The 57671-nt window shown below is 52.9% G+C and carries 40 protein-coding genes (2 of these 40 only partly in view); 6 read left to right on the forward strand and 34 right to left on the reverse strand.

Annotated features, from left to right (window positions below; translation table 11 throughout):
• A protein-coding gene (gene hflK / locus MKY86_RS21655) for an FtsH protease activity modulator HflK (protein WP_076076392.1) crosses the window boundary here: on the reverse strand, positions 1–619 show its 5' portion. It extends 425 nt beyond the left edge of the window; the window shows 619 of its 1044 coding nt (coding positions 1–619); the start codon lies at positions 617–619; the stop codon falls past the left edge of the window.
• A 245-nt stretch (positions 620–864) separates the two neighbouring features.
• On the opposite strand from hflK, the gene MKY86_RS21660 reads away from it, so the two are divergent.
• Positions 865–2262, forward strand: a complete 1398-nt coding sequence (locus MKY86_RS21660; protein ID WP_083684593.1) for a helix-turn-helix transcriptional regulator — start codon at positions 865–867, stop codon at positions 2260–2262.
• Between the two features lie 450 nt (positions 2263–2712).
• Here MKY86_RS21660 and MKY86_RS21665 read toward each other — a convergent pair whose 3' ends face one another.
• The 5 genes from MKY86_RS21665 to MKY86_RS21685 all read right to left on the reverse strand — a co-directional run bounded on the left by MKY86_RS21665 (position 2713) and on the right by MKY86_RS21685 (position 7134).
• Entirely contained in the window at positions 2713–3462 is a 750-nt protein-coding gene (locus tag MKY86_RS21665) for an amino acid ABC transporter ATP-binding protein (protein ID WP_076076317.1), read from the reverse strand.
• Positions 3462–4217, reverse strand: a complete 756-nt coding sequence (locus MKY86_RS21670) for an amino acid ABC transporter permease (RefSeq protein WP_076076315.1) — start codon at positions 4215–4217, stop codon at positions 3462–3464. Before MKY86_RS21670 ends, MKY86_RS21665 begins: the two co-directional genes overlap by 1 nt.
• A 42-nt stretch (positions 4218–4259) precedes the next feature.
• On the reverse strand, positions 4260–5591 hold the full coding sequence (locus MKY86_RS21675) for a CapA family protein (RefSeq protein WP_076076312.1): 1332 nt from the start codon (positions 5589–5591) through the stop codon (positions 4260–4262).
• Between the two features lie 18 nt (positions 5592–5609).
• Positions 5610–6458, reverse strand: a complete 849-nt coding sequence (locus tag MKY86_RS21680) for a transporter substrate-binding domain-containing protein (RefSeq protein ID WP_076076309.1) — start codon at positions 6456–6458, stop codon at positions 5610–5612.
• A 220-nt stretch (positions 6459–6678) separates the two neighbouring features.
• Positions 6679–7134, reverse strand: coding sequence for a MerR family transcriptional regulator (locus tag MKY86_RS21685; protein ID WP_076076307.1), 456 nt, complete (start codon positions 7132–7134; stop codon positions 6679–6681).
• Between the two features lie 187 nt (positions 7135–7321).
• Between MKY86_RS21685 and MKY86_RS21690 the strand changes: the two genes are divergently transcribed.
• Positions 7322–8173, forward strand: coding sequence for an aldo/keto reductase (locus MKY86_RS21690; RefSeq protein WP_076076304.1), 852 nt, complete (start codon positions 7322–7324; stop codon positions 8171–8173).
• Between the two features lie 178 nt (positions 8174–8351).
• On the opposite strand, the gene MKY86_RS21695 is transcribed toward MKY86_RS21690, so the two are convergent.
• From MKY86_RS21695 to MKY86_RS21740, 10 genes are all read right to left on the reverse strand, one after another.
• Positions 8352–11150 (reverse strand): polysaccharide lyase family 8 super-sandwich domain-containing protein, encoded by a 2799-nt coding sequence (locus MKY86_RS21695; protein ID WP_340827470.1) that lies wholly within the window; start codon positions 11148–11150, stop codon positions 8352–8354.
• An 898-nt stretch (positions 11151–12048) separates the two neighbouring features.
• Positions 12049–13215, reverse strand: a complete 1167-nt coding sequence (locus tag MKY86_RS21700; RefSeq protein WP_340827471.1) for a leucine-rich repeat domain-containing protein — start codon at positions 13213–13215, stop codon at positions 12049–12051.
• A gap of 96 nt (positions 13216–13311) precedes the next feature.
• The gene (locus MKY86_RS21705; protein ID WP_076076299.1) at positions 13312–15567 is read right to left on the reverse strand and encodes a polysaccharide lyase 8 family protein; all 2256 of its coding nucleotides are present in this window, start codon (positions 15565–15567) and stop codon (positions 13312–13314) included.
• Between the two features lie 27 nt (positions 15568–15594).
• Positions 15595–17763 (reverse strand): GH92 family glycosyl hydrolase, encoded by a 2169-nt coding sequence (locus MKY86_RS21710; RefSeq protein ID WP_076076296.1) that lies wholly within the window; start codon positions 17761–17763, stop codon positions 15595–15597.
• 36 nt (positions 17764–17799) lie between these two features.
• On the reverse strand, positions 17800–18903 hold the full coding sequence (locus tag MKY86_RS21715; protein ID WP_076076293.1) for a glycoside hydrolase family 88 protein: 1104 nt from the start codon (positions 18901–18903) through the stop codon (positions 17800–17802).
• Positions 18904–18989: 86 nt separating this feature from the next.
• Positions 18990–20570 (reverse strand): ABC transporter substrate-binding protein, encoded by a 1581-nt coding sequence (locus tag MKY86_RS21720; RefSeq protein ID WP_076076290.1) that lies wholly within the window; start codon positions 20568–20570, stop codon positions 18990–18992.
• A gap of 75 nt (positions 20571–20645) precedes the next feature.
• Positions 20646–21557, reverse strand: coding sequence for a carbohydrate ABC transporter permease (locus MKY86_RS21725; RefSeq protein WP_076076288.1), 912 nt, complete (start codon positions 21555–21557; stop codon positions 20646–20648).
• A 16-nt stretch (positions 21558–21573) separates the two neighbouring features.
• The gene (locus MKY86_RS21730) at positions 21574–22509 is read right to left on the reverse strand and encodes an ABC transporter permease (protein ID WP_200869525.1); all 936 of its coding nucleotides are present in this window, start codon (positions 22507–22509) and stop codon (positions 21574–21576) included.
• An 88-nt stretch (positions 22510–22597) separates the two neighbouring features.
• Positions 22598–24268 (reverse strand): sensor histidine kinase, encoded by a 1671-nt coding sequence (locus MKY86_RS21735; RefSeq protein WP_076076286.1) that lies wholly within the window; start codon positions 24266–24268, stop codon positions 22598–22600.
• Positions 24269–24359: 91 nt separating this feature from the next.
• Positions 24360–25727: a response regulator transcription factor gene (locus MKY86_RS21740; protein WP_076076284.1), complete on the reverse strand. Its 1368-nt coding sequence runs from the start codon at positions 25725–25727 to the stop codon at positions 24360–24362.
• A gap of 320 nt (positions 25728–26047) precedes the next feature.
• Between MKY86_RS21740 and MKY86_RS21745 the strand changes: the two genes are divergently transcribed.
• Together MKY86_RS21745 and MKY86_RS21750 are read left to right on the forward strand one after the other, a co-directional pair.
• Positions 26048–29773 (forward strand): glycoside hydrolase family 9 protein, encoded by a 3726-nt coding sequence (locus MKY86_RS21745; RefSeq protein ID WP_076076281.1) that lies wholly within the window; start codon positions 26048–26050, stop codon positions 29771–29773.
• Between the two features lie 366 nt (positions 29774–30139).
• Positions 30140–31219, forward strand: a complete 1080-nt coding sequence (locus MKY86_RS21750) for an ankyrin repeat domain-containing protein (RefSeq protein ID WP_340827475.1) — start codon at positions 30140–30142, stop codon at positions 31217–31219.
• Positions 31220–31491: 272 nt separating this feature from the next.
• Here MKY86_RS21750 and MKY86_RS21755 read toward each other — a convergent pair whose 3' ends face one another.
• The 5 genes from MKY86_RS21755 to MKY86_RS21775 all read right to left on the reverse strand — a co-directional run bounded on the left by MKY86_RS21755 (position 31492) and on the right by MKY86_RS21775 (position 39239).
• A complete protein-coding gene (locus MKY86_RS21755; RefSeq protein WP_076076278.1) occupies positions 31492–33609 on the reverse strand; it encodes a serine hydrolase in 2118 nt (705 codons plus the stop codon).
• 65 nt (positions 33610–33674) lie between these two features.
• Positions 33675–35066, reverse strand: coding sequence for a sigma-54 interaction domain-containing protein (locus MKY86_RS21760; protein ID WP_076076276.1), 1392 nt, complete (start codon positions 35064–35066; stop codon positions 33675–33677).
• A 105-nt stretch (positions 35067–35171) separates the two neighbouring features.
• Positions 35172–36125: a DUF561 domain-containing protein gene (locus tag MKY86_RS21765; RefSeq protein ID WP_036724044.1), complete on the reverse strand. Its 954-nt coding sequence runs from the start codon at positions 36123–36125 to the stop codon at positions 35172–35174.
• A 238-nt stretch (positions 36126–36363) separates the two neighbouring features.
• Entirely contained in the window at positions 36364–37599 is a 1236-nt protein-coding gene (locus MKY86_RS21770) for an L-lactate MFS transporter (protein ID WP_076076273.1), read from the reverse strand.
• 56 nt (positions 37600–37655) lie between these two features.
• Entirely contained in the window at positions 37656–39239 is a 1584-nt protein-coding gene (locus MKY86_RS21775; RefSeq protein WP_076076271.1) for an acyl CoA:acetate/3-ketoacid CoA transferase, read from the reverse strand.
• A 753-nt stretch (positions 39240–39992) separates the two neighbouring features.
• On the opposite strand from MKY86_RS21775, the gene MKY86_RS21780 reads away from it, so the two are divergent.
• Both MKY86_RS21780 and MKY86_RS21785 read left to right on the forward strand, forming a co-directional pair.
• Positions 39993–41618 carry a xylulokinase gene (locus MKY86_RS21780; RefSeq protein WP_076076268.1) on the forward strand — a complete coding sequence of 542 codons (1626 nt, stop codon included), beginning with the start codon at positions 39993–39995 and terminating at the stop codon, positions 41616–41618.
• Entirely contained in the window at positions 41615–41749 is a 135-nt protein-coding gene (locus tag MKY86_RS21785; protein WP_340827477.1) for a hypothetical protein, read from the forward strand. The genes MKY86_RS21780 and MKY86_RS21785 overlap by 4 nt, the downstream gene beginning before the upstream one ends.
• A gap of 432 nt (positions 41750–42181) precedes the next feature.
• Here MKY86_RS21785 and MKY86_RS21790 read toward each other — a convergent pair whose 3' ends face one another.
• The 13 genes from MKY86_RS21790 to MKY86_RS21850 all read right to left on the reverse strand — a co-directional run.
• A complete protein-coding gene (locus tag MKY86_RS21790) occupies positions 42182–42988 on the reverse strand; it encodes a Nif3-like dinuclear metal center hexameric protein (protein WP_076076265.1) in 807 nt (268 codons plus the stop codon).
• 20 nt (positions 42989–43008) lie between these two features.
• Positions 43009–43902 (reverse strand): carbohydrate ABC transporter permease, encoded by an 894-nt coding sequence (locus MKY86_RS21795; RefSeq protein WP_076076262.1) that lies wholly within the window; start codon positions 43900–43902, stop codon positions 43009–43011.
• Positions 43903–43914: 12 nt separating this feature from the next.
• Positions 43915–44838 carry an ABC transporter permease gene (locus MKY86_RS21800; protein WP_036724053.1) on the reverse strand — a complete coding sequence of 308 codons (924 nt, stop codon included), beginning with the start codon at positions 44836–44838 and terminating at the stop codon, positions 43915–43917.
• Positions 44839–44908: 70 nt separating this feature from the next.
• Positions 44909–46453 carry an ABC transporter substrate-binding protein gene (locus tag MKY86_RS21805; RefSeq protein ID WP_076076260.1) on the reverse strand — a complete coding sequence of 515 codons (1545 nt, stop codon included), beginning with the start codon at positions 46451–46453 and terminating at the stop codon, positions 44909–44911.
• Between the two features lie 142 nt (positions 46454–46595).
• Complete coding sequence (locus MKY86_RS21810) at positions 46596–48191, reverse strand: helix-turn-helix domain-containing protein (protein ID WP_076076257.1); 1596 nt, start codon at positions 48189–48191, stop codon at positions 46596–46598.
• 1 nt (position 48192) lies between these two features.
• A complete protein-coding gene (locus MKY86_RS21815; protein ID WP_076076255.1) occupies positions 48193–49911 on the reverse strand; it encodes a sensor histidine kinase in 1719 nt (572 codons plus the stop codon).
• A 155-nt stretch (positions 49912–50066) separates the two neighbouring features.
• A complete protein-coding gene (locus MKY86_RS21820) occupies positions 50067–50867 on the reverse strand; it encodes an alpha/beta hydrolase (protein WP_076076252.1) in 801 nt (266 codons plus the stop codon).
• A 26-nt stretch (positions 50868–50893) separates the two neighbouring features.
• Positions 50894–52360: a sucrose phosphorylase gene (gene gtfA, locus MKY86_RS21825; protein WP_076076250.1), complete on the reverse strand. Its 1467-nt coding sequence runs from the start codon at positions 52358–52360 to the stop codon at positions 50894–50896.
• A 13-nt stretch (positions 52361–52373) separates the two neighbouring features.
• Complete coding sequence (locus tag MKY86_RS21830; protein WP_076076232.1) at positions 52374–53330, reverse strand: carbohydrate kinase family protein; 957 nt, start codon at positions 53328–53330, stop codon at positions 52374–52376.
• Positions 53331–53427: 97 nt separating this feature from the next.
• On the reverse strand, positions 53428–54360 hold the full coding sequence (locus MKY86_RS21835) for an alpha/beta hydrolase (RefSeq protein ID WP_076076230.1): 933 nt from the start codon (positions 54358–54360) through the stop codon (positions 53428–53430).
• A 46-nt stretch (positions 54361–54406) separates the two neighbouring features.
• The gene (locus tag MKY86_RS21840; RefSeq protein WP_076076227.1) at positions 54407–55381 is read right to left on the reverse strand and encodes a LacI family DNA-binding transcriptional regulator; all 975 of its coding nucleotides are present in this window, start codon (positions 55379–55381) and stop codon (positions 54407–54409) included.
• A 477-nt stretch (positions 55382–55858) separates the two neighbouring features.
• Positions 55859–56848 (reverse strand): LacI family DNA-binding transcriptional regulator, encoded by a 990-nt coding sequence (locus MKY86_RS21845; RefSeq protein WP_076076225.1) that lies wholly within the window; start codon positions 56846–56848, stop codon positions 55859–55861.
• A gap of 108 nt (positions 56849–56956) precedes the next feature.
• On the reverse strand, positions 56957–57671 hold the 3' portion of the coding sequence (locus tag MKY86_RS21850) for a carbohydrate ABC transporter permease (RefSeq protein ID WP_076076222.1). Its footprint extends 113 nt past the window's final position; only the last 715 of its 828 coding nucleotides appear in the window; its start codon lies beyond the right edge, outside the window; it ends in the stop codon at positions 56957–56959.

Here is a 57671-nt window from a genome sequence, read left to right on the forward strand (position 1 = left end):
GGCCGCTTGGCGGCTCAATATCCTGGAATTTGATATCGATGATCTGAATGCCGGTGTTGTATTTCTTCTGCAGATCCACCAGCAGCACGCGGACCTTATCCTGAATGACCGTCTTCCCGTCGGTAATCGCATAATCCAGCTTCTCGGAACCAATGACCGCACGGATCGAGGAGCTGGCCGAGTTACGCAGGAATTTGTCCGGGTCATCAATGTTATACAGGTAATCACGGATATTGCTGATCTTCCACTGGACTACCGCATCGGCAGAGACAATATTCTCATCGCCTGTAATCATCATAGCTTCATCATCCACAGGTACAGCTCCATCCGACTCCTGGCGGTATCCGATATGAATCCGCTGGGTCAGCTCGGCAGGCACGGTAATTACATCCTGGATGGGATAGGGCCATTTGAAATGAAGCCCAGCTGAGCTCTCACTCGTATACTTGCCGAAGGTCAGAATTGCTGCACGTTCCTGCTCCTGCACCGTATAAAATGAGGTGGCGCCGATATACAGCAATACAGCCGCAGCGGCTACCCCCACCCCTATCCTTTTGTACATGCCCGGCTTCAACTTCGGCAGCTTGAACCCTGGGATATTATCGCCATTCTGGTTCATGAAATTCAAGATGCATCGCTCCTTTTGGCGTATTTTAGTCTTATTAAAGGTATATATACGGATACAAAACAAAAAAGTCGCAACTAATTCAGCTTTGTTCAAGCTTTCTTCATTTTGCTGCGTTTCTCTCTGTCAATTGCCACTATTTCACTGTTTGTACTCATTTGAAATATTGACCATTGGAATATTATAGAATATTATTACAATTATAAATATTTTTCGGAATCCAGTCAGGTGGTGTATTCATGGTCCCAACGATTGCCACGATTCGAGATGCATTGGCAATGTATCTGTCGCAGCAGGGGATGTCCATTCATCAATTCTCCATTCACACCGGTATTAATTCAGGAACACTTAGCCGGTTGCTTAAGGGTCAGCAGCCTATTGCTATGGACCATCTGGTACGGATTACCCAAGGGATGGAGCTGCCGGAGGACCACTTCTACAGCTTATATGTAGACGAATGCTTTCTTCACTCACCCCCCACCTGGCGGCGTTTGCGGCCGTTTCTTTTGCGTTCAGCCGAGCTTGGGCGTCTGGATTGCATTGAACAGGTGGTTCAGCAATTGCTGGAGAAGCTGACCTACGCTCCCATGCTGTTCGAAGTGGCTGAGGGGCTATTTCAGGAGGGGCAATGGCAAGCTGCGGCTCTGCTCTACAAAAATGTGAGCGACTGTGAGAAATACCAGAATTCCGAGCGGCTGGCGGTGTGCCAGTACCGTCTCTTCCGGATCGCCCTTGGTGACGATCAGACTAGGAATTTGCAGGCGGCTCATATCTTTGAATGTTATTTGGATAAGCTCGATGAGGCGGATCAGTTGGATGGAATAAAGTACTTGATTAATGTCTATTATTCGCTGCGCAAGTGGGAAAAGGCAGATCAGCTGTCTCAGGAAATGCTCCATCTGGCTACACTTCGCTATAATCTTCAGCGCCGTTCAAACCGTAAACCAAGTAACGAAAAGAAGCCAGAAAAGCCGCTCTGCTTCTATATTTACTATTCACATTTAATGCGTGCAAGTGTCTGCGAGGAATACGGTGACTTCACATCAGCACTGAAATTCGTAACGCTCTACACAGATGCAAGCTGGATATCTCAAGATGATGAACAGGCACAACGGACTATAGCTCAGTTTCAGGAGTGGGGTGCAGCAAATACCTTGCTCTACCAGGTCATGTCTGGTCAACAGGAGGTTCTTTCAGAGTATGTCGATCATATCTCACCTCAAAGTGATGAGATATTCGTTGCATTATATAATATCCTTACATCGGCTAACCGCTATCGTTGGGATGTGGATCATATTCTGGAACAGTTTGCTGCCTATATCCCCTACCGGACATATGCTACAGAATTCGGTGAGTACAACCAGTTGATCTTATCGGACCAACATACCCGGTTCCTTGTCGAGCTGGCAGTCTACTACCTCCGCAATAAGCGAAATGAAGAATTTAGTTTCATCCTGCAAAGTTTGGAATCCGCTGCAACGATTAACAATGAGAATATAGCACTCACTTGTGCCGATCTGTTTGAGCAGTATCAGTATGAAGCCGGTAAAGAAGAGATGGAGCGATACAAACTTCTGATCAGGACAGTAAAAAAATCTAATACTAAGAAAGTGCGTTCTTCTTCTAGCTTTGTGTAGTATGGCAGCCGTAATTATTATACCTGCAGGTACTATTTACTCCGTAGCAAACACTAGTACTCAAATGTTGATGCAATTTATGGGGCACAGTACAGACTAGGGATGAAGCTTTATTGTACAGCAATGATTTGAGTTCATTTTTCCTCCACTGCCCTTCGTTTTCAACGAAGGGCGCACACCAAAAGACGTTCCCGGCAGGTCGGGAACGTCTTTTGGTAACTCATATACTAAGCGTAACGGACTCAGGAGTACTTATCTCTGCTGAAACTCCACGTTGGGACAAGTTACGGACACCACAGCCCTTATCGCCCGCTCTTTCACCCAAAAACGTCTCTCAGACAGACTCTAAGGTCCCCTCGGTCCGTTAAGCCGCAAAAAGTGGTGTTTTCTTGCAAATAACGGCCCTCAGGTCCGTTAGGAGCCTACTCGGCTCTTGCAATGGTGCTTTTCTTAAATACTAGATTTATTACGGAAATAATTCTGCAGGAACTCCTTCGCACGCTCGGACTTGGGATGATTGAACACCTCGTCCGGAGTTCCCTCCTCGACGATTTTCCCTTTGTCCAGGAAAAGCACCTTATTCGCTACTTCATAGACGAAGCTCATCTCATGGGAGACCAGGATCATCGTCTGACCGGTAGCTGCGGTCTTCTTGATCGTCTGCAGCACCTCGCCGACCAGCTCAGGGTCAAGCGCTGAGGTCGGCTCGTCCAGGAGCAGCAGCTTTGGATTCATCGCCAGGGCGCGGGCAATGCCCACCCGCTGCTGCTGGCCGCCGGACAGATGCTTCGGATAATAATGCGCCCGGTCCGCAAGACCTACTTGCTCCAGTTGCTCCTGTGCAATCTGCGCGGCCTCGCGGTCGTTCATCCGCTTCACGATCTTCAGGCCTTCCTTGACATTATCCAGCGCCGTCCGGTGCTGGAATAGATTAAATTGCTGGAAGACCATCGCCGTCTGCTTCCGCAGCTCCAGTCGCTGCTTGTTCGTAATCGTGCTGAAATCGACCTTGAAGCCTTCGAGATCCAGCATGCCCTGGTCCGCCTGCTCCAGGCAGTTGAGCGAACGCAGGAAGGTGGACTTGCCTGCACCGGATGAACCGATCAAGGCTACGACATCGCCCTTCTCAATCTCCAACGACAGATCGTCCAGAATCAGATTGCCGTGGAAGGACTTCGATAAATGACTTACCTTGATCATCAGATTCCTCTCCTTCCCCAAGAGAACCAGCCGCGGTTCATAGCCCCGGCAGCGGAGTCCGGAATGGAGAACCGCTTCTCCAGGAATCGGAGAAGCTGCTCAATCAGAATCGTCATCACCCAGTAGATGATCGCCAGCGCGAGATACACCTCGAAGAAGCGGAAGTTGCTGCCGGAGATAATTTTCCCCTTAGCCGTCATTTCAATTACACCCGCAACGAAGGCCAGTGAGGTCCCCTTCAGCAGTCCGATCAGTGCGTTGCCCAGCGGCGGAATCGCCACCACCAGCGCCTGTGGAACGATGACTCTTCTCAGCACCTGAAGATAGGTCATCCCCAGGGATTCAGCGGCCTCGATCTGGCCCTTGTTCACCGATTGCAGCGCAGCGCGGATCGTCTCCGAGTTGTAAGCCGCTTCATTGAACGCGAAGGTGACCAGCACGAAGATCATCGCCGGAATGGCATTGATATTATAGTCCGTCCCGTACTGCTGATTAATGAATTTCAGTAACAACGGAATTCCGTTATAAGTCAGATACAACTGCACAATGATCGGCGTTCCACGAATGAACGAGATGAAGACTGTGACTAACTGGCTTAGCACGGGAATCCGGCGCATACGGATAATGGCGAACAACAGAGCAAACACAAGGCCGACGATCATTGAGATGACCGTAATCTGCAGACTCACAGGAAGGACCTCTAACAGGCGAGGAATCGCTGAGAACACCGCGTTGATATCAAAAATCTCTCCCATACCGTTTTACTTCCTTCCACGTTCAATTTACACGACACCGGCTCAGCAGGGTCTAACGGTCAAATGCTTTCCTTCGTATATAATCTGAGTATGATACCGCTCTTGGCTCACCGCATTCAGCCGCTCCACCAGGGAAGCCGCTGCTTCATCCGAAGCCAGCACAGGCAAGCCCCGCTTGGTCACCGTAGGATGGGTCAGTCTAAGATCAATCGGAATCAGCTCGTAATCAAACCGGTTCTCCTCCACATTCAGATCGAACATGACCAGGAAGTTCTCCGAGAACTTGCGGTCGCTGTAGAAGCCCTGCCAGTTCCCTTCGCTGTCCTTGGTTCTGTTCTTGTGCAGGGTAGACGGAGCTTCATTCTCGGCATACCCGTAGGCGGTGAACATCTCGGGAGATACAATCGACTCTCCGGCTTCGAACTCCATGAACAGACTGCCTATGTTATAGAAAATAGGCTGGCCCTTGTACAGCTCCACCCCTCTGGTGAAATGGGCACCATGTCCGAAGACACAGCTCGCTCCGGCATCCACTGCTCCGCGCGCGAAGGTCTCGATGAACTCTGCCGGATAATCGGAGTACCAGTTCTCATTCTCACCTTCATGGGTATGCAGGCTGACGAACACAAAGTCACTGCGTTCCCGTGCATCCTGAATGCTGCGGTAGATTTCCTGCTGATCCTGCTCATGCGCGGCTGTTTTGACACGGGACTGCTCTCCCTTTTCAAAGGTTAAATAGCCTTCAAAAAATGAACCGAATTCATAGTAATTCTCCGATTTGCTCTTAAAGGTCTCAATCCGCTTGCCTTCCTCCATGCTGGAAGCAATGCCGATGCGCTCACTGATCTCCTTCAAGGTGCTGAAGTCCTGATCGTTCACGACATAGGTCCGCGACCAGCGAAGCGGGTTAACGCCCGGGCGGGCAGGCACGCCGTTCCCCGGATTCGAAGCAGCGAACACCTCGCTTCTCGTCACATCGATAGTGATGATGGCAATCCGGCCGTCTGCGGTATCCACAAATACCGGCTTGCGGGCTTCATGCAGGCTCATGCCCACCCCCAGAGGGGTTAGTCCGCGTGCTTCCGCCTCTTCGATCGTATCCACAAGACCCTGGGTCCCGTAGTCCCCTGTATGATTATTCGCAAAGCTCACATAACGGATATTGAGCTTCCCGAATTCGTCCAGCGCCTTGGGACGCACACTGGTCTGATAGCCGCGGCCTGAGGCCGGAGCGGTATTCAATCTCGGCGTGACAAACTCGGCATTCGTGAACACCTCATCCGCCCCCTTGAGCAATTGAAGCAGCTCCGGGTCCATCGTCTTATATAAATTGCTGCTGGAGAATAATGCATCTCCCGAAACTAGAAATTTCATGCGATCACCTTTCTTCGGTTACTCCATTAGCTCTTTCTTCGGCAGATAATCGCCGCCTAGCTGTTCTTCGCTGATCTTCAGCAATGTGCCATCCGCATACATTTCCTTGATTCTCTTGTTGACTGTATCCAGTAGTGAGCTGTCCGCAGACTTGGAGAGCAGGATGTAAGATCCGGGATCACTATTCTCTGTAGAGAAGGCAACAACCTTCAGGTTGGTGAACCCATGCTCCTTGATGGCCTTCTCGGCAGACACACGGGAAATGATACGCACATCATAGCGTCCGGCTTCAATGCCTTCGAACTGCTTCACGAAGTTCTCGTCGGTGTACATAATCTCCGCTTTGGCATCCGGGTTCGCTTCATTATAATTCTCCAGCAGTGTGGCACCGGAGTTGCCGACTTCTGTTACAGCTTTATAGCCCTTCAGGTCTTCTACTGCCTTAAGGGTGTTATCATCCTTGCGGACTACGAATACATTCGCATTCTCAATAATCGGGAGTGAGAAATTGTACTTGCCGCGTCTCTCGGGGTTGGAGCTGAAATTGTTCGCTCCCAGCTGGAAACGTCCATTATCGAGACCAGTCAGAATCCCTTCGAATTCAATCGCTTGAACCTCTAGCTTATATTCCGGAAGGTCTTTGAAGATAGCCTTCATCACTTCCACATCGTAACCTGTCAGCTGCCCGTCCTTCTCGTAGCTAAAAGGGTTACTGACCCCGCTCGTAGCAGCAATAATGGTCTTCGTACCTGCTCCAGCACCGTTTGTCTCTGCGGAGCCTGCGTTATTCTTATTTCCATTACCGCAGCCTGCAAGGACCAACCCGAGCAACACAATCAGAACGCCTGGCACAAATTTCTTCTTCATTATAACTTCCCCCTCATCTAGTAAAAGCTCTCTCTCGTTGTCCTATGATGTCCAACTTATCATAGTCATTTAGTCTGGAATTATTATGTCACGGGGTATACACGGTGTCAAGGTGAATGGGCAAAGGATTGACGAATGATGGCGAAAGAAGTCGATTGAGAGCTGGGTGTGCTGCCTAATATAGGTATCCCCCTGCGGTTAGAGAGTATTCCCCTGGCTGCTAAGAAGACCGCACCACTCTCTTCCGGCGCGCCGGAACCTTGACGCCCTCCTTCATAAGCTTGCTCCAGTTGCCGGGATTGGTCAGGTCCGGGATGTGCTGCTCCAGAATGGCCTGATATTGAAGGGCCTTCTGTTCCAGATGGGCAACGCGCTGCTTGGCTTCTTCCAGCTGAAGGAGCGCCGCTTCCCTGTATTCCATCATCATGGCAAAGCGCTGCGCAATCGTCGAATCTCCTTCGAGACAGAGATCGACATAAGTTTTGATGCTTTCTATCGGCAATCCTGTCTGCTTGAGACATTTGATCCCGTAGAGCCAGTTCATCGATTCATCGTCGAACAGCCGGATGTTGTTTTTATTACGCTGAATACTCGGCACCAGCCCTTTATCCGTATAAAAGCGTACTGCATGTTCAGTAAGTCCAGTCATAGCGGCAGCTTCTTTGACAGTATACATGATATGCCTCCCTAAAAAAATAGTAAGCCCTGCTTGACTTCGTGTAACACGAAGGCGATAGGCTTATAATATAGCAAAACGGTAGCCAGTGGAATCCCCGCTGTGGTGTCTGCTGTTCGGGATTAATTTTCCCCGGGGCGGCTAGCCGTCTGCCATTACACTAAATATACCTTAGGAGGACAAGACCATGCAGACAGTAGCCTTGAATAATGGAGTGAAAATGCCGATCCTCGGCTTCGGTGTTTATCAGATTCCAGATGCTGAAGAATGTGAGAATGCGGTGTACGAAGCCATTACCGCCGGTTACCGCTTAATTGATACTGCCGCCGGATATTTAAATGAAGAAGCTGTAGGGCGCGCAATTAAACGCAGCGGTGTCCCGCGTGAAGAGCTGTTCATCACGACCAAACTGTGGATTCAGGATGCCGGATATGAGAGCGCCAAGCTGGCTTTTGCCAAATCGTTGAAGAAGCTGCAACTGGACTACCTGGATCTGTACCTCATTCACCAGCCGTTCGGCGATTATTATGGGGCATGGCGGGCAATGGAAGAACTCTATCACGAAGGCAAAATCAAAGCCATTGGCGTCAGCAACTTCCTGCCCGACCGGCTGATGGACCTGATTGTCCATAACGAGATCGTGCCAGCCGTCAATCAGGTGGAGACGCATCCGTTCCACCAGCAGATCGATAACGCTGCTTTTATGAAGGAACAGGGTGTGCAGATTCAATCGTGGGGACCGTTCGCTGAAGGACGCAACAACCTGTTCAGCAACGAAGTGCTGTCCGGGATTGCCGCTAAGTACAACAAATCCGTCGCACAGGTTGTGCTGCGCTGGCTGGTTCAGCGTGATATTGTTGTGATTCCGAAGTCCGTGCGCAAGGAGCGGATCGTGGAGAATTTTGATGTTTTTGATTTTGAGCTGAGTCCGGCGGATCTTGATCAGATTGCCGCGCTGGATACAGGCGAGAGTCTCTTCTTCTCCCACCAGAACCCGGAAATCGCCAAGCATCTGGGCAACTGGAAGGTTGAGCTGTAAGCCTGGACCAGGCTGGTAATTGACAATATCTTTGCCACTCTTTAATAAGAAGCATAATACCTCAGCAAAGGCCCATGCACTGGTTGCATGAGCCTTTTACAATTTCATACAGACTGGTCAGCACATACGGCTCTTTACCCTCTCCTGAGCCGGAACACGGAAAGCCTCCCTTACTTACTTACGGATTCCGCACAAATTTGACAGCATCGGCGGCTACATACCCGATTGTTCCATTGTTCCGGATGATCACGCTGCCCGAGGTGCCGGCTGTGAAGGTATAGGTGCCGATGAAATTCCATACCCCGCCGTTTGAGGTCTGATCTATACTGTGCGTAGCCGTCCCTGTAGAATGAACGATATCTAAGGGAATCGCAGTGGAACGGTTGAAATGCTGCGGCCACATCATATAGACACTGTAGGTGGCAGTGACGGGTAAGTCGGGGGTGAAAGTTACACTCTTGCTTCCCTTGCCGTTGTTGTCATCATGCAGATAATTGATCCCGTACCGGTCAGTCTGCACTGCAGCGGTCTTCCAGCTTCCGGTCTTCAGCACTCCGGTGGTGTCATTATTGTCCACAATCACCTCTTCACCAGGCAGGGTCGGCGGCGTACCGCTGCCCAGGTCAAAGGAAGCCTTGAACGTCTTGCCCTTGGCTGCGCTGACATTCACCGATAAGCGGATTGTCGGGCTTAACTGAGTGACCGTAATCCCCGAATCAGCTGTATAACCGCTTGCTGAACGGTCCAACTCCACTTCTATCACGCCGGTGCCCGTTTGTGTAGGATCGCTGACAGACAGTTCCAAGGTATCTCCGGCTTCCCGGGTCATAACCGCCGATTTCTTGTTAACAGTGATCAGATCGGCGGAGCTTCCCCCATCCTCCCAGAAATTCGCTCCGATGATGCCGAGCTTCGATTCTTTTACCGCCTGAACACTGGATGAATTCGCAAGCACTTCAATGTCTGGAGCAGCAGCATAAGCGGCTACTTGAGCGGCTGTATTGCCCGGCAGCAGTACATATTGATATTCGCCGTTACTCGGATTGACACCATGATCCAGCCATAAGGTCATATAATTGCGGGTGATCGGCGTGGAAGGTGTGACCGGACGGGGGTTGATCTGCTTCCAGTTTCCTGTTCTGGCTTCTTTCTTAGCAGCAAGCGATACCGTCTGCGGAAAATAATATCCCGTATCCGCCCCGGCGGTGCTTCCCGACAAATGAGCCCACTCTACCTGATCCATGGTATCTGACCATGCCAGCGTGGATGGCTTCACTTCACCATTTACAGTAAGCGTATTGCTGCCCGCCGTGTTCAGCTTCCGGTTCTCGACGATCGTCTCCACAGCTATATTATCCGTACTGATGATTCCCGCACCGAGAGCAACTACTTCGTCATCGAACATAAACCATGATTTCTTGGCTTCAAGCATATGACCCGCATACTGCAAATCCATACCTGAGCTTCCATATAGATTCTGGATATCGGTGCCGCCGGTCCACTGTCTGGTGCTGGTGTGGCTGCCGGAAGAGGTCTGGGACAGCACCGTTGTTCCCGGCAGGCGGTAACTATCCACAGTCGGCCAGTAGTCATCGCTGTATTGTCCAAGATCACTGTTATATAAGCTGGTCATACCGGCTGAGGTATACCAGGCTTTGGCGTTCTCGCTGTTAATCGCTTCATAGCTGCCGATGCGGCTGGAATACATCGCAAGTCCGAAGCTGTAGCCCGGCCGGTGCTGCACGGCCCGGTCCATCGCCGAGAACTGCTTATAACCTATAAGTTCTGCCGCCGGTTCGATTAACGGGTCCGCGGTTATAGTCTTGGCCTGAGCAATAATGGGTACGGGGGCATCGGCATAAAAAGACTTGAACGTATCCGATATAATCCAGCCCTTAAGCATCCGTTTAAAATCCGCTGACTGAGCGGGCGGTGCAATCTTGGACAGCAGCAGAATTCCTTGCATCACCCGGTGTCCCGCTTCATGGTCCTGACTATAATTCCTGGAGATTTCTCTGCCACGGACCATGTCCATTATCGCACCCTTGTACATCACCGGCTGATATGAGTTATACACCCATTCCCACACGTTGGATTCCTTGGGATCGGTGACCTGCCAGTAGGAGCCGTGCAGCGTCACCATGAGATCACTGACAGCCAGCAGCAGGTCAATGCCATAACCTCCGGTGTAGGGGATGTTGTTATGCTGAATGAACGAACCATCCCGGTAGAAGCCATCTCCGCTAAGCGTGTAATTGAAAATAGAGGATAGGCCATCGCGGGCAGCGGCGATCTTGGCCCCGTCTTTGACGAGGATTCCCCGCTCGCCTACAACTATCGCTTTCCAGGCACGGTTAGCTCCTGTCAAGGTAACTGCGGGCGAGAAGCGTTCCACCGCTGTCATATAATTAGCAATTTGAGCCGGGCTTAAGATGTCATACATCAGCACCGCCGTATCGTTAAGCTGCATGGGAATGCCAATTTGCCAATCCCACCAGTTGCTCGTTCCGCTGGCAGTCGGCGTTACCGCCTCGTGATATCGGGTAGTGTACATATAATCGAGTGCAGCCACGATATCGCTTCCGAGCTGACTATTCTCATGCAGCGCCGTACCGGTAGTGGCATACGCGAGCGCCATCGTCTTCAGCCGTTCATAGGTCATCCGGATATGAATCGAATTCCCGATGCCCGGGTTATCGCTCCACAGATAAGTACGGCTCGGCGAGGTATTCATCGTCTGCCAGTAGCCGTCCGCTTCGTTCGCCAGACCGGTGAGGGCTGCGGCAATATCAGCATCCGCCGTATTCAGGGTGGCCCCTCCTGTAAGCATCACCTTCCGGTTCTCCCGCATCCCGTCGAATTCATCCGCAGCACCGGCGCGTTCCGCTACTCCTCCCAAGCCGCTGACCAGCAGCAGTAGCACTAACGCCACCAAGCCGCTTTTCATGAGTAACCTTCTCGTTAACGTTCCTCTCATTAGCAACCTCCTCATCCATAATCCCCCTTTGCATCATATTCAACATGTTCACGAAACAGATAGTCTGGCTTTCTGGCATAGACAAGCTTGCTGTTCCTGCGCTCATGTTGCGGCTTTCCTTCATACGTTAGCTTGCTTTTCCTGCACCAATGTTCCAGCATTCCATATCACGCAAACTTGCTGTTTATGCGCTCATAGTTCAGCTTTCTTTCACACACAAACTTGCTTTGCCTACTCATAGTTCAGATTTCCCACACATAACCTCGCTTTGCCTGCTCATAGTTCAGCTTTCCCACATACGAACTAGCTTGTTGTAAAGCGCTTTCATTTAATAGTATAGATAGAGTCCGGTAGTGAAAGAAACTACGTGCATTCGAGAAAAGGTATGATATTTCGAGCGTTCCGGCAAAGATGCCCCTCATTCACGCCTACCGCACACTTTCGGTCTACTCAAAGGGATTTATACACCTCATTTCCTCATTTAGCCAACTTTCGGCTCAACCAAAGGGATTTATACCCTTATTTTCATCATTTAGCTAACTTTCGGCCCAACCAAAGGGATTTATACCCTTATTTTCATCATTTAGCTAACTTTCAGCTAATTCAGAGGGATTTATCCCTCTGAATCTCCCAAAAAAGCCGCAAAACCTTGCGGCTTGCGGCGTGCAGCTTGCGGCATGCGGCCAGCAGCTTGCGGTTACGGGTTAAATTTTGGTTTACGGTTTACGGTTTACGGTTTACGGTTTACGGTTTACGGTTTACGGGTTGGTTTACGGTTTACGGTTTACGGGTTGGTTTACGGGTTGGTTTACGGGTTGGTTTACTATTTACGGCCTACTGTTTGCGCTTTGCAGCCCGCGGTTTACGGCCTGCGACTTACCACCCACAGCTTAATAACTTAGTACATTTCATAACTAAGCTTGGGGTCCAGCTCACCCTCATGGTCAAATGCTGCATAGATGCAGAGCTGACCAGCCGGGGTATCCCCGGCATCGTAGCCGATACGGAAGGAGTGGTCTTCGGCGAACGTTAAGTCGGCCAGCACCAGCTCGTTCACATCTTCATCAGGATGAGCGTCCGCAATTAGCTGCAATACCCGGTCAAGCAGCCCCTCCAGCCCGGCCCATACCTTCTGAATCCGGGGAGTCAAGCCGCTCATCGCGGCCTTAGTGTGAACTTCCGCTGTAACTGCAACCTCACTCCCCCTGATTTGAAGCTGCGCCTTATAACAGGTAAAGGTAGTGTCATATTGAAAAATCCCTACTCCCTCTACCCTATGCTCCGGCTGCGTAATGAGGTTATTGGCAAAATCCAGTTGTACAAGCTGCGAATGAAGACTCGTATCCAGTACCGTAAGTTTGTTCTCAGAGCAATACAGTTCGGTCAACTGCATATTGTGGCTGAGGTCCAGACTTGTGAGATGATTATTGAAGCACCGCAGACTCGTAAGAGCCGGAAGAGCGCTGGTGTCTAAGCGGGTTAAGTGATTATGATTGCAGCGGATTTCCGTCAGCTCTGTGCAGCTTGCCATATCCAGCTCAATGATATAGTTGCTGCCGCAATCGACCCGCTCCAGTGCCGTATTGTCACTAAGCTTCAATTCATGCAGCGAGTTATAACTGCAATTCAGTACCTTGAGCCAGCGATTGCTGCTTAACTCCAGTTTGGACAACATATTCTCATGACACTCCAGCTTCTCCAGCGCAGTATTCTGGCTGAGGTCCAGCGTACGGATATGATTCCTGCTACAGTCCAGTTCCTTCAACAGGCGAAGAGGCTGAGAGTTCAACTCAATCAGCCGGTTGCTCCGGCAGTTCACAGTAACCAGTTCCTCATTCTGGCCAAGGTCAAGCACGGTTAACTCATTGTACGAACAATCCAGCTCCTGAAGCGCCGTAAAGTGTTCGATCCCCTGTAGACTTGAGAACTTGCAGCCCTCAAGCTTCAGTATGGTCACGCTGTCAAGATCACTCTTGAAGATTGAATCACGGCCACCGCAGAAGTTGTCCCTTACGAACTGCCTGAATCGTTCATCTGCGAAATCTTTGGTAACTGAAATCTGCATGGTACTCCCCCTCTAAAATCATTGGGATTATTCTACCATACTCCGCAGAGTCATTCACTTGAAGTACATATTCATAGATTCGCTTGAATCACAAGCTCAAGCAAGCTCCACATGGAACGAAGCACCCCCGGCACCGTCAGGGTCGAACAGCAGTCTAACCTTTCCGGACTCACCAAGGTCAACCATGATCCGGTCTGACTTGTGGATCACCCTGGTAACAGGCCGATCCACTTCAAGCTCCACTACGATTGGACGGCGCTGCAGTTGAGTCGGATCGGCTATAGCCAGATTCCAGCCTGCCGGATTCTTTTGCAGAACAATAGAGGCTTGACTGCTGCAAGCAATCCCACCGCAGCTACACCAGCCCGGCTGCCAGAAATGCACGGCGAATAGCCCCAATCCTATATCTTCCACCGCATGCACCCGGTCATTCAATTCCACAATCCGTAGGCTTGAATCCCCGGCGAAACCAGCCGTTTCTTCTTCACTCCAGCCAGGCAATAGCACATAGGCATAGGTATCCTCCTGCGGCGCTGCTCCATGATCGAACCAGAGCGTCTGATAGAATCTCTCGATTACCGCAGAGGAACCGGCGTCGTTGATAGCCTTCCAGCTTCCTTGCCGGGCCTCGCATAAGGTATGGACACGGCAGCTTGCCGGAAAAACAATCCCCACATCCGCTTCCCTATCACCGCCAGCCATATGAATCCACTTGGGGTCAAGGAGTTCGGTCTCCGCATATCCCGGATTCCGGCAAATCTCTGTTCCGTCTGCGGTAATCCTATTGTCTCCTGCCGGGTTCAATTTCCGGTTTTCTATGATCGTTTCCACTTTAGCGGAATTCCGGCTTTGAATACCCGAACCTAAGGCAACGATGCGGTTACCGAACAAAAACCAGCTTTTGAGCGCAGTCAGTCCACCGGCTTCGTTAACGACATCCTGAAGTTCCATCGCAATGGCGCCGTATTGGTTATGAAGCACAGCACCGCCAACGTAAGCTCTATGGCTTAAGCGGCCTTGCCCGGCTCCATCCTCCTGCAATGTCTTCGTTACCGTAGTTCCAGGCAGGCGATACGGATCAACCGTCGGCCAGTAGCCATCCGCATATTGTCCCAAGTCACTATTGTACAGATGGCTCATGCCATACGAAGTATACCAGCCCTTCAGATGCTCCCTGTTGATAGATTCATAGCTGTAGATCCGGCTGGAGAACATACTGATCGAGTAGGCAAAACCCGGACCTTGCAGCACCGCCCGGTCCATATGGGCAAACAGCTTGCAGCAGGATTCCTCCGGGGCTGGCGGCATAAGTTCATCGTCCAGCAGTGCTCCGGCCCAGGCTGCGGTATCCGGCGGAGCTTCGGCGATATACGATTTATACGTATCTGCCAACACCCACTTTTTCACCCTGGAGAGCAGGCGTACTTGATCCGCCTCACCCAGTATGCGCGAGAAGCGTAAGCAGGAGGTAATCACGGAATGTCCGCTCTCATGATTCTGCGAATCCTCGCGCGAAACCTCCCGGCCGCTCACCATATCTAGCATAGAACCCCTGAACATAAGCGGTATGAAGGAACGCTCTATCCACTGGGCCGTCAGATCCCGGGCCTCACCCGGCAATTCCCAGGGGGTACCGTGAAGCCATACCATCAGGCGGACCACATCATGCAGCAGTGAAACCCCATATCCGCCAGTATAGGCATATCTGTCATGCTGAATGAAGGAGCCGTCCTCGTAGAAGCCGTCCCCTTCCTTCGCATACCTGAACAGCGGAAGCAATGCATTCCGGGCTGCGGACAGCTTCTGCCCGTCGCCCTGAATCACAGCAGTAAGGGCAGCAGCCGTAGATTTCCAGACCAGATTCGCTCCCGTTGAAGGCGGAGCCTGAGCTACGAACCACTGCGCATGAAACGCCGGATCGCCCACATACTTGTCTACGGGAAGAAGCAGAGACTCTATGAACTCCTTATCCAGCAGTTCCTCCATGAGCAGCAGGGTCTCCAGCAGGGCAATCGGCACCCCAATTTCCCAATACCACCAGTTGCCATAAGGCTGACATATTTCGTTGTATCTATGCTCAGACAGCCATTCTAATCCATATATGATCTTTAGCCTTAATGTGTAGTCCATATAATAGGGACATTTGGGAGACTTCAGCGCGATGGCCATCTCCTTCAAACGGAGGATGATCTGAAATACATCCGCAGCATTCTCCTGAACCGGAATATCCGACCACAGAAGTTCCTGTTGAATGAGCATCTTGTCCAGATCATCGCGGACCCGCTTCAGCGATTCAGGACGAAGCTTATCTCCAGAGATGTATTGCAGCCATCTGTTTTTTAAGCTCTGCATGGATATTCTCTCCTTGAGCCAACTGCCCTACCTTGACGGTTGTTTGCCTTGCTCCCGCTCCGCGAGCGGAGAAGGTGGAATTAGGTTTCCCCACTCTCCGGGTTCAGCACCCAGCTCCAGGAGAAGCTTGCCTCCTCCGGCGATTTCTTCATGGCGGACCCATGCACGGTCCAGCTCCTGACCATTGAGCGAAGCGGACAGAATATACCTTTTGCCGGACCCACTGCCTGCTCCTTGTGTCTCAATCGTCAGAGGTACCGGATTCGCCTGTGCGCCCAGCAGCAGCGTCACCTTATTGAATACCGGAGGAACGAGGAAATAGAGGTCTTGGCCCATCAACGGATACAAGCCCATGGCTGAACAGATGTAGAAGGCACTCTGGCAGCCCATATCCTCGTTATCCCCCAATCCGTCACGTTCAGCGCGGAAGTAAGTCTCCAGACATTCCCGCACCCTGTCCGCCGCCTTATCCGGTCTTCCTGCATAAATGTACAGGTAAGGAATATGCAGCATGGTTTCTTTGGAGTTATAGAATCCCCCGTCAAAAAAACGGTCCAAATGGCTGATGAATTCTTCTGCTCCCCCATGCCGTTCAACCAGTCCATGAAAATCATGATGTGTGCTGAATGACCATTGCAGGCTGGTGCCCTCATAGAAATACGGATCATTCCATGAATCCGGCAGGCAGGATTCCGGGTCAAATGACGATACCCATTCCCCGTCCGGCCGCCGGGGCGCAAAGGACCGCAGATCCTCCCGCCACAGATTCCACAGCTTCTCCGAGCTGTCATAGTACTCCGCCGCCGTCTCCGCCTGCCCAAGCTCCTCGGCTAGACGGCCGATGCACCAGTCCTGATAAGCATATTCCATATGGCGGGACACACAGTTCTTCTTCACACCCGTGGACAAGTAGCCTAAGTCGTGATAATCCTTAAGATGACGGCCATAGAGCCAGGTATCCGGCGAGGGAACCTCATTATTCTTGCGCATCTGCTTCAGGGCCTTCGCATAGTCGATGCCCTCAAGCTTCTTCAGCGCCGCTTCACAGAACAGAATATCTGCGGAGCTTCCCCCTTGGATCATGGCGCTATGCCCCATGATCCAGGCGTCCGGCAGCCAGCCGGTATGGTCCGCGATGTCCAGCAGACAATTAAGAATATCCACTTCAAGCTGCGGGTCGAACAGTGTAATTAACGAATTGGCATTCCGTACACTGTCCCAGAGTGCGTACAGGTCGGTGTAATGCCGTACCCCTGATTCCCAGGCGAAGTTCTCATCGTCAACTCCGAGGTCACTCGGCATACAGAACAGACGGGTCATAAGGGTATAGAACAGCCGGGTATGCTCCCCGCTCCCCCCTTCCACGGTGACCCTGCTGAGTTTATCTTCCCAGATGTTACTGGCCGCCTGGCGTATGTCATCGAATCCGGCGGACGCTTCCCGGTCCACACTGGCTCTGGCCTTGCCGGTACTTACATAAGAAATGCCAGTCTTCGCCACCAGGACTCCGCAGTTGCCGAAGCTAAGGGAGGCCTTGCAATTCGGGCCATCCACAGACGCCCCTTGGCGTACTCCGCCCGCATCCATCAGCATATGGCTCTGTATCGGCTGGTCGAAGCGGATATAGAAGTAGACGGAATAAGGGAATTCATGCCCCCAGCCCCCGCGCAGGTCGCAGCGGCCTGCCAGCTCATATTCGGATAGAACTTCAATATATCCCCCGGTTGAGACTCCGGTGGTCTTCCCCGGCTCATCCCCGCCAACCTGAATGACTGCCCCTCCGTCAATCAGCAAGCCCGCCGATTCACCCGCCGGATAGCTGTAACGGTGGACTCCGGTCCGCATCGTGCTGGTCAATTCAGCCTGGATAGCGGCAGGCAGCAGCTTCACGCTGTAATACCCTGCTTCGGCATGTTCATCCCCCTTCTCATAGGGGTCTAACTGAAACCGCGGCATTCCGGTATAGGGGGTGAAGCCGACATTGCCATAACGCCCGCCGCCACCGGTTCCGCTGACATGGGTATGGCTGAACCGGATAATCGGCCGCGAGCTGTCGTACCCGTGAGATAGGTGCGGCGGCAGGGTATCCGGTCCAAGCCTTACAATGCTGTTCGGCAGATAAGGCCCGCACAGGCAGTTATTCTCCCCGTCCACGCCGATGAACGGATCGACATGGTCCACTCTTCTTTTACTCAAATCAGGTCCTCCTTCCTCGCCATGAATCTATTCCCTCTACCAAAAGATTTCATTCTCTCCCTTAAGCTTCAGCAAGGCTTCCAGGAAGAAATAGTCGCCGTAAATGATCGGCACCTCGACTTCGGCACCAGCCGGGAAGCTGCCGGTCCCCTTGGTAATGAGCGCTTCTTCCGCCCGGTCCTCCGGCGCGTAATGGCGGAACAATGATTCCGTGATGGCACTGCCGAGCTTCCGGTATCGGTCGGCTTCTTCACCCTCCAGCAGATAAGCTATCTCCAGCATTCCGCTGGCCGCGCAGGCAGCAGCCGTGGAATCCTTGGCCCATAGCTGATCGGCAGGCGCGCGGAAATCCCAGGGCGGCACCAGATCCTCCGGCAGCGCAGCAGCGAAGAAATCCGCTGCCGCCCGGGCGGCATTCATGAACCGGATGTCACCCGTATACCGGTATCCGATCGCGAATCCGTAGATCGCCCAGGCCGATCCGCGCGACCAGGCGGAATCCGGACTGTACCCTTGTCCGCCCAGCGCTTCGATCCGCTCTCCTGTCTCCGGATCGAAGCGGACGATATGATGCACCGAGCCGTCCTCGCGGATGAATTCCCGCAGCGCCATTTCCGAATGGGCGACGGCGATGTGACGGTACCGGGGGTCCTGCAGTTCCCCGCTGGCCCAGTACAGCAGTCCAAGATTCATCATGCAGTCGATGATTGCCAGGCCTTCACTGCCTTCATGCAGCCAGGCACGGATGAAATTCCCCTTGAGATTGAACCGGCTGGCTAAATGACTGGCAGCGATCAGCCCTCTTCGCCGGGACAGCCTGTTACCGGTGAGCTTGTAATCGGCAACCGCCGACAGACTCCAGAGGAATCCGTTATCGTGATGGAGCTGTTCATATTCCTGAAGCGGCGCGTCTAATTGCTCCTCGCAGCTCTCGGCAATGCGCCGGTATTCCTCATCGCCTGTGGCCCGGTAAGCCAGCCACAGAATGCCCGGCCAGAATCCGTTGGTCCAGCAATCCGGGTCTCGCGCATCATATTGTCCGCCGTAGGTAGCATTGGGGAAGGTGGCGCCGATCCGGCTCCGTGTACGGCTTAATTTGTGCTGGGCATAGTCCCAGGCTTCGTTGATCCAAGTCTCCATAATCTCTAGGTCTTCCTTTCTCGTCTACAAATTAGAGGGCAGGACGCCCGGAACAACGGACCTCCTGCCATCCTTTCCACGGTCAGTTATTGCGCTGCCTTCCAGGCATCAATCTGGGACTGAAGCTCGGTCTTGACCTTCTCGATCCCCGCCTTCTTCAACTTCTCATTGCGTTCCTCCAGCATCTTGGCAGGGTCAGGAATCGCCCCAGTGCTTGCCGCCCGGTACTCACCAATGACCGAGGTAAGCTGGGTAATCTCGTTCTTCACCGGCGATTCATCGAAGACGAAGCCCAGCAGCGGCGAACGTTTGGCCTCATCATTGAATTGCTTCCAGCTTGTATACAGATCATCCGGCTGGCCCGGCTTCAGATAATTGATCAGTTGGTTGCCGACCACCCAGAACAGGGCGGAACTGCCATACCCGGAATCGGCAATCGGCTCGATCCGGTTCTCGCTGATCTTCTTGTAATGGGTGCCTTCGATCCCGTTAACGAACAGGTTCACGGCATACGGATCGGTATGCAGCGCATTCAAGACCATCATCGCCCGCTCCGGGTCTTTGGAGGTGCGGGAGATGGAGAACATCGATCCGGCTGCCAGATCCGTGGTCACGATAGGCTCTTCAATTACCTTGGACACGAAATCATATTTATTGTCCGAGGCGATTTTCAGCTCAATATCCGCGCCCGGCTTCCAGACCGCCTGCTGCATCCAGATCTTGCCCTGCTTGCGTAAATCCCCGATCTCTGTCGTTGTAGTCGCAGCATCGCTGTTGATATAGCCCTTCTCGTAATAGCTGCGGTTCAGCTCATACTCCGCTTTGGCAATCGCGGAAATCTCGGGATCGACCACCGACTTAATCTGGATGTTATCCGTATTTGTATAGTCGTATAAGAATAACGGAATCTTGTTCGGCGTCGGTCCGATGGCGCGGAAGTTCGAGCGGGTCTCATACATCATCCCTTCGCCCGATTCCTTGAGGAAGTCCAGAATCAGCTCCGGCTCCTTCTCCTTCAGCAGCTTGAACCAGGGTTCAAAGTCCGACATCGTCTTAATGTCGTCAATCGGGATATTGTACTTGTCGATGATATCCTTGCGGTACGTGTAGGCCTTGCCCTGGGTAATCTCTTTGTTGGTCGGAATGCCGTATAATTTGCCTTTGTAGCGCGGAGCCTCCAGATAGATCGGATTAAGGTTTTCTGTGATGCCCTGCCCATACTTCGCCAGCAGATCATCCAGATCTAGAAAAGCTCCCTTGGCCACATTGCCGAAGAAATTCAGCCATGACGCGGTAAACACCAGATCCATCGGCTCACCGGCATTCAGCATCAGCTCCGTCTTCTGCTTGTATTCACTGGAGGCAATCGGCTGAAGATCAACAGTGGCATTGAATTTCTCTTTGAAATATTCACTAAGCTTGGCTTCCACCAGCGCATCATCCCGCTGCGGCGCCCCGAAGTAGATAATCGAGACCTCGTAAGGCTTCAGTGCTTCCGCGCCACCGGCAGGCTCTGCGCTGCTTGTGCTGTTCGTGGCAGCCGCGCCGCTAGAAGCTGCAGGTTCGGCAGAACCCCCGTTATTACCGCCGGAGCACGCTTGCAAGGATAACGCCAGAATTAGAGCCATCGCCGTGAATAGCGTTCTGCGCCCTTTTAACTTTGTCATATGAACCCTCCTGTATGATCATGCTTTTATATAGAACGGCAGGCAACCCTGTGCTGATGCCGATTCCACCGCGCTTTAGCCTTTCACTGCCCCTACCGTCAGCCCTTTGACAAAATACTTCTGAAAGAACGGATACGCAATCAGAATCGGTCCCATCCCGATCACCGCCATCGCCATCTGCAGGGATTCGTTCGGAAGATTCCTCATCATATTGGGATTCTGCGCGGCCAGCTCCACATTATTGCGCAGGTACTGCACATCGTTGAGGACACGCATCATGAGATACTGCAGCGGATATTTGTCCTCGCTGGTGATATACAGCAGCGCATTGAACCAGTCGTTCCAATAGCCGATGGTACTGAACAAGGCCATGGTCGCCAGGACCGGCAACGAGAGCGGCAGAACGATCCGCAGGAAGATTCTCAGCTCCCCCGCACCGTCAATTCTGGCTGATTCGATCACCGCCGGATGAATGGTCGTCTGGAAGAAGGTCCGCATAATAATGACGTTGAACGGCACAATCAGCATGGGCAGAATCAGCGACATATACGAATCCTTGATATGCAGCGCCTGCGTATAGATCAGATATCTGCTGACCATTCCTCCATTGAACAACATCGTGAAGAACAAGAAGAAGGTAAACACATTACGGAACGGATAATCCGCACGCGAGATGGGATAAGCATACATTGCCGTGAGCAGCACGCTAAGCGCTGTACCTACAATAGTGATGGTGAAACTCACGCGATATCCCGACACAATCGTCATCCAGTCCTTGAAGATCGATTCATAGGCAATGAAGGACCACTTATTCGGAATGAAGCTGTACCCCTGAGTCAGAATGGACTGCCCGTCTGTGAAGGAGACGATAATCACAAGCAGAACAGGCAAAAAGCAAAGGAGTGAGAGGATCACAAAGGCCAGATTTAAAAGTACATTTGATAATGCGGAGTTTCCGCCGATCGAGCTGCTGGTGTCATTCGCCATGATGATTCTCCTTTGATTAGAATAATGCCTGTTCCCGGTCAATCCGTCTGACCATACTGTTGGTCGCAATGACCATAATGAAGCCCACCACCGATTGGACCAGCGCCGTTGCCGAGGACATTCCGATATCATTCAATTGCATCAGGGCGCGGTAGACATACGTATCAACGGTATCTGTTACCGGATACAGCGCTCCCGAATTCATGGGCACCTGGAAGAACAGTCCGAAGTCAGAGCTGAAGATGCTGCCCATGGACAGAATCGTCATAATAATGATGACCGGCCGGATAAAAGGGAGCGTGATATGCGTAATCTGCTTCCACTTGGAAGCCCCGTCAATCAGCGCCGCCTCGTAATATTCCGGATCGATTCCGGCAATCGCCGCGATATAGATCACTGCGCCGAAGCCCGCATGCTTCCAGGCGTTGACAAACACCAGAATGTAAGGCCAATATTCCTTCTCCGAGTACCAGAAGACAGGGTCTTGCCCGAAGGCCTTAAGCACTGTGGCATTGATGAAGCCGTGATCAGGCTGCAGGAAAGCGTATACGAGATAACTCACCACCACCATGGACAGGAAGTGCGGCAGGATGATGAAGCTCTGATACACCTTCGCCAGCAGCCGCCGCCGGATCTCATTGATGGCTACCGCAATCGATACCGACAGCACCAGATTCATAATCATAAAGGTCAAGCTGTACAGAAGGGTGTTTCTTACAATTCTCCACATGTCCCCCGAGGAGAACAGGAACTGGAAATTATCGAACCCTACCCAGGGACTGCCCCAAATCCCGTCCAGATAATTCACATTCTTGAAGGCAATAAAGATGCCGAACATCGGCAGATAGCTGTGCGCCAGCAGGACAAGCACTGCCGGCAGCAGCATCAGTGTCAGCGCCTTGTACTTCCACATGGCATGGATAAAGCTTGAGAATCCGGTGGTTCTACTCATGTCCATTACTCCTTTCATGGACTAATTATAGAACCAACCCTCCACAGCTTCGATGATGGATTCCCGTAAAAATGTGATCTTTTATCACTCAGTTACCGGCAGGTTCGGTCTTCGTCCGGCGCAGCGGCAAGGTAATGATCGCCCGTGTCCACCCCTCCCCGGTTCGCTCATAGGTTAATCCGTAGGCCTCGCCGTAATGGAGCTGGATACGCTGGTGCACGTTGCGGATTCCGTAGCCTCTTGCACTATGCTCTTCCCGCAGGATGGCGGCAAGCTCCTCCAGATCTACCGGCAGATGCCCGTTATCCTCGACGATGAAGCGGAGCGTTCCTTCCGCTTGAACAGCCGATACCCGGATCTCTCCTTCTCCGTCCATCCCGCGTACGCCGTGAAGAATGGCATTCTCGATCAGCGGCTGGATAATGACCTTGGGCGTCTCATAGTCCCTCAAGGTATCATCAATCTGCCACCAGACCTCAAAGGTACCCGGATAACGTTTGGTTTGCAGCCGGGTATACGCCTGGGCATGCTCCAGTTCTTCCCCGGCCGTAATCATGGTCCGGCCCCGGCTAAGTCCGATGCGCAGCAGCATGGACAAGTCCCTGACCATCTCACCTACCTCGACATTTCCGCTATCCAGCGCATACCAGTAGATCGAGTCCAGGGTATTGTAGAGATAATGGGGGGTAATCTGGGATTGGAGCATCAGCAGCTCATATTCCTTCTGCTTCAGCTTCATCCCGTAGTTTTCTTCAATCGAATGGTCCAGCCTGCGGGTCATTTTCACGAATGACCCCTGCAGAATGCCGAATTCATCATGCCGGAGCGGCTCCTCGGAAAGCGGCAGCTTGATGCCGGGCTCATAAATTTTCATCACAGAGACGAGCTTCACGACCGGTTTGACGACAAGTCTTACCAGATAGAGAACAAACATCAGGACAAAAGCCAGAAAAACAAAGGAGATGAGCACCAGCAGCTTTTGAAACCAGACTTGCTTGCCGGTTATGGATGCCAGCGGGATTTTGTACAATAACCGGGTGTGGAATCTGGAGCTGTCCGAATACGCATAGAGCCACTCCTCCCCGCCTTCTTGTGCGAAGGTATAGCCGTAAGCGGCGTCCGGTTCGACGTTCTTGTCAATTTCAGCCGCAGAAATGCTGCCTGACCCGGTGGACATCAGCAGCTCCCCGTTATCATTGAATAAGAAAGCTCCGGCCGCAGCAGGCAGCTCCACCGAGACCATATCCCGGGTCAGCATCACCTCAACCTTATGAACAACCAGCAGCCCGATCACCTCGTTATAATTCCGGGGGTTCAGAATACTGCGCATGAAGGAGACCGTTCGCTCGCCCGTAGCTAAAGGAATGACGCGCAGCGCCCCTGCCCCGCTGACATCCATCTGCTTGACCATCACATCCGGCAATCCGCTGTTCACCTGGTCCAGATATTTGAACCCCTTGGTCTTATGGGACAGATCGAACGGTGTATCTCTGCGCTCAATGTTCTTCATATATATCGCATATTCCGTGCCGCCGGTAGACCAGCTCTCCAGAATGTTGTCGGCCTGCTGGATTTCATTCAGGGTATCAATTCCCGTCCAGAAGCTGTACCCCGCCGGATTACTGAAAAAATGATTATCCAGCAGCGTGATCGTCCGGTCATTGATCGCCGATACGGTTTTGTCCAGGGTCACATGATTCTGCTTCACCAGCTGCAGGGTGGTACTGCCGACCTCTTCCTTGATCGTGTGAAGCGCCACATACGCTGAAATCCAGCCCACCACTAGGAACGGGAGCACGATGCAGAGCAGGAAGGCGAGGATGACCTTATGTTTGAGCTTGAGTTTGAGTTTAGGTTTCAGCTTCAGCCCGGTCCCCTCCTCTGGCCTGTTTGCGGAATTCTGCCGGAGTGAGGCCCAGCACCCGCTTGAACATCCGGCTGAAGTGCTCCGGCGATTCATACCCTACTGCATAGGCAACTTCATACCGCTTCTTATCGGTAGCAATCATAAGGCGCTTGGCCTCCTCCATCCGCAGTGCGGTCACATAGTCCCAGAGGTTGGTTTTCATATCGCGTTTGAAAATATAACCCAGATGGGCCGCGCTGAAATGGACCTCCTCAGAAATATCCTGGATCTTCAGCGCGGGATTGCGGTAATGGTTCTGGATGTAGCTTGTAATCCGTGAGATGACACTCGGGTCTGCGGCCGGGTCCTGCGGCGGCGGCTGCGCCGAATCCGTCTGCTGCTGCTCTCTGCTGAGATGCTCCTGCATGGCGATATCGCCATAATAGAACACCTTTTGCCCGGGATGAACACTGCTCCGCCCGGCAGCCGTATCCGCTTCTTCCAGCAGTCCGGGAAGCATGGAGACACCCCCGCCAAGTGTGCTGAGACCGATAATGGCCTCCGCATTCAAATGCTGCTTCAGGTTCATGGCAATCATCTGCCCGATCATCTGGATCTGGGAGTGCACTCTAACCTGGGGGTCCCCCATATCTTCGGCGGATAACTGGATGATGCTGATGATCGAATGGCCGAAGCCGTTGAAGGTGATGCCATCCCATTCGGCTAACGTCTCGTTCATAATATTGAGAGCCGCATATTTCAGCAGCTTGCGGTCATGCAGCGTAACCTGCTGGCGGCTGAATCCAGCCTGGCTGTAATCTATACGGATGGAGATCACTCCGAAATAGGGCCCTTGCAGCAGGCCGCCTAATTCGCCGGTGATCTCTTCAATATCCTGCTGCGACAGATTCCGCTCGGTGACCAGCTCCATCAGCCACTCCTCGCGCCGGGAATGCTCCTGGATGTGCTTGTGCTCCCCCTGCGCGCTTTTCCCCGGAAGCTCCTTCTGGGTTAATGCTTTGCGGACTACCCGCAGGAGTTCCGTCCGCTCCACCGGCTTCACCAGATAATCCTTGGCTCCGAGCCGGAGCGATTTTTTGGCGAAATCAAACTTCTCATGGGCCGAAATGACAATCACCGGAACATTCCACTGCTCCATATAGATATTCTCCATTAATTCAATTCCACTCATCCGGCCCATCTGGATATCGGTCAGCACCAGATCGAAATGGTCCATCCGTAAGTAGTCAATCGCTTCAAAGCCATTGATGGCCGTCTCTACCTCCGTGATGTTCAACTCCGAAGTGAGCAGGAAATTCCGGATCCCCGCACTCACTCTCGGCTCATCATCCACAACGAGAATTTTATACATGATGTCCCCCTCTTTCGATTGCCAATTCATCGCCAGGCAGCTTCAGGTTCTTCTGTGTACCACAGTACACTTGCAATAAATAAGCGTAGATGATCTATTTCCGCTTTTCTGTGATCTATTTCCGCATGTTGTGCCGCCATCTTCTATTCGTCCCCCGTTTCATAGATATAGCCCCTCTACCCCCCTAGTATAGATCACATATTTCCTGTAATTCATCATGGATTAGTGATAGTAACTCTTTTATGCTACTTTTGCAAGCGTTTTCATATAAAAGAAAGGAGAGCAGGGTTAACGATATTCCATTATGAGGAGGTTCTACGATGTTCAGCCGAAGTCCATTCCCCCAGAGATTTCACAAGTTCGTATCTGTAAGCCTCAGTCTGTTGTTAATTCTATGCAGTGTTGCTCTGTCCCCCCGGCCTGCCGCCGCTGCTGTCGCTCCCTTGCCGGGTCCCGCTCACCCTCTCTTGTATGATAATTTCGCCGGCGGAGGAGTGTTCAAGCAGAACTGGACCAACTGGTTCAATCAGAGCGGCGGCAGCGGAACCTTCACCAAGACCACACAAGGCACCCGCACCATTGGAAAATTCACGCAAACCCCAAGCTCTTCTTCCTCCTGGGCCAAGTTTCAGCCGATGAACGAGACCTTCGACCTCTCAGGCTACCGTTATATGAATCTGTCGCTGAACAATGCAGGGTATGCCCAGTCCCTCATTCGTGTCGTCATCAGCGACGGGATTACCAATTACAATCTGACCGGAGGTTATGTTCCCGCCACGGCTGCCTGGACCGATCTGCAGTTCGATCTGGATGCCTTGTCGCCCAAGATTCAGAAGAAGAAGGTGAAGCTGGAAATCTGGCTGCGGCAAGGCGGCGGGACTTACGGGGAGATGCTGGTCGATGATATTGTGTTCACTACAGCATCCAGCGGGGCCGCTCCCCAGCTAAGTCCGGCAGGAATGACAGCCAATACGGACGGCAGCTACAACCAGAACACCAATTTCAGCTTTGAAGCTACGTATACCGACCCGGATAATGAGCCTCCTTTTGCCGTCCAGGTCATCATTGATGATACAGCCTATGCTATGCGTGAGACGGACCCCGCCGATCAGACTTACACCGACGGCAAAAGCTACAGGTACATGACGAAGCTTCCGGCAGGGTCCCATACCTACTATTTCCGTACTACCGATACGACCTCGGATGAAGTCGCTACCAGTGTCCAGACGCTGAGTGTTGTCCAGGCCTCCTCCGTAATTGATATTGCCGTGAGTCAGGCCGGATATAGCGCAGGTGATCTCAAGAATGCCAAGCTCATCTCAGACACCACCGTCACAGATGCCACTTATGAAATACTGGACGGGACTAATGTGGTCTATTCAGGCACCATGACCTATGAGGGTCTGCATTGGAACAAGCATGTCTACTCCATCGGCTTCACACCTGTCACTGACTCAGGGAATCAATATAGAGTGCGGAGTAATCAGGTATATTCCTACTCTTTTGAGATCGCTCCGAATCTGTGGGATCAATATAAGGATGAAATGACGGCCTTCTACCGGCTTCAACGGGCCTCCGTAGCGACCAGTGACGCTTATCCGGCAGGTTACAGCAGTGTCGCTCCTTCGGCCAAGCTCTACCATGCCGCAGGTCATCTGGATGATGCCCAGTCTGCGGACGGCCTGACCCACTTTGATCTGACGGGAAGCTGGTATGACGCCGGGGATTACGGTAAATATGGCGGTAACCAATGGGTCGGCGCAGAGATTGCCTTGGCTTATACACGGTATGCTGACCAAGACAGCGTGAAGTACGATAACGACAGCAATGGTATCCCGGATCTAGTCGATGAAGCGGTCTTCGGCAGTGAATACCTCATTAAGTTCGCGGATCAGCTCGGCGGGGCGATGTATAATCTGCGGAATAACGCTTCTTTCGTCCATCCCGAGAAATCCACCGACAACATCTCCGGCACCGCCGATGACCGGAAGCTGACGGACCTGAGTGTCGGCGGCTCTGCTAAGTCAGCGGGCACGCTTGCCGCAACCGCACGGGCCATCCGTACCGCGATTAGCGAAGGCGATATCGCTTCCGCTCAAATTGCAGCGCTGACTGATTTCGCCAATCAATGCGAGATCGCTGCGGTCACCTTTTATGAATATGTGGTTGCCAATCCTGACGGTCCGATCGGATCTTATTCCACCAGAGGAGGCATCCCCAATTCCAAGCTGCTGGCTGATGTGGAGCTGTACCTGCTGACCGGCGATACCCGGTATAAGAATGCAGCCACAAATACGATTAACACCTTAACCCTGGGCGACATATCCTCCACGAACTACTGGGATATGAGCCCGCTGTCCATGGCTGAATTCTATCCGGTTGCCGATGCTGCAACGCAGTCTCATATTCACAGCCTGCTCAAGGGGCAAGCCGACTTCTTCCTCTCCATGTCCGACGATACCCCGTATGGAGTCCTGAACCAGTTCAAAAACTTCGGGGTGAACGAACCTCATGCTTCTTATCTGGGGGACATGCTGCGGTATTACGAATTATTCGGTGATCCGGCAGCGCTTCAGGCAGTGGTGAAAGGAATGTACTGGGTGTTCGGAGAGAATCCGTGGAATATCAGCTGGGTATCGGGCATCGGCACCCATCACGTGATGTTCCCGCATACCCGCTACAACGAGGAATCCAATACTGCGGGTGACACCGGGATTATCCTTCCGGGGGCGATGGTCAGCGGACCTAATATGAAGGACCCCAAGAATAAAAGCAGTGTAAGTCCGTGGTATGAGGACCGTTCCCTCTATCTGGATGATACGAATCAGTGGCGGTACAACGAATTCAGTATTAGCATCCAAGCCGGACTGCTCTATACAGTCATGGGATTAAGCGCCACTCCGGGGACAGGTGCAGATCATGCAGCGGTGCCGCCTGCCTTGCCGGTCCTCTCTCCGGTGATTGGGGAATGGGTACGCGGAGAGGTGACTGTTTTTGCCCAGGCGGGGGATGGGCTGAGCGATGTGGAATATGCGGCAACCGGATTGCCTTATCAGCCGATGACTGTCTCCGGGAATGTGTATTCCTCGGTAAGCGGCGCTGTCTACGCTGCGGTCATTGATGAGAGCCAATCCTTGCCTTATACGAACCGGAGAGTCGATGTCCGCGCCAAAGACCCTTCCGGCGGCTACTCCTACAGCTCCACTCATTACACGGTAGCTCCACCGTTGCCGGACCCTTCCACTCTGCTGTTATATGATGATTTTGGCGGGGCCGGGTTCTGGGGCGGTTCAGCGGCCAACACCACCTGGGTCAACTGGTATAATCAAAATGGCGGCACGGGAACGTTCACCAAGCTTACTGCCGACGGACGCTCTGCGGGCCAATTCGCCCAGACGCCGGCCAGTGTGAATTCTGCGGCCAAGTTCCAGCCTTGGAACGATGTGGTCGATCTGAGCGGCTATCAATATCTGAATATTACGCTGAAGAATCCTGCCTCTCCTGATCTCAGGACCCGGATTGAGCTCAGTGACGGCAAACGAACCTACAATCTGACCGGCGGCTGGATCGAGGTTCCATCCACTTGGAGTGATCTGCAATTCGATCTCAATGCACTGACACCTGCCATTGATAAACGGACGCTGAAGATGTCCATCTGGCTGAAGCAGAATACCGTCACTCCGGGGCAAATGCTGGTTGATGAGATTAAGGCGACCAATAAGGTCAGCGGAAGCGCGCCGACCTTAACTTCAGGAGGTGTGGATCTTATAGAAGGCACTCCGCAGACCGAGTTCACCTTCAATGTAACCTATACCGACGCGGACAATCAGCCTCCATTCACTTTGGAGCTGATTCTGGACGGCGTTGTCCGCAAAATGCAGCCTCTAAATCCGGGAGACACGAATTATGCAGATGGTAGAATCTATCAATACAAGACCAAGCTGCCCCCGGGCCAACATTCCTATTACTTCCACACCACCGACACCTTCACTGATGCGGTAAGCACCGGGATGCAGAGTGGGCCGGAGGTTAGTGAAGAGCCGTAAGTTGTAGAGAGGTGTGGGATTGGCGGAGAGGCGCTGGGTTAGCAGAGAGTTGTGGGATTGGTGGTGAGGCACAGGGTTAGCAGGAAGTCTTGGGATTGGCGGGGAAGCGCTGGGTTAGCGGAGAGCTTCAGAGTTAGCAATGAGCCGAAGGAATACCTCGTACTTTAGCTCCAGTGAGAAGAAATTGACGAGTTTGAAGGTGGAATAGAGAAAGGATATACTATAACCATGTACAGCGGTGCAGTCTAATAGCACAGTTACTAGGGTGCATCGCTGAAACATCGGGGCTGTCACAGCTACAACCCGCAGACTGTTGACAGGATGTGGAGGACTGGAGTGATAGCGAATGAACGGAGGGGTTCTACGATGAGTGATGAAGATATCATGTGGCTGACTGTTGACGATCCGCTGGCGAAGTCTGTGGTACAGGCGATTCGTACCGGCGATGTGCCGGGATTGACACAACTGCTGGCCGGTCACCCGGGGCTGGCTACAGCACGGATTGTTGGGACTGAAGCGGGGCGTGCAAGTAATGAAGGCAGCGGGGAGACTGGCGATGCTGAAACTAGCAGCGTGGGCGCTGGCAATGCTGAGACTAGTCATGAAGTCACTGCTAACTCTGAAACTGGCGGCGGGCACATTAGCAACACTGGGGCTAGCAGCGAAGGCCCTGGCAATGCTGAGACTAGTCATGAAGTCACTGCTAACACTGTGACTGGCGGCGGGGACATTAGCAACACTGGGGTTAGCAGCGAAGGCCCTGGCAAAGCTAATAGTGCCGACGCTGGGACTAATAATACTGGCGGCGGCACTGGTCGCGGAATGTCGCGCACGCTGCTGCATATTGCCACCGATTGGCCGGGGCATTATCCCAATAATGCAGCGGTTGTCACTGTGCTCATTGAGGCAGACGCAGAGGTAAATGCGCAGTTCAGCGGTCCGCACAGCGAGACGCCGCTGCACTGGGCAGCGAGCTGCGATGACGTCGAGGTACTGGACCTGCTGCTCGATGCCGGGGCCGACATCGAGGCATCGGGTGCGGTTATCGCTGGCGGGACCCCGCTGGACGATGCCGTGGCGTTCGCACAATGGCGGGCGGCGCAGCGGCTGGTGGAACGCGGTGCGCAGCCTGCACTCTGGCACGCGGCGGCGCTCGGTCTGCTTGATGCGATGGAGGCACACTTCGCCGGACATCCGCTTCCGCGCCGCTACCCATGGGGTGCAAGCTCCGCTTCAGCAGCACCAGAGGAGGTAAATGTCGCGTTCTGGTGCGCCTGCCACGGCGGACAACGCGCCGCCGCCGAAGTCCTGCTCACCCGGGGAGCCAAGCTGAACTGGCCCTCCCCATGGGACGGCCTCACGCCCCTGGACGCCGCCAACCGAAGCCATGCCACTGAACTGGCATCATGGCTTGAGAGCCTGGGTGCCCAGTCCGCCCATCTGTAAGTTATGCTGGGCGCAATCAGGTGCACTAGTGCTCTTCATTTCCTCATACCGCCCTCCTCCACTCTCACCAATGGGATTTATCCCTCTCATTTCCTCATCTACTCATCTAGCCCCATGCCCGCCTTATACGGCATGGCAGCCCACAACGAAACAGGACCAGCCCAAGGCCGGTCCTGTATTCATATTCGCCGGAAGCTTCGACTAGACTGCTTCATAAATCATCATCCCAAAGCTCCGGCACACTATTCATACCTGCTGCAAACCGCAGGTTCTTATTTCCCACCCTCCGCAGGCTTCTCCTTTAGTCCGGCGACGATCTGATCGATCGGGTTCGTGAACAACGCATACAAGATGGCCGCATTCTCCTTCTTGCTCAGCGCGGCTCTGGACTTGTAATCCATAGCGCCCTTGGCATCCGGCTTGAAGTCTGGTCCATACAGGCCCAGAGCGACCGCCATCTTCACGGCCGGAACGGCCCATTTGTCTGTATTGCCGGATAGCTTCACGTTCTGGAACGCTTTATCCGGATATTGCTTATTGTACATTCTCCAGATCATGACTGCCGCTTCCTGGCGGGAGATGACCCGGTCCGGCTGGAACTCTCCGCTAGCCGTTCCTTCAATCATTCCCAGCTCAACAGCCTGCTGGATGTAAGCGGCATCGGGATGGCCCTGCAGATCCGGGAAGGCCAGCTTCTCAGTAGTGCTTCCTTTGAGCCCGCTGCTCTCCATCATCAGTCGCACATACTGGGCGCGCGTAACGCCTGCCTCAGGCTGGAAGCTCAGCGTGGCATCATTCGCCAGATACCCCAGGGACTGGAGCATCTGAACCGGAGTTGCATAAGGATGACTCGCAGGAACATCGGCATAACCGAGGCCATCCGGCCCCTTTTGCCCGTAGCTGAACGGATTGAGGTAAGGCTCCTTCAGATAAGCGCTTCCTCCGTCATCCTTCATGGTGAAGCCCGTAAATTTGCCGGTCAGCTCATCCTTGAACAGATTATCGTCTACCTGAATCAACTTACGAGGACCCAGAAAAGCATCATTCATCATTAGCGCACCATTCTGCACGGAGACTGTAGACACCAGACTCTTCATACGGAGATCCGCATAGTAGCCAGTGAATGCCTTCAGCGCATCAGCGCTCATCGGCTTGTAAGCATCCAGCTTCACCGGTGCGGCATATTGCGGGAAGAACGTCTGGATAAAGGCCGGGTAGAACAGCTCACGCAGTGTACTTTGCTGATTATAGCCAATGAACACCCCGGTATTCTGCTCGGGAATAAGAAACATATAAGAGCTGAATCCAATCAAATCACCGGCCTTGGTGATAATCTTGGGGCTGCTGCCGGCTCCGGGAAGCTGTATAGGCGCCTCGAAACCATAGGTAGTATTCGGCAGCAAGGGATGGATAGCAGAACGGTATTCCTCCATCGATTGTACGGTATCTGCCTTAAGGATGCGGTTCGTACCCGCTGCTCCCCCGTTCAGAAAAGCCGTCATGAACCTCCCGACATCATCGCCGGTAGACAACATGCCGCCATGCGGCATCACGGTTGGCGTCACGTTGTAGAGATCAACCTTTTTGCCCGTGGCGTCATAGGCTGTAGCAAGATTGTCCTTCAGCTTGCCTTCCAGCAGGAAGCCGCTTGAATCCATCTTCAGCGGGGCGAAGACATGCTGCTGCATATAATCCTCATAAGGCATGCCGCTGGCCTTCTCCACCACCAGACCGAGCAGCAGCGAAGCGAAGTTGTCATACATGTAGGAAGTGCCCGGCTCACGCACCACCGGAGGCATATGCTTCACCACATATTCCTCAATGGACACCTTGGTGGTGAAATCCTCATTGATGTCTTCCGGCAGCGGGTCTTGAATGCGGAAGCCGGTGGTGTGGGTCAGCAGATCCCCCACAGTTACCGGAACCCCGAAGGGGTTGTCGAAGGCCATCGGACCGGTATAAGTCTGGAAATCCGCTTTCAAATCCAGCTTGCCTTGCTCAACGAGCTGCATGGCGGCAGTCGCAGTGAAGGTTTTGGATACCGAGGCCAGACGGAAGACTGTTTTGTCAGGGTCCACCTTACTTTTGGCATCCTTATCCGCGAATCCGAAGCCTTCTTCGATAATCGTCTTCCCATCCTTCACCACCACCACAACCGCACCGGATAGCTGCGCTTTCACCGCATCCGAACTGAAGAATTGCTTGAGGAAGGCCGCAGCATTCTCTGTTGTCAGCGGCTTGGCCGCTGCAGTGGCAGCTGCCGGAGCGGTAGAAGCAGGGGGAACGGCGGCGGCCTGAACAGCCGGAGCCGTAAGTGTCAGAACCAGTGCAGCCGAAAGCATGGTCCTCGTCCAAAAGGCAGAGCGGCGGCGCAACAATGATAGTTTCATTCAATTCACTCCATTTCCATAGAATAACACGCACAGTGATAATACGTCTTATCCTGGAAATAGGTTCATTTAAATCGCAGCACCTCTTCCATCTTCTTCAGCTTTCTGTAGATTACCGACCGGTCAACGTTCAAGCGCTTGGCCGCCTCCGTCCCGTTCCCGGCACAATCCTGCAGCACTTTTTTGATATAATGGCCCTCCGCCACAGCAGTGAAATCCTTCAGACTTGCGAGCCGATGCTTATTCTTCTCAATGAAGTGGTCGAGAGAGAACCAGTCGCCAATCTGCTCCTCTTCCTGTATGCTCTGGCCCACATGCTCGGTCACCACCAGCCGCTCGATGTAATTCCTTAATTCTCTAACATTCCCATGCCAGGGCTGGTTCAGCATCTTATCGAATTCTTCGGCACTCAGCACATATTTCTTGCCGTACATCTCATTGAAGCTGGTGATGAAGCTGGAGATTAATCCTACCAGGTCCAGCTTCCGGTTGCGCAGCGGCGGAATATGAATCGGAATCACATTAATCCGGTAATACAGATCTTCGCGGAACAGCCCCTTTTTGACCAGACTCCACAAATCACGATTCGTCGCAGAGATCACCCGGCAATTGACCGGGATATTCGTCAGGCCGCCCACCCGCCGCACTTCATTGTTCTCCAGCACCCGCAGTAGCTTGGCCTGCATCTCCAGCGGCAAATCGGCAATCTCATCGAGGAAAAGCACCCCGCCGTTCGCGATCTCAATCATGCCCGCCTTGACCTCGGTCTGCCCTTCTAGGACGCCCTTCTCGTATCCGAACAGTTCATATTCGAACAAGGCCGGAGCAATCGCGGCACAGTTAATGGCAATGAAGGGCCCCTTCCACTTCTCGCTCTTCAGATGGATATACTTGGCGATCACCTCTTTGCCCGTCCCGGATTCGCCGTAGATCAGCACCTTGCTGTCGTAAGAAGCAATCTGGTTGCAGACCTTGATAATCTGCTTCATCGCCAGACTCTCGGCCACGATTCCCTTCTTCTTCTCTGTGGCAGCACCGCCTAACTGCTTATGGATCTGCTGGGCCACTGGCACATTCGCTTCATAATAGTTATGCTCCTGGCTGAATTCATTGGAGGTGGTAACTACCAGCTGTACCTCCCCGTCCTTATCCAGAATGGGAATCGCCGACGAGAACACATGGAAGCCTCTGGAGGTATTGACGGTATTGGTTACCTTTTGCTTCGTCGCAATAGCCTCCATCGTGATGGAATGACTGTAATAGCCCGCCTTCACCAGATCCTGAACGTTCGCCTTGAGCAGCTCCTCCAGATGGATGCCGATGGTTAGAGCGGTAAATTCATTGGAGATTAAGATATTCCCGTTCTGATCGGTAACAAATAACGTAGACGGATATTCTTCCACGAGTTCTTCGAAAGCGGGTTTACCTGTATTTTTATTTTTTTTGGTCACCTTCATCAGTCCTAACCCATGAGATTAACGCTTACATTCCACCTAGACAAAAAGCCAAACCGCATCATTATATAAATGATACCATTTGGCTAATGGTTAGCAAAACCTTAATTAGGCATGTGCTACAGCTTCAAAGGTTACTTTGCCCATCTTGTCCATGACTTCCTGCGCCTCAGCGAACATGGTGGTGATCATCTCTTCCACGGTGGTAATCTTGTTGACCATCCCGCAGATCTGTCCGGCCATCACGGACCCGGTATCGGTATCCCCTTCAAATACGGCTCTGCGCAGCGAGCCCAGGCTTAAGCTCTCCAGCTCCTCACGCGATGCCTTCTCATTCTCCATTCTGAGGAATTCGGCAATCATGCTGTTCTTGATGCTTCTTACCGGACCGCCAAGGCTGCGGCCAGTTACGGTTGTGCTGGTATCATCGGCGTTGATAACCGCCAGCTTGAAGTTCTCGTGTGTCGGGCATTCCACAGTCGCGAGGAACCGGGTTCCCACCTGAACCCCTTGCGCTCCGAGTGCAAAAGCAGCGGCAATCCCGCGTCCATCGGCAATCCCGCCGGCGCCAATTACCGGAATGGATACCGCACTGGCGACTTGCGGCAGCAGAGCCATGGTTGTAGTCTCACCCACATGTCCGCCCGCTTCGGTTCCCTCGGCTACAATCGCATCCACACCGAGCGCTTCCATTTTCTTGGCGATTTTGACGGAAGGGACTACCGGAATAACGATAATGCCATGTTCCTTCAGGATTGGCATATAAGGAGCGGGCGTGCCTGCACCTGTAGTTACAATCTTCACGCCTTCTTCAATAATAACCTGGATCAGCTCAGGGATATTGTTCATCATCAGCATCAGGTTGACGGCAAACGGCTTGTCAGTGCTTGCTTTGGCCTTGCGGATCTCGTCACGGAGCCGGTCGGCGGTGAAGCCGCCGGAGCCGATAATGCCTAGCCCGCCCGCATTGGACACAGCGCCTACCAGTGGAGACACAGCAATCTGAGCCATACCACCCTGGAAAATCGGATATTTAATTCCTAACAGTTGTGTAATCGACATTATAATTACCTCCATATATTAATTAATGTTGTGGAATTTGGACTATAAGCATACTCGTCGCTGCGGTGAACATTTGGACCTCCGGCCGCTGTTGTCAACAGATTTCTTCAATTTAATCCGCTATTCGCGGTTGAAATCCGTTGACAAAGGCGGACGCTATCGCTCCTCCAGTTCCAAATTTCCCCTCCGCTTCTTTTCGCTTTTCGTATAACTCTTAAGTGCTTTTTATATAACTTCCTTAAGCCGCCTTAGCCACTTCCGGCTCGGGCTTCTGCTTCTCCATAGCTTTGTAGACGAAGGTTAAGGCGAAGCCGACCAGGGAGATGACCAGCGCGATGTAAAAGGCATTCGTGAAGTTGCCGTCATTGGCTGCTGCTACACTACCGGCAATTCTCGGTCCGAAGAAGGCGGCTCCCGAGTAGCCGATGAAGGTGACCCCGTAGTTCACGCCGTAATATTTCATGCCGAATTTCTCACCGACAATGGACGGGAAGATGCCCATCGTTCCGCCGAAGCACAGGCCGATTCCGGCAATGGCGACAGCAAATCCGGCTACAGAAGAGGATAGAGCAATCGTAAGCATCATCGCCGAAATGACGAGATAAATCATGAGCAGGCATTTCACGCGGCCGATTCTATCGGACACTGCGCCCCAGAATACACGGCCTAGGCAGTTGCAAAGCGAGTACAAGCTGACATATAGCGCTGCGGCTGCGGCGGTTAAACCGAACATTTTTTGACCGATCACCGAAGCATTCGCGGTTACCATCATACCAGACAGGGCACCGATCAGGAACAGGCAGGCAATCACATAGAATAATGGCTTCTTGATCATTTCATGCCATGGTACATTCACAGAAGCCTTGGCTGCTCCGGTTACCGGAGGGGTCCATCCTTCAGGAGCATAACCGGCCGGGGCAGGTTTGACGAGCAAGCCAAGCCCTAGAATAATCACCAGGAAAGCAACACCGAGTGTAATTAAGGCAGACTGTACACCATTGCTGGTGATCAGCGCATTAGCGATAGGAGCGATAGCGATGGTGCCGCCGCCATATCCGGCTGTAACGATCCCCGCTGCCAGACCTCTTTTATCCGGAAAGAGCTTCACGCTGTTGCCAATGGTCGAGGAATACACGATTCCCTGGCCAATCCCGGTAATGACACCATAGGTGATATACAGCATCCAAGGTGCAGTAGCCAGGCCTGAGAGAATGAACCCAATCCCGAACATCGCACCGCCGATAAAGACTGCCTTCTTGGCCCCCCCTTTATCCACCAGCTTACCGCCCAGGATCATCGGAATCGGGGAAATCGCTGCATTAATGGTAAAAGCAATCATAATATCCGGCATGCTCACGCTGAAAACCTTCGTTAATGGCAGTGCGAAAATACTGAAAGCATAAATGGCGCCTACACAGATATTAATGATCGTTGAGGCAATCAAGATCCTCCAGCGGTTCAACTGTACGTTCATGGTATCATCCCTTTTTTAGTTAGTTGTATAAGTTCAGCTTACGGTACTTTCATTGACTACACTTCCTGCAAAACCCGGTTCTTATCGGCGATAATCGACTTCAGCATGCCCCAGTTCTCTTGGAACATAGCCGCGTCCATCTCCTTCAGGTCCGGTGAAATTACGGGTTTGAAGTCCATCTGATCCAGAATCTCCGTCTGCAGGTCGATGCCTGGTGCGATTTCGGTTAAGGTCATTTTACCGTTCAGCAGTTCAAAGACGGCGCGTTCCGTAACATACACAACCGGCTGCTGGACCTTGGCGGCATAGGATCCGCTGAAGGTGATCTGCTGTACCTTTTTGATGAATTTCTTGGCTTTGCCCTCTTGAATGATGTGCAGCTTGCCGTTCTCTACCTTAATCTGCAGCCCGCCCGCTGTAAAAGTACCCGCGAACACCAGCTTCTTCGCCGCTTGAGAGATATTGATGAATCCGCCGCAGCCCGCTACCCGTGTGCCGAATTTGCTGACATTCACATTCCCCGACTCATCTGTCTGGGCCAGGCCAAGGACGGACAGGTCAATACCGCCGCCGTCATAGAAGTCAAACTGTGCATCATGATCTACAATCGCCTCAGAGTTGTACGCATGGCCGAAGTCCTTCAGCCCTGCGGGAACCCCGCCGATGGAGCCTGCCTCTGTCGTCAGAATCAGCTGGTCGTCCACGCCCTCTTCAGCGGCAATGTTCGCTACATTCACCGGGATGCCGACTCCAAGATTCAGAATGGTATTCGGCTGAAGCTCTACGGCTGTGCGGCGGGAGATGATTTTGCGCTCATCCAGCGGCAGGATTTCAATCGACTCGACCGGCACTTTGACATGACCCGAGAATGCCGGATTATACTGCGTATTCTCGGTCTGGTAATGATTCTCCGGGGTGGACACGACGAGGTAATCTACCAGAATGCCCGGCACCTTCACATCCTTCGGATTCAAGGTGCCGTTCTTGGCCACGGTCTCAACCTGGGCGATCACGATGCCGCCGGAGTTGCGGACCGCCTGGGCGATCGGCAGAACCTCCATATGCAGGCCTTCTTTTTCCAGGGTGAGGTTACCGTTCTCGTCTGCCACGGTGCCACGGATCAGGGCGATCTGAATCGGGAAGGTCTTGTAGAACAGCCACTCTTCACCTTCAAGTTCAATCACCTTCACAATGTCCTCCTTGGTGGACGGGGACATCTTGCCGCCCTCCACGCGGGGATCGACGAAGGTCTCCATACCCACCTTGGTAATCACACCCGGACGCTTGGCGGCAATCTCCCGGTAGAGCTGGGTAATCACACCCTGAGGCAGGTTGTAGGCTTCGCATTTATCCTCTTCAATCAGCTTGGCCAACCCGGGGGAAGCGATGGCGATACCGCCAATCCAGCGTTTGATGAGGCCTTCATGTCCCAGGTGGCTCATCCCCTTATCGCGGCGGTTGCCGACTGCGCTGGCATGCATCACGGTCAGATTCTTCGGTTGTCCAGTCTGTACGAAGCGCTCTTCAATGGCGATCCCCATCTCCTCTGCCCAGCAGGATAATCCGAATCCGCTTGCGGCTACGGTATCCCCGTCCTTGATAAGTTCCGCTGCTTTGGCTGCTGAAATTACTTTTGTCATTTCATCTGCTCCTCTTTATGTGAATTATTTCACTACACTTGTTAAAAAAATAATGGCCCTTCTGTGTGTCTCCTAATTGCTGCTATGTGCGTCTCATTTTCCTTGTGAAAGTTTTCGCAATGTCATCGTATTACAGAAAAAAGAACCGGTCAATAGCTCCAAAAAGCCTTGAATTCAAGACTTTTTTCTGTTGTTTTTTTGCGACTGGCTTGTTTGAACTCAAAGCTTGGTCGTCGCTGCGGTGAACATTTGGACTTCCGGCCGCTGCCCGCCACCAGATTTCTTGATTTTTACCGCTAATAGCGGTTGAAATCCGGTGACAGCTGATGCTTCCGATGCTAGCTTTCCTATGGAAAGCTTTCAGGCGGACGCTACCGCTCCTCCAGTTCCAAATTTCCCCTTCGCTTCTTTTTGCTTTTCGTTAATTTCTTTAGTGCTTCATCTGTATTCCCGCGGGGCCTGCGAGTCGCAAAAAAACCACACTTTTTTCTCCAGCCGGGTTGGCTGGGTATGAAATCAAGCGTTCCATGACATATCCTGCCCGGCGGCATCAGACAAAGTGTTGGAGATGAGACTTCAAGACATTTTAGCGCGGCCAAAAAAAATAAAATATTTTTGTTACGGGGGGGGTGCATTGCAGATTTGCAACAGCGGATTAGGGCAAAACCGGTTCAAAAAAGAGCGGAGAGGTTGTACTCTATCGCTTATATATGTTATATTCTGGACAATTTTAGTTAGAGGGGGAACGCTGTCATGACGCATTCCGTCAAACAAGCGATTGTTCAGGGAGAAACGTCGCTCGGGATTGAGTTCGGGTCCACGCGAATCAAGGCTGTGCTGATCGATCACCATTTTGAAACGATCGCCTCCGGCACCTATGAATGGGAGAATCAATTCACTAAGGGTTATTGGACTTACGATCTCAGGGAAGTAGTTCAAGGTCTGCAAGCAGCCTACCAGCAATTACAGCAAGCGGTTCAGCAGACCTATGGCGTCACTCTGCAAACCGTCGGCTCCATCGGCTGCTCGGCCATGATGCAGGGTTATATTGCGCTGGATCGGGCGGGAGAGCTGCTCGTTCCATTCCGTACCTGGCGCAATGCTACCACAAGCGCTGCTGCTGCGGAGCTAAGCGGGACATTCCAGTTCAAAATTCCAGAGCGCTGGAGTATCGCCCACTTGTATCAGGCTATTTTGAACGGTGAAGAGCATGTGGCCAGAATAGATTATCTTACGACGCTATCGGGTTACGTTCACTTGCTGCTGACGGGCCGCAGGGCTATCGGGATCGGGGATGCCTCCGGGATGTTCCCCATCGATGAAGCAACGAAGCAGTACAATGAAGATATGGTGAAGCAGTTCACCACTCTAACTGCCGGCAGGGGTTATCCTTGGAAGCTGCAAGATATCCTGCCTACAGTATATACGGCCGGTATGAATGCAGGAAATCTCAGTGAAGCAGGTGCCCGGCTGATCGACCCGTCAGGCCGTTTGCAGGCCGGTATTCCGCTATGCCCGCCGGAGGGCGATGCCGGAACAGGCATGGTTGCTACGAATAGTGTGAGGAAACGTACTGGCAATATTTCCGTGGGAACATCGGTCTTTGCCATGTTTGTACTGGAGAAGAATCTAAGTGCGGTCCACCCTGAGATTGATATTGTGAATACACCGGAAGGCAGCCCGGTTGCTATGGTTCTTGCCAATAACTGCTCCAGCGATCTGAATGCCTGGGTCGGCTTGTTCCGTGAATTCTATGAGGCCATGGGGAGAACGCCGGACATGGATCAGTTATTCAGCGTTCTGCTGAATCAGGCAATGGATGCGGATGCGGATGCCGGCGGCTTGCTGAGCTACGGTTACTATTCAGGCGAGAATATCACCGGACTTGCTGAGGGGCGTCCGCTATTCGTCCGTTCGCCGCAGAGCCGCTTCACGCTGGCTAACTTCATGAGGGTGCATCTGTATAGCGCTTTCGCTGCGTTAAGACTCGGAATGGAGATTCTGACCGGGCAGGAACGGGTAACGATTGACCGTATTTCAGCGCACGGCGGGTTGTTCCGCACCCCGCAGGTCGGCCAGCGGATCAGTGCAGCTGCACTGAATGTTCCGGTCTCGGTCCTGTCTACAGCCGGTGAGGGCGGCGCATGGGGAATAGCGATTCTAGCTTCTTATATGATACATAAGGAGCCGGATGAGAGTCTGGCGGATTACCTGGCCTCTAAGGTGTTCTGTAACATGGAAGGACAAGAGGTATCGCCTGACCCTACAGATGTGGAAGGCTTTGCCCTCTATATGGAGCGTTACACCGCTGGACTGCCCATTGAGCAGGCGGCGGTAGATCATTTGCTAGAGAACCGGAAGAGAGGGGATCTCGGATGAAAATAGATACGGGCAGGCTTACGGTATTACTTACCTCCCTGCTGCTGATAGCCTCCGTCCCTTCGGCTTATGCTAAAGCTCCGGATGCCAAGGCAGGTAAGTACAGAGCCACGGGCAATTACGTCTTGTAGTAGTATAAAAGACAGCCATCCTCCCGTAGCGGGGGATGGCTGCCTTTGATTTATGCCGGGCTTGCGGCATAACTGGCCTGGGCCAGGCCCAGCATCATTTGCCTTTTGACTCTGCGGGACCTGCCCAGCGGACTGAGAGGCGCTTATTCCGCGCTAAAGCCGCTTTTTACGCAGATTACGGACTCCAGGACCCTTATTGGTGGTAATACCACCGATTAATATCAATTAGTGGGCCGATAAGTGCATCTCAGTCCGGCAGACGGCGCAAAGTGGGCTTTTATCGAGAAATAAGGGCCCTACAGTCCATCAACAAGCAGCCACCCGGAAGAACGGAACACCTGTGGAACAGTCCATCAGTCAGCAGCAGACCAGAGGAACGGAACGCTCGTGGAACAACGGCCCATTCACTCAGACTCAGCATCCGCCAATGCCTCACAAATACACAAACGGCTCCTTCGCATCCACGAATGTAACCGGAACCCCTTCCACCAGCGGCGCCAGCCACTCGGCCATATATTTCATGCCCCATTCCTCGGAGCGCTCGTGACCGATTACGATCATCGCCTTGTTCATACCCAGCATGGCGGCATCATTGATATAAGCACATAAGGTCCATTCGGTAATGTCGCCGCAGACCATCACATCAAGGTTCTTCTCCTGCATCAGCTCCATCGGCATCTGCTCCCGGCCCAGGCCCAGACTGCCCCCGCCGACAAGGATGCCGATACGCGAGCAAGGCGCTTCCGGGTTGCCGACGATCTGAATCACCTTCATGCCCAGCCGCTGCTTCAGGAAGCCTGCCAGCTCACCGACTGTGGTCTCTTCGATCAGATACCCCCAGGCGTCCTTGTCGTCCAGCTTTTTATCCGCCCAATCCAGCTCCTTCAGCAGTCCGTCATAGATCCGGTCCGTATCCGCCAGATGCATATGGTCATGGAAGCGCCAGATCGTAATGCCGTGCTCCTCGATCAGCTTTTTTTTCGCCAGATATACCGGGTCCTGCTGCAGCCAATCCAGCGAATCGCTTCCGGTAAAATAAGTCGGCTCATGGGTAATGATCAGGTTGGCCCCAATCGCAATGGCTTCCTTGATGACATCTACGGTAGCCATGAACGTAGTGACGATCCCTGTGACCTCCATCTCTTCACTGCCGCCCGCCAGCACATCACAGGTCTGCTCCAGCCTCCGTCCCCCGCAGCAATCGAGCAGAATCCGGTCAATAACCTCTTGCACTTTCATACGCTCATCTCCTATCATATTTAGCCTTTGACAGCTCCGATAACCACGCCGCGGGTCAGGTACTTCTGCATGAACGGCAGGACGAACAGCACTGGCACAATGCCCAGCACCGCCATCGCCATCCGCACCGCTGTACTTGGCAGGGATACCGTGTCGGCTCCGAGTACATTCCCGGCCTGGCCGGAATTGAGGAACTGGATGTTGCTCATGAGCTGCATCAGCAGATTCTGAATCCCGTACAATTGCGGCTTAGATACAAAATACAACGCATTGATCCAGTCATTCCAATAGGCCAGTCCCATAAACATCCCGACGGTTGCCATCACCGGCATGGACAGCGGTAGCATGATGCGGAAGAAGGTCCGCAGCTCCGAGGCACCGTCGATCTGGGCGGCTTCGATAATCTCCAGCGGCACATTATTCTTGAAATAGTTACGGACCAGCAGGACGTTGAACCCGTTCGCCAGCAGATTGGGCAGGATCAGCGCCCACAGCGTGTTTTTGATATGGAAATACTGGGTCCACATGATGTACGAAGGCACAATCCCCCCGCTGAACAACATGGTGAAAAATACAACAAAAGCCAGCGTATTATGATATTTGAAATCAGACCGGGACATCGGATAAGCCAGCATGCTTGTTATAAGCAGTCCAATGGCGGTTCCCAGGATCGTCACCAGAAAGGAAACCCCGTAGGCTCTGATGAAAATATACGCCGAGGACTTAATGTACCGGTACGCGTCTAGACTTAGCTGCTCCGGGAAAAAGCTGTACCCGTTGCGGATCAGGGTCGTCTCATTGGTGAACGAAGCGATCACAATCAGCAGGAAGGGCAAAAAAGCAAAAACCGTCAGCAGGATCATCACGACCGCAGAAAACACCGTAAACGTTCGTTCTCCTCTTGTTTGGATCATCCGAATTTCCTCCTAGAACAATGCGTTTTCTGGATTGACCTTCTTGACGATGGCATTGACCGTAAGCACGAGTGCAAAGCCGACCAGCGACTGATACAGACCGGCGGCGGCCGACATTCCTATATCATTGAGCTGCATCAAGGCGCGGTAGACATACGTATCAATCGTCTGGGTAGTGCTGTATAGCGCACCAGAGTTCATTGGAACCTGATAGAACAGGCCAAAGTCAGAGTTGAAAATCCGGCCCATCGACATCAGCACCAGCACAATAATGGTCGGCTTCAGCAGCGGCAGGGTAATCATGCGGATCTGCTTGAGCTTCCCAGCACCGTCGATTTTGGCCGACTCATAGATGCTCTTGTCAATGCCGGCAATCGAGGCGAAATAGACAATTGAGCCGTAGCCTGCCGTCTTCCAGATCTGAATAAGGACCAGCAGGTACGGCCAATATTTCGCCTCCGAATACCAGTTAATCTCCGGTATCCCCAGCGGCCGCAGAATCGAATGATTGACGAACCCGCTGTCGGCGTTCAGAAAGGCGAAGACGAGCAGCGAAAGCACGATCATCGAGATCAGGTTCGGCAGAATCAGCCCGGTCATGAACAGCTTCGAGTACAGCTTGTTCAGCAGCTCCGACATCAGAATGGCAATGATGATCGAAACTACGGTTCCCAGCGCGATAAACGTTAGATTGTACAGCAGGGTGTTGCGGGTCATAATCCAGGCGTCACTGGTCTGGAACAGAAAGGTGAAGTTCTTGAAGCCGATCCAGTCGCTGCCGAAGATGCCTTTGGCATAATTGACATCCTTGAACGCGATGAACACCCCGAACATGGGGAAGTAGCTGTTAATGAGAAAATACAGCAGTCCCGGACCCGCGAGAATTAATAAAGGAAGTGTTTTTTTGAGTGGCTTGGATTTAGGTTTGGCAGTCATGCCGGATTCACCTCCATTGCCGGGGGCAGAGCCTCCATTAGCGGCTCTACCCTCAGCAGGCTTATTCAAATTATTGTTTTTGCGCGGCAAGCCATTGATCCAGTTGTTGCTGCTTGCTGTCTATAATGTCCTGTGCACCCGCATCCTTCAGCGCACTGTTGAATTTCGCAATAATGCTCTCAGGATCTACCGATCCGCTGACCAGTGCCGGCAGGAATTGATTCACTACGTTGTTCACAGCACTCATCTGCGTCTTCACTTGACCCTGGTCGAAGATAAAGCCGAAATACGGCGATCTTTCGGTATCCTTATTCTCCTTCAGCTTCAGTTCCACATCCGACCAGTTGATTCCCTCCATCTGATACTGAAGCGATTCGGAGCCGACGATCCCGGAGCTGAGCATGGAGGTATAAGGAACCGTATTAGCATCCATGCCTTCCGGGAATTTCACATGATGCTCATCTACCTTGATGTAATCCTCCCCTTCAATTCCGAACAGAATGGTGTTGATCAGCTCTTTGTCGGTGTAGAGCAGGTTCAGGAACTTCACAGCGGCTTCCGTCTCCTTCGAGGTACTGGAGACCATCCAGGTCACCGAGTTCACGGCGCTTGTATCGAAGTAGAATGGGGCGATGCGCTTGGTCTCAATGTTTTTGCCGACCTGTGCACTCAGCTGCTTGCCAACCTCCATGCCGCTGTAGCCGCCCAGGAAGGAGAAGCCGCGCCCCGAGGATACCATCTCCATCGCTGTAATCGTAGTGGTTGCGGTATCCTTCTGCAGATACCCGGCCTCGAACCAGTCTCTCATCATCTGAATTCCGTTCTTGAAGACATCCGATTCGTAGAAGTTAACGACCTTGCCGTTGTCACCGATCACGACACCGACTCCGGTGGTATCGGTCAGGTAATCCACCTTGCTCGCACCCTTCATCCAGTTCACAAGTCCGGTATCTGTCGGATTCACATTAATCGGGCCAAACGGAACCACATCCGGCAGCTTCTGCTTCACTGCGCCGAACACGGCAGGCAGATCCTCTACCGATTGGATGGAGTCTGCTGCTACGCCCGCCTCTGCGAGCATATCCGCGTTGTAGATGATATTGGTCGGCAGCGCCATCCCTTTATTCACAGGAATGCCGTAGATATGTCCGTCCATCGTGGTGGTTTTGAGAATACCCGGCCCGAAATCCTTGTCCAGAATGGCTGTCAGCTCTTTGCCGTGTTCGGTAAGCAGCTCTTCGAGCGGAGCCACCTGACTCTTGGATACATAGTTGGAGAATTGTCCGAGGGTGGTGAAGATATCCATCTTCTCCCCGCTCTGGAGTGCAAGATTGACCTTCTGGGCATAATCTGCCGGGCCGAAGAGTCGGAAGTCCACCTTCACCCCGATTTTCGCGGTAGTAATGGTATTGATGGCCTCGGTCACCTTGCTGAGATCATCGGGAATCCGGTTGAAGGAGGGCAGTGCGAATACAATCTCAGCCACCTTGGCCTTCGCTTCCGTATCCCCGGAATTCTTGGACGATGTATTGGAATTGCCGCCGCAGGCGGAGAGCAGCGAACCGCAGATTACCATGGACAGCAGCAGTGAACCTAACCCCTTTTTATTCTTCATGATCATGCCTCCTGTTCTATATTTACATTCTCATTGTACTTGCCCTGGAGGGGGGCGGGCTTTCAATAATACGGGCTGTTTTTATAAAAAAACGTACTCAGTAAGAAGCTCCGCTTCTCTCTTCGAAAAGCGGAGCTTCCTGCTATAGAGCGGATTTGTGCTTGGAACGGTAGGCTGCCGGGGTTTCGCCTGTCCATTTTTTGAATACGGTGGAGAAATAGGAGAGGGTATCGAAGCCGGTATCCATGGCAATTTCCCCGATGCTCGCCGTGCTCTCCACCAGCCTCTGCTTCGCCGCTCTGATCCGGCAGTCGTTCAGGTACTCCTTCACGCTCTGGCCGGTCCCGTGCTTGAACACCTTGGCCAGATAATCCGCGGTCAGATATACGCTTGCGGCAACATCCTCCCGGCTGAGGTCCTGGGTATAGTGGTCCTGAATGAACCGTTTGGCCCGCTCGACCACCCCTTCGGACTGCAGCACCTCCTTAATGGAATCCAGCGTCTTATCCGTCAGCGCCTGCGCCCATTTCATGAAGTCGAACACGCTGCTCTCGGCATCCTGGGCCAATTGCTGGCTGAGCTCGCCCTCGAAGAGCCGGTGGGCTTGAATGTGGTGCCGCGCGAGCAGCGAATAGACCACCTGAAGCAGGTCCTCTCGTATCGAATGGAGCGTTGCCGCATCCAGCTTGTTCAGACTCGTCAGCAGCTCCAGCTCTTTCTTGAGCCGGTTCACAATCTGCGCCTTCTCCTTCTGGACGAACAGCAGGGTGAACAGCTCCGTATCCAGGGTGAAGCGCTCGGTCAGATCTACCTGGAAGGGCTTATTCGGCAAATGCAGCTTCCCCCGGAAAATAATGTTCGCCTCGTCCGCCTGCTCCAGCTCCGTCTTAAGCTGCGCCAGGCGGGAGATCGCCGCAGGCTCACTGAAGTAACAGGTAGCCGTACATTTCAGATACTGTCTGGACAGCCGGATGATCTCTCCGGCGCTCACCTCCAGCTCCTGCATATCCGCCGGACTCTCCACAATGATCGCATTGTAGAATACTTTATCGACCTGATAGGCAATCATCCGGCCGCTGCCCACCCGGCTGCTGAGAATTTCAGAGACCAGGTTCGAGAGGGCATAATGGAAGATGCTCTCATCCCATTCCCGTTCAATCTGGGAGCGGGGAACACTTACCAGCAGCAGCCTATATTCTGCCTGCACCGGGATGGACAGCTCCCGCTTCTGCACCTCACTCTGGATCAGCTGTGGCCGGGGAGAGATTGTCGCCGTCAGCACATCGCTCCAGAAGCTGCGTTCTATCAGATCCTGGTTCTTCAGCCACGCATGGCCCAGCTTGCTGTATTCGCCTAACATGATTTTGTTCTTCAGCGTATCCATAGACTTGCGCAGCGCCGCTTCCAGCTCCTGCTTGTCCAGCGGCTTGACCAGATACGAGTCTGCGTCATACGAGATCGCCTGGGAGGCGAAGGTGAAGCTCTCATGACAGGTCAGGAAGATGAATCCGCCTTCATATTGACGCTCTCTGACCCACTTGATCAACTCAATGCCCGAGCCGCGCGGCATTTCAATATCGCAAATCATCAGATCCGGCTCGCCGTTCTCGAAGAGTTGCTTCGCATCCTGTATATTATGAGCGGTTAGCACTTCCGTAATTCCGAATTCCTCCCAATTCACAATACCGCGCAACGCTTCAATTGTAGGAATATCATCGTCAATCAGCATACAACGCATATTATCCTCCCTCTAAGCCAGGCTGGCTCCATTCGAGTGGCTTCACAGGAATCCACAGCTCAACCCTCGCACCTGTAGTCTCGATATTCGACAGCTTAAGCAGATCTTCCCGTTTGTAGAGCAGTCTGAGGGTCTTGCGGATATTAGCAATGCCCACTCTGCCTCCGTCCTCCCCTGCCTCTTCGCGCTCCGGCTGATCCAGCCATTCAGAAGTGAAGCCCGCCCCGTTATCTTCAATGACAATGCTGACAAATGGACTATCGTCCCGCAGCTCCATCCGCACCCTGATGAATATGGACAGCAGCTCCTGAACGAACATAGCATGCTTGAACGTATTCTCCACAAAGGTCTGAATCATGAATTGGGGAACCGGCACCTGCCGCGCTTCCTCCTGCATCTCGATCATGAAAAAAATCTGCTCAGGATAACGGATCTCCTGCATCCGGATATAGTTCTCAGTATGCCGGATCTCCTCCTCCATCGTCACTTCCATCAGCCCTCCTCTGAACATATACCGGAGATGCTCGGAGAGGCAGTGGATCAGGCGGCGGATCTCCTCATTTTTATTCTGATAGGTTAGGCTCGTAATCGTTGAGATCGCATTCAGGAAAAAATGGGGCCGGATCTGCATCTGCAGATACTTGATCTCGGCGCGGCTGATTTCGATCTGTTCTTCATAAGACTGAATCTTCAGATCCTTGATCTCACTGACCATGGACTCCAGCGCATGGAACAGCTTCAGGAATTCCAGGGAATACGGGGTATTCTGCGGAATCTGGTATTCCAGCTGCCCCTGCTCGACCGCCTTCGCCGCCTTCACCAGCTCCAGAATCGGCCTCAGCACATCTCTCGTCAGGAATCTCAGCACCAGCGGCACCACGATGACCGAGAGAACCGCCAGCAGGGCGATCCCCCACTGAATCAGCTTCAGGCCTGAGAACAGACTGCCCTTGGCAACCATTTGAGTCATCTGCCCGAACTCGCCGATCGGTTCAGATACAATCAGGTAATCCCGCTTATACTGCCTGCTTAAGCTCTCAAGCGTCGACTCGCCCTCCTGCAGAGAGATATTACTCGCTGCCAGTATATTGCCCTGCGAATCACTTAACACATAACGGTTCTGATCATTGCCTCCCCTATCGACCATGGCCAGCAGCGTGTCCGCTTTCACCAGCGTTCCGAAGCTGACCCCTGAATACGAAATATATTTGAACAAGTAGGACTCGCCGCGGATCTGGAAGACCTTCCATTCCCCGCTTGGTGCTGCCGGAGCCGTACTGAATTTATGCATATTGATAAAATCCACCAGAGCCAGCTTATCCTCCGATTGAATCCGGCGGTTGAACTGCTCCAGCACCAGCTCCTCCGAGAGCCTGATGAACATGCCGTCGCTCGAATTATCACCCGCTATTTTTGCCTGCAGGCTATTCTTGAGCTGCTGGACCTTGAAATACCGGCTGTTCTCATCCATCCCCGCCGAATTCACCGCAGTATCCACGTTATGGTCGAACACCTCAATGAGGTCCTTGGAGAAATTGTTGAAGTTATTATGAATATTGGCCTGATAGAGGGCCAGTGTATTACGCGAGCTGGTCAGTGCATTACTCCGCACCACCTCCAGGGAGTAGATGTTACTCAGAACAAGGATGGACAGCAGGATCGCAAGAATCACTGTCATCTGCAACGCAAATTTGAACACGATACTGTTGGTTCGGATCATCCCCGCCTCTTCCTTTCCCCGGAATTCAGCACGCCCCTGAGCCGATACCTTCTCGGTCGGACCCAGGGGCGTGTAAGTATGCAATTTGCGATTGAGTACGTGAAAATTATTAGTATTGGGATAGTCTCTCCTCCGCCACTTTTCCCAATTATTAATCAGCTCACAGGAGCAGCCGCCCAATCCAGCGCAGCTTCAATATGCTTATCCCAGTACGCCCAGTTATGGTCGCCAGGGCCTTCTTCATAGTAATGGGCGGCCTGCTCGCCTTCCAGGAACTGATGGAACCGGCGGTTCACATCCAGCAGCATGTCCTCGGTTCCGCACGCCATGTACAGCTCCGGCAGGGCAAGTCCCTGCGCCTTCACATCACGCACCAGCTGTTCAGGGTCTTTGTCGCTGCCAAGCAGCCTACTCAGATCTCCGAAGACGCTGGTATAGTAGGAATAGCTGGCAATTCCGTCTTTATAGTCTGGGGCAATATTGGCCACTCTATACGGAATTAAGGCCGAGGATAAGGCGATGATCCGGCCGAAGCGCTCCGCGTATTTCAGGCCGTTGCGGATTGCCCCGTAGCCTCCCATCGATAAGCCGCCGATCCAGGTATCCTCTCTGGCTGCTGATAGCGGGAACAGCTTGCGGGTGAAGTCTACCAGCTCTCTGCCGATATACTCACCGTAGTATTCCTCCCTAAGCTCATCATTGACATAGAAGCGGTTCTCCCCGGCCGGCATGAATACGGCCACCTGATGCCTGTCTGCCAGCTCCTTGATTCTGGAGAAGTTCAGCCAGTCGTTCTGGCTGCCGGAGAAGCCGTGCAGCAGATAGAGCGATCTCAAAGGCTGGCCCGACCAGGCCGGAAGTCCCCAGCCCTCCGGCAGATCCACCGGCAATATGGCCTGGATCGTGACCTCCCGCTTCAGACTTGCCGAGAACAGGCTGATTTGCATTGTAGCCATCATCATTCCCCCTTAACGAATTAGAATCAGACCCAGTATACCGCTTCTTGTCCCTGCTGATCTATATATTCGATAACAGTCTTATAATTCTGCAGGTTAATATGCAGCCGGCAATATGCTGCTCCCTGCTCCCACATCAGCCTGATTTCATCCGCCTCTGCCTCAAGCACCCGGAAGGTTCCATGGAAGGCGCTATACTCATTGCGGAAACGGATCAGCTTCATCAGACGCTGCACGACCTCCCGCTCACTCTCCGCTGCAATCTCCTCCAGCGTATAGTTATGGCGGTTAATCTCCCGGCCTTCCCCCGTCAGGGCGACCTGCTCCAGATCATTGCGGCCAGCCAGCAAGCCTACATAATAGACCTGCGGAATACCCGGTACGAAGAATTGAATCGCTCTGGCTGCCAGATACGCATCGTCATCTTCATTCAGCGCACTGTAATACGTGCAGCGGATCTGATGGACATCGAAGCCGTCCGGCGCCTTATGCTCCTCGGACAGAATCAGGCTCAGGTTCGCCCCGCGCTCCACGCAGAGATCCACCAGCTCCCGGGCTTCCTTGGTATCAATCAGATCATCCAGATCCGGCTTCACCGGAACCCCGTCATGACAGTCCAGCATCGTGAACTGCTTATGCGGGCGGATCCGCAGATAGTCGTACAGCGCCGTATTGTTTTTGCTGGTAAGCGCCTCAAGCACACGGTAAGGCAGAATGAAATCATAGATCCAGCAGCCGTATTCCGATAGCTTAGTCTGGATACTGTGATGCGCGTGCACCTCCGGCAGCAGTGCTATATCCAGCGAGTCGGCCATCTCTTTGATCCAGTCCAGGAATTCATAGATCTCCGGCTCCACATAGAAACAACTGGTGCCCAGCTTCTTGATCACGTACCCGACCGCATCCAGCCTGACGATCTTGACATTCTGTTCTTTGAAATTCTCGAAGAACTGCCGCAGCAGGTCGCGGGTGAGCGGAGAATGGATATCCAGATCAATCTGCTCGGAAGGATCGGTTTTGCCAAAAGTGGTCCAGACCTTCTCTTCCACCCCTCCGGAGGTAGTGAAGGTAGAATAAGGCAGCGGCCGCCGCAGGAACATCTTCTCGATATCCGTACGCACAGGCTCGCCATTCTCCCAGATCTTGTCCAGGGTGATGAACAGATCCGCATATTCCGAAGCCCGGCCATGCTCCAGGAAGTCCTGGAAATACGGCGATTGCCTGGAGATATGATTGACCATCAGATCCACCAGCACATCGAATTCTTCCCCGATGCTGCGGATGTCCTCCCAGCTGCCGAATTCCGGCTCGATCTCCAGATAAGTCAGCGGCGCAAAGCCGCGGTCCCCCGAAGAAGGAAAGGGCGGAAGGATGTGAATCCCCCCGGCAAACAGCCCGGCGAAGGGACCGCGCAGCACCTGATGGAGCTGCTTCAGGTCTCCGCCCAGGGAATCGGGATAGGTAATTAACTGTACTTGATTCTTCAGTGTCATCTTAAGAAGCCTCCTACAGGTTGAATTGTTGCTTAATGACCGCAAGCGCAGGCAGATCGACTACCGCACCGGTGAATTTCAGTTTGTACGCGCTGACAGCAGATCCAAGCTCCAGCGCTTCTGTGAGCGTATACCCTTTGATAATAGCTGTATAGAATCCGGACCAGAAGGCATCTCCTGCTCCCGTCGTATCTTCAATCTGCGTCGCCTTGGTCGCAAACGACATCGTTTCGCTGCCGGTGGAGACGAGTGCCCCGTCCTTGCCCAGCGTCAGAATGACCAGCTTCGCGCCAAGCGCAAGGAATCTGGCGATCTGCTCCTCCGGCGTGCCGGGTCCGAACAGGCGCTCAGCGTCATCCTCGGAAGGCTTGATGATATCCACCTTCGGGATGATGCTTTTGACATAGGCTACCCCGTCCTCCCCCTTCTGCCAGATCGAAGGATGATAGTTGGGATCGAAGCCGATCAGCACCTTATGCTTCCGCGCCGTCTGGATCACCCGCTCCACTGTCTCACGGGACGGGGTCCTGGAGATCGGCCAGCAGGAGAAGTGGACAATTCTGGAATGAATCAAGGCTTGCTCCAGCGCCTCATTGTACTCCAGCCGGTAATCCGCCGCACGGTAAAAGATTGGAACCGGCGTAGCCTGACTCTTGGTAATCACCACCATACTGGTAGAATCATCGACCTGCTGGATGCCGCTTGTCGCCATTCCGGCGCTTTGCAGCCGGTTCATCAGATAGTTGCCCAGGCTATCCCTGCCCACTGCCGAAGCCACATGCGACCGGATGCCCAGCTTCCCCGCATTAATGGCAATATTTGAAGGCGATCCGCCAAAATACCGGGTATATCCATCACCTACCGTGTCCTCGCCGTACTCATTGGAGATCATATCCACGAGCAGCTCGCCCACTGTTAACACATCGTTCGCCTGATCTTCAAACTGTATTGTCTCTCCGAGTTTAAACACCCGCACTCCCCCTTGGTACTCCAGTATCCTTGTGTCCTATCCATTCTATGGTCTCTGTGTACACAATACTTTCAAAAACCCGTCCTCTTTTTATAATTTAAGAGTTCAAGGCTCTTGCCAGGGCATGGACGTATCCCTCTCTGGCTCTGCGGCTGACTTCGGCTGCAGGGACAACATGCTCGAAGCCATGATAGCCTCCCGGGTAGAGATGAAATTCCACTTCTACACCCGCCTGTGCCAGCCGGGCCACATAGTCTATCGTCTCATCACGGAACGGATCGAGCTGTCCGACGCAGATATAGGCGGGCGGAAGTCCCGCCAGTTGATCCGCACGGCCGGGTGCTGCATAAGGGGAGGTGTCTGCACCTCCGGCAGGGCCGCCCAAGTACATCTCCCAAGCAACCAGGTTGTTCGCCCGGTTCCACACCGCCGGGTGCGTGACCTCATAACTCGAAGGTGTAATGTTGCGGTCATCCAGCATTGGATACAGCGGAAGCTGGAAGCAGAGGGCAGGGCCGCCCTTATCTCTAGCCATCAGGGCCAGGGCAGCCGCCAGACCGCCGCCCGCACTCGCGCCGCCTACGGCAATCCGGGCCAAATCGATGCTCAGCCCGTTGTTGATATCGGCCAGCCACACAAGCGCTGCATAACAGTCCTCAATGGCAGCCGGGTAAGGATGCTCCGGGGCAAGGCGGTAGTCGGGCGACACAACCACACAGTTGGCCGCGAGGACGAAGCTCTCGCATAACGCATCGTCACCGCTCGGCTGGCCCAGAATATAGCCGCCCCCATGAGTCCAGAGCAGGGCAGGCAGCTTATGCTTACTCCGCTTCGCCGGTTCATAGATTCTGATCCGTACCGGCCCGGAACCGGCAATCAGGACCCGCTCCGTAATGCGGACACGGTCCGACGGTTCTGTAGGCAACGGAATCATATTCCGGGCTGCGGCCAGATCCTCCGGCAAATGCAGCGGCGGCAATCCGGCAATCCCCTCTCTTAATTCCGGGGCCACGCGGTGAATGAAATTCATCTATATTCCCTCCATATCGCTTCTATGTGAATGAATCCTGCGTGCTTCAAGTGGTCCCCTTCTCCGATAACCGGACGGGAAGAATCGTCTCCAGCGGGACCGGCTCGCCGGCAATCTGCTGAAGCAGATATTGAACGGCCAGCTCGCCCATCTTCTTAATCGGCTGTACGATAGTAGTCAGATCCTCCGCATCCAGGGCGGCAATTCCGTCATATCCAATGACTTTGACTTGACCGGGCACGGCTCTGCCCAGCCTTCTGCACTGCTTCAGCACCTGCAATGCCAGCATATCGCTGCTCGCGAATACGCCGTCCAGCTCAGGGCGTTCCTCAAAAAGACTGCTGACCAGCTTCTCGTAATCCTTATACTTGAATCCGTTCAGATCGGTTTGCCGGACGGTATATTCAACATCTTGCCTGCTGACCAGCTCCAGGAAGGCGTCATGCCTTTGCTTGGCCAGCAGATTCAGGCGCAGATTCCCGCTGAGATAGGCGATGCTCCGGCATTTTTTGCGCAGCAGCAGCCGGGTGGCCAGCACTCCCCCCTGATAGTTATCCGAGGCAATGAACGGGATCGTCTTCGAGATCTGCCGGTCCAGCGACACCAGCGGCAGGTTGATTGACTTATAATCGCTCACGCTCATCGTATGGCTGCCCATGATGATGCCGTCAACCCGGCTGGCCCGCAGCAGATCGATGTACTCTTTCTCTTTTTTCTTGTGATGCAGGGAATTGCACAGCATAAGCTTGTAGCCTTGTTCATAGGCATAGGCCTCAATATGCTTGGTTACCTCTCCGAAGAACGGATGGGAGATATCCGGCAGAATCAGGCCGATCATATTGGACTTCTTGCGCAGCAAGGAGCGTGCCACCTCACTCGGATGGTAATTCAGCTCCTCCATGGCATCGTTTACCTTTTGCTTCAGACTCTCACTGAGGTACCCCCGGTTATTCAGCACACGGGAGACGGTAGTGACGGAGACGCCAACCTTCTCGGCAACATCTTTGATGGTTACAGCCATCCGTACCTCCTGACCCGGGTAAGCCTACTTCCTCTGTTCAGCGGAACAGGGCATGGCTCTATGTTAACCGGTTGATATAATAGGGCAGCAGCAGTTTTAAATTTATAAGCAAGAACATCGGGCTAACAGTAGGCTGATACCGCTACCCGTTGCCGACTTCTACTCTTAGATTCATGTAGGTAATTGTATTTCCTGCAATAGAAAATGCATAGCTGGCCGTAAAATGAGATTCTATTGCATTTTATACAGTGGAATGTTGTGTTTTGGGTGAAAAATGGCCTTTTGTCAACATTCAAATGTACTGAATACAATAGATTCTATTTTGAAGGCTTTTTCACAGCATTCTAATGTACAAAATGCAGTTGCTATCGTTCCAGCACCTGCAGCATCCGAAAGACTGCTGTGGGAATATTCACAATATTAAACCTGATACTGTACTAAGGCAGACACTGGCAGGGAAGCTGCCAGTCCTGAGTATCAGGTCGTGCCGCGCTCCACAGCCGTTACCGGGAACGTATTCACCATCGCCACCGCCTGACCCTCGATCTGCTGGACCGCCAGCTCCATAATGGCTTCGCTCATCTCCTGAATCGGCTGCCGGACAGTGCTTAGACGCGGGGAGATCATAGAGGCGAGCTGCACATCATCATAGCCCACAATGCGCATCGCTGAAGGAATCTCCTTGCCGAGCAGGTTGCAGGCATGAATGACCTCGGCGGCAATCACATCACTGCTGGCAAATACGCCGTCGATCTCAGGATGCTCCTGGAGGTAGGCGGCAATGGCGGTATCCCCTCCGGTATAGCTCCCCTGTTCAACCTCCAGCTGCAAGAACAGCGGCGCAAGCCCTGCGTGCTTCAGCTCTTCTTCATACCCCTGCTTTCTCAGGCCGGCCAGCATGAAGTGATGCTGGGGACCGTCGATCCCCCGCTGGATATAGACCGTGTGCCGGCAGCCCTGGCCGGTTAATAACCGGGCAGCCAGCCGCCCGCCCTCCAGATTATCCGAGGTGACCACGGGAATATCCTCCGAGATGAAACGGTCGAAGGAGACGATCGGCAGGTCCAGGTGAAGATAATGCTGCACATCCAGCACGGCACTGCCCATGATGATGGCGTCAACCTGGTTTTTTTTGAGCATCTCGATATAATCCACTTCCTTGGAGACGTTACGGTTGGAATTGCAGAGCAGTAGCTTGTAGCCCTTAAGGTCTGCGTAATATTCGAGATAGGCGGTCAGCTCGGCAAAAAAAGGATGGGAAATCGCCGGGATGATCAGCCCGATCATATTGGATTTTTTGCGGAACAGGGCCCGGGCCATTTCATTCGGCTGATAGTTCATTTCCTTCATCACCCGGTAGACCTTCTCCTTCGTCTTGTCACTGATATACCCTCTATTGTTAAGGACTCTGGACACTGTATTCACAGAAAGTCCTGCCTGCTTCGCAACATCCTTCAGATTCGCCATAGAAACCACCTTGCTTTTTAGTTCCAATTATAGATGAATTTCGCATGGATTTCAGCTATTGAAGAGTAATCTTCACTGCGGTGTACATTGGGACTTCCTCGCTCCCACTTATTTCAGCGCCCCTTCTGTGATCCCTTTGATGATTTGCTTTTGCAGGAACAGGTAGATGATCAGCACGGGAATGATCGTCATAATCAGCCCGGCCATCAGCGGCGCATAGTCCACAGAATAAGAGGAGAAGAAGGTATACGTGGACAGCGGCAGTGTCTTCTGATCCGGCGACAGCAGCACCAGACTGGGCAGGAGATAGTCATTCCAGATCCAGAGCACATCGAGTACCAGCAGGGTGACGAACACAGGCTTCAGCAAGGGCAGCACAATACTGAAAAACGTCCGCAGCGTGGTGCTCCCTTCGATAAATGCCGATTCTTCCAGCTCATAAGGAATCCCCTTGATAAAGCCGTGGAACGTGAAGACGCCAAACGGCACTCCGAAGCCGAGATACATGAACAGCAGCGTCAGCTTGGTATTCAGCAGCCCCATATTCCCGTACAGCATGACCATTGGAATCATCAGCACCTGGAAGGGCAGAGCCATGGAGGCCAGCATGATGAAGAAGAAGATGGAATTCACCTTCCATTTGTAGCGTACGAACAAGTACCCGGTCATCGCCGAGAAAATAATTATGATCGTAACGGAAATCCCCGTAATGATCAGCGAGTTCATGAATCCCTGCATAAAGTCCATATTCTCAAACGCGCTGGCATAGTTCTTGAAATTAATCGTTGTCGGCAGTGACAGCGGGCTCTCGAAGAATTGCTGG

Source organism: Paenibacillus sp. FSL R7-0333, assembly GCF_038000365.1.
GTDB classification, from domain to species: Bacteria; Bacillota; Bacilli; order Paenibacillales; family Paenibacillaceae; genus Paenibacillus_AQ; species Paenibacillus_AQ silagei.

What these genes read in the sequence shown, in the direction of transcription:
- MKY86_RS21745 (WP_076076281.1), top strand. Translation starts at nt 26,048, where the DNA reads ATGTTCAGCCGAAGTCCATTCCCCCAGAGATTTCACAAGTTCGTATCT.
- MKY86_RS21665 (WP_076076317.1), bottom strand. Translation starts at nt 3,462, where the DNA reads ATGATCAAGGTAAGTCATTTATCGAAGTCCTTCCACGGCAATCTGATT.
- MKY86_RS21810 (WP_076076257.1), bottom strand. Translation starts at nt 48,191, where the DNA reads ATGCGTTGTATGCTGATTGACGATGATATTCCTACAATTGAAGCGTTG.
- MKY86_RS21675 (WP_076076312.1), bottom strand. Translation starts at nt 5,591, where the DNA reads ATGAAATTTCTAGTTTCGGGAGATGCATTATTCTCCAGCAGCAATTTA.
- MKY86_RS21755 (WP_076076278.1), bottom strand. Translation starts at nt 33,609, where the DNA reads ATGAAACTATCATTGTTGCGCCGCCGCTCTGCCTTTTGGACGAGGACC.
- MKY86_RS21750 (WP_340827475.1), top strand. Translation starts at nt 30,140, where the DNA reads ATGAGTGATGAAGATATCATGTGGCTGACTGTTGACGATCCGCTGGCG.
- MKY86_RS21730 (WP_200869525.1), bottom strand. Translation starts at nt 22,509, where the DNA reads ATGAGTAGAACCACCGGATTCTCAAGCTTTATCCATGCCATGTGGAAG.
- MKY86_RS21785 (WP_340827477.1), top strand. Translation starts at nt 41,615, where the DNA reads ATGAAAATAGATACGGGCAGGCTTACGGTATTACTTACCTCCCTGCTG.
- MKY86_RS21740 (WP_076076284.1), bottom strand. Translation starts at nt 25,727, where the DNA reads ATGTATAAAATTCTCGTTGTGGATGATGAGCCGAGAGTGAGTGCGGGG.
- MKY86_RS21760 (WP_076076276.1), bottom strand. Translation starts at nt 35,066, where the DNA reads ATGAAGGTGACCAAAAAAAATAAAAATACAGGTAAACCCGCTTTCGAA.
- MKY86_RS21795 (WP_076076262.1), bottom strand. Translation starts at nt 43,902, where the DNA reads ATGATCCAAACAAGAGGAGAACGAACGTTTACGGTGTTTTCTGCGGTC.
- MKY86_RS21770 (WP_076076273.1), bottom strand. Translation starts at nt 37,599, where the DNA reads ATGAACGTACAGTTGAACCGCTGGAGGATCTTGATTGCCTCAACGATC.
- MKY86_RS21700 (WP_340827471.1), bottom strand. Translation starts at nt 13,215, where the DNA reads ATGCAGATTTCAGTTACCAAAGATTTCGCAGATGAACGATTCAGGCAG.
- MKY86_RS21780 (WP_076076268.1), top strand. Translation starts at nt 39,993, where the DNA reads ATGACGCATTCCGTCAAACAAGCGATTGTTCAGGGAGAAACGTCGCTC.
- MKY86_RS21685 (WP_076076307.1), bottom strand. Translation starts at nt 7,134, where the DNA reads ATGTATACTGTCAAAGAAGCTGCCGCTATGACTGGACTTACTGAACAT.
- MKY86_RS21800 (WP_036724053.1), bottom strand. Translation starts at nt 44,838, where the DNA reads ATGACTGCCAAACCTAAATCCAAGCCACTCAAAAAAACACTTCCTTTA.
- MKY86_RS21815 (WP_076076255.1), bottom strand. Translation starts at nt 49,911, where the DNA reads ATGATCCGAACCAACAGTATCGTGTTCAAATTTGCGTTGCAGATGACA.
- MKY86_RS21705 (WP_076076299.1), bottom strand. Translation starts at nt 15,567, where the DNA reads ATGCAGAGCTTAAAAAACAGATGGCTGCAATACATCTCTGGAGATAAG.
- MKY86_RS21670 (WP_076076315.1), bottom strand. Translation starts at nt 4,217, where the DNA reads ATGGGAGAGATTTTTGATATCAACGCGGTGTTCTCAGCGATTCCTCGC.
- MKY86_RS21660 (WP_083684593.1), top strand. Translation starts at nt 865, where the DNA reads ATGGTCCCAACGATTGCCACGATTCGAGATGCATTGGCAATGTATCTG.
- MKY86_RS21775 (WP_076076271.1), bottom strand. Translation starts at nt 39,239, where the DNA reads ATGACAAAAGTAATTTCAGCAGCCAAAGCAGCGGAACTTATCAAGGAC.
- MKY86_RS21845 (WP_076076225.1), bottom strand. Translation starts at nt 56,848, where the DNA reads ATGGCGAATCTGAAGGATGTTGCGAAGCAGGCAGGACTTTCTGTGAAT.
- MKY86_RS21765 (WP_036724044.1), bottom strand. Translation starts at nt 36,125, where the DNA reads ATGTCGATTACACAACTGTTAGGAATTAAATATCCGATTTTCCAGGGT.
- MKY86_RS21805 (WP_076076260.1), bottom strand. Translation starts at nt 46,453, where the DNA reads ATGAAGAATAAAAAGGGGTTAGGTTCACTGCTGCTGTCCATGGTAATC.
- MKY86_RS21790 (WP_076076265.1), bottom strand. Translation starts at nt 42,988, where the DNA reads ATGAAAGTGCAAGAGGTTATTGACCGGATTCTGCTCGATTGCTGCGGG.
- MKY86_RS21695 (WP_340827470.1), bottom strand. Translation starts at nt 11,150, where the DNA reads ATGAGAGGAACGTTAACGAGAAGGTTACTCATGAAAAGCGGCTTGGTG.
- MKY86_RS21835 (WP_076076230.1), bottom strand. Translation starts at nt 54,360, where the DNA reads ATGAATTTCATTCACCGCGTGGCCCCGGAATTAAGAGAGGGGATTGCC.
- MKY86_RS21725 (WP_076076288.1), bottom strand. Translation starts at nt 21,557, where the DNA reads ATGGCGAATGACACCAGCAGCTCGATCGGCGGAAACTCCGCATTATCA.
- MKY86_RS21840 (WP_076076227.1), bottom strand. Translation starts at nt 55,381, where the DNA reads ATGGCTGTAACCATCAAAGATGTTGCCGAGAAGGTTGGCGTCTCCGTC.
- MKY86_RS21820 (WP_076076252.1), bottom strand. Translation starts at nt 50,867, where the DNA reads ATGGCTACAATGCAAATCAGCCTGTTCTCGGCAAGTCTGAAGCGGGAG.
- MKY86_RS21720 (WP_076076290.1), bottom strand. Translation starts at nt 20,570, where the DNA reads ATGACAAAGTTAAAAGGGCGCAGAACGCTATTCACGGCGATGGCTCTA.
- MKY86_RS21690 (WP_076076304.1), top strand. Translation starts at nt 7,322, where the DNA reads ATGCAGACAGTAGCCTTGAATAATGGAGTGAAAATGCCGATCCTCGGC.
- MKY86_RS21680 (WP_076076309.1), bottom strand. Translation starts at nt 6,458, where the DNA reads ATGAAGAAGAAATTTGTGCCAGGCGTTCTGATTGTGTTGCTCGGGTTG.
- gtfA (WP_076076250.1), bottom strand. Translation starts at nt 52,360, where the DNA reads ATGACACTGAAGAATCAAGTACAGTTAATTACCTATCCCGATTCCCTG.
- MKY86_RS21715 (WP_076076293.1), bottom strand. Translation starts at nt 18,903, where the DNA reads ATGGAGACTTGGATCAACGAAGCCTGGGACTATGCCCAGCACAAATTA.